General features: G+C 66.5%; 45 protein-coding genes and 1 pseudogene (1 of these 46 running past the window's edge). 17 read left to right on the top strand and 29 right to left on the bottom strand.

The features are described 5' to 3' along the window. The 3 genes from INR38_RS18175 to INR38_RS18165 form a co-directional block, all read left to right on the top strand. A protein-coding gene (locus tag INR38_RS18175; protein ID WP_123691112.1) for a helix-turn-helix transcriptional regulator crosses the window boundary here: on the top strand, positions 1-198 show its 3' end. 765 nt of this gene lie to the left of the window's left edge; 198 of the gene's 963 nt are visible here — the last part of the coding sequence; its start codon lies off the left edge, out of view; the stop codon is at positions 196-198. A gap of 77 nt (positions 199-275) precedes the next feature. Beyond that, complete coding sequence (locus INR38_RS18170) at positions 276-2,495, top strand: TonB-dependent siderophore receptor (RefSeq protein ID WP_242699103.1); 2,220 nt, start codon at positions 276-278, stop codon at positions 2,493-2,495. Between the two features lie 400 nt (positions 2,496-2,895). Then, positions 2,896-3,888, top strand: coding sequence for a tripartite tricarboxylate transporter substrate binding protein (locus INR38_RS18165; protein WP_065345722.1), 993 nt, complete (start codon positions 2,896-2,898; stop codon positions 3,886-3,888). Here INR38_RS18165 and INR38_RS18160 read toward each other — a convergent pair. The 9 genes from INR38_RS18160 to INR38_RS18120 form a co-directional block, all read right to left on the bottom strand. Continuing rightward, positions 3,824-5,053 (bottom strand): FAD-dependent monooxygenase, encoded by a 1,230-nt coding sequence (locus INR38_RS18160; RefSeq protein ID WP_207442629.1) that lies wholly within the window; start codon positions 5,051-5,053, stop codon positions 3,824-3,826. The two genes, INR38_RS18165 and INR38_RS18160, sit on opposite strands and share 65 nt — an antisense overlap. Positions 5,054-5,062: 9 nt before the next feature. Next, on the bottom strand, positions 5,063-6,964 hold the full coding sequence (locus tag INR38_RS18155) for a LodA/GoxA family CTQ-dependent oxidase (protein ID WP_207442630.1): 1,902 nt from the start codon (positions 6,962-6,964) through the stop codon (positions 5,063-5,065). A 179-nt stretch (positions 6,965-7,143) separates the two neighbouring features. Then, a complete protein-coding gene (gene rng / locus INR38_RS18150; RefSeq protein WP_013802635.1) occupies positions 7,144-8,631 on the bottom strand; it encodes a ribonuclease G in 1,488 nt (495 codons plus the stop codon). Between the two features lie 161 nt (positions 8,632-8,792). Beyond that, on the bottom strand, positions 8,793-9,407 hold the full coding sequence (locus INR38_RS18145; RefSeq protein WP_207442631.1) for a Maf family protein: 615 nt from the start codon (positions 9,405-9,407) through the stop codon (positions 8,793-8,795). Between the two features lie 127 nt (positions 9,408-9,534). Further along, positions 9,535-10,002 (bottom strand): 23S rRNA (pseudouridine(1915)-N(3))-methyltransferase RlmH, encoded by a 468-nt coding sequence (gene rlmH, locus INR38_RS18140; RefSeq protein ID WP_012205361.1) that lies wholly within the window; start codon positions 10,000-10,002, stop codon positions 9,535-9,537. A gap of 21 nt (positions 10,003-10,023) precedes the next feature. Beyond that, positions 10,024-10,809, bottom strand: coding sequence for a ribosome silencing factor (gene rsfS / locus INR38_RS18135; protein WP_013802637.1), 786 nt, complete (start codon positions 10,807-10,809; stop codon positions 10,024-10,026). Between the two features lie 249 nt (positions 10,810-11,058). Then, on the bottom strand, positions 11,059-12,033 hold the full coding sequence (gene hemF, locus INR38_RS18130; protein WP_207442632.1) for an oxygen-dependent coproporphyrinogen oxidase: 975 nt from the start codon (positions 12,031-12,033) through the stop codon (positions 11,059-11,061). A gap of 4 nt (positions 12,034-12,037) precedes the next feature. Continuing rightward, positions 12,038-13,321 carry a phosphoribosylamine--glycine ligase gene (gene purD, locus INR38_RS18125; RefSeq protein ID WP_207442633.1) on the bottom strand — a complete coding sequence of 428 codons (1,284 nt, stop codon included), beginning with the start codon at positions 13,319-13,321 and terminating at the stop codon, positions 12,038-12,040. Then, a complete protein-coding gene (locus INR38_RS18120) occupies positions 13,318-14,037 on the bottom strand; it encodes a YebC/PmpR family DNA-binding transcriptional regulator (RefSeq protein WP_012205357.1) in 720 nt (239 codons plus the stop codon). Before INR38_RS18120 ends, purD begins: the two co-directional genes overlap by 4 nt. 78 nt (positions 14,038-14,115) lie before the next feature. On the opposite strand from INR38_RS18120, the gene INR38_RS18115 reads away from it, so the two are divergent. The 3 genes from INR38_RS18115 (at position 14,116) to upp (ending at position 17,453) form a co-directional block, all read left to right on the top strand. After that, complete coding sequence (locus INR38_RS18115; RefSeq protein ID WP_099751535.1) at positions 14,116-15,642, top strand: helicase HerA-like domain-containing protein; 1,527 nt, start codon at positions 14,116-14,118, stop codon at positions 15,640-15,642. Between the two features lie 147 nt (positions 15,643-15,789). Then, positions 15,790-16,767 carry a threo-3-hydroxy-L-aspartate ammonia-lyase gene (locus tag INR38_RS18110; protein ID WP_034398468.1) on the top strand — a complete coding sequence of 326 codons (978 nt, stop codon included), beginning with the start codon at positions 15,790-15,792 and terminating at the stop codon, positions 16,765-16,767. 56 nt (positions 16,768-16,823) lie between these two features. Next, a complete protein-coding gene (gene upp / locus INR38_RS18105; protein ID WP_012205354.1) occupies positions 16,824-17,453 on the top strand; it encodes a uracil phosphoribosyltransferase in 630 nt (209 codons plus the stop codon). Positions 17,454-17,525: 72 nt separating this feature from the next. On the opposite strand, the gene INR38_RS18100 is transcribed toward upp, so the two are convergent. After that, positions 17,526-18,227, bottom strand: a complete 702-nt coding sequence (locus INR38_RS18100; RefSeq protein WP_012205353.1) for a YebC/PmpR family DNA-binding transcriptional regulator — start codon at positions 18,225-18,227, stop codon at positions 17,526-17,528. A 292-nt stretch (positions 18,228-18,519) separates the two neighbouring features. Between INR38_RS18100 and INR38_RS18095 the strand changes: the two are divergent. Next, a pseudogene (locus INR38_RS18095) lies at positions 18,520-18,660 on the top strand (PQQ-dependent sugar dehydrogenase); the annotation flags it as partial. Positions 18,661-18,680: 20 nt separating this feature from the next. On the opposite strand, the gene INR38_RS18090 reads toward INR38_RS18095, so the two are convergent. From INR38_RS18090 to INR38_RS18070, 5 genes are all read right to left on the bottom strand, one after another. Then, positions 18,681-19,673 (bottom strand): tripartite tricarboxylate transporter substrate binding protein, encoded by a 993-nt coding sequence (locus INR38_RS18090; RefSeq protein WP_207442634.1) that lies wholly within the window; start codon positions 19,671-19,673, stop codon positions 18,681-18,683. A 63-nt stretch (positions 19,674-19,736) separates the two neighbouring features. Next, positions 19,737-20,570: an amidohydrolase family protein gene (locus INR38_RS18085; RefSeq protein WP_207442635.1), complete on the bottom strand. Its 834-nt coding sequence runs from the start codon at positions 20,568-20,570 to the stop codon at positions 19,737-19,739. Continuing rightward, positions 20,570-21,733 (bottom strand): CoA transferase, encoded by a 1,164-nt coding sequence (locus INR38_RS18080; RefSeq protein ID WP_207442636.1) that lies wholly within the window; start codon positions 21,731-21,733, stop codon positions 20,570-20,572. Before INR38_RS18080 ends, INR38_RS18085 begins: the two co-directional genes overlap by 1 nt. Before the next feature lie 58 nt (positions 21,734-21,791). Continuing rightward, complete coding sequence (locus INR38_RS18075) at positions 21,792-22,796, bottom strand: tripartite tricarboxylate transporter substrate binding protein (RefSeq protein WP_197943295.1); 1,005 nt, start codon at positions 22,794-22,796, stop codon at positions 21,792-21,794. 81 nt (positions 22,797-22,877) lie between these two features. Further along, positions 22,878-23,747 (bottom strand): CoA ester lyase, encoded by an 870-nt coding sequence (locus tag INR38_RS18070; protein WP_207442637.1) that lies wholly within the window; start codon positions 23,745-23,747, stop codon positions 22,878-22,880. Between the two features lie 75 nt (positions 23,748-23,822). Between INR38_RS18070 and INR38_RS18065 the strand changes: the two genes are divergently transcribed. Then, positions 23,823-24,740: a LysR family transcriptional regulator gene (locus INR38_RS18065; protein WP_013802646.1), complete on the top strand. Its 918-nt coding sequence runs from the start codon at positions 23,823-23,825 to the stop codon at positions 24,738-24,740. Between the two features lie 9 nt (positions 24,741-24,749). Here INR38_RS18065 and INR38_RS18060 read toward each other — a convergent pair whose 3' ends face one another. Further along, complete coding sequence (locus INR38_RS18060; RefSeq protein ID WP_198406333.1) at positions 24,750-25,658, bottom strand: LysR family transcriptional regulator; 909 nt, start codon at positions 25,656-25,658, stop codon at positions 24,750-24,752. Positions 25,659-25,765: 107 nt separating this feature from the next. Here INR38_RS18060 and tam point away from each other — a divergent pair, with 107 nt between their 5' ends. Next, positions 25,766-26,539 (top strand): trans-aconitate 2-methyltransferase, encoded by a 774-nt coding sequence (gene tam / locus INR38_RS18055; RefSeq protein ID WP_207442638.1) that lies wholly within the window; start codon positions 25,766-25,768, stop codon positions 26,537-26,539. A gap of 19 nt (positions 26,540-26,558) precedes the next feature. On the opposite strand, the gene INR38_RS18050 is transcribed toward tam, so the two are convergent. Beyond that, entirely contained in the window at positions 26,559-26,954 is a 396-nt protein-coding gene (locus INR38_RS18050) for a VOC family protein (RefSeq protein WP_207442639.1), read from the bottom strand. Between the two features lie 148 nt (positions 26,955-27,102). Here INR38_RS18050 and INR38_RS18045 point away from each other — a divergent pair, with 148 nt between their 5' ends. Next, positions 27,103-28,332 (top strand): spore maturation protein, encoded by a 1,230-nt coding sequence (locus INR38_RS18045; protein WP_063326291.1) that lies wholly within the window; start codon positions 27,103-27,105, stop codon positions 28,330-28,332. A 147-nt stretch (positions 28,333-28,479) separates the two neighbouring features. Here INR38_RS18045 and sbcB read toward each other — a convergent pair whose 3' ends face one another. The 5 genes from sbcB to dnaE form a co-directional block, all read right to left on the bottom strand. Continuing rightward, a complete protein-coding gene (gene sbcB / locus INR38_RS18040; RefSeq protein ID WP_017404791.1) occupies positions 28,480-29,919 on the bottom strand; it encodes an exodeoxyribonuclease I in 1,440 nt (479 codons plus the stop codon). A gap of 37 nt (positions 29,920-29,956) precedes the next feature. Next, positions 29,957-31,411: a cardiolipin synthase gene (cls, locus tag INR38_RS18035; RefSeq protein WP_012205340.1), complete on the bottom strand. Its 1,455-nt coding sequence runs from the start codon at positions 31,409-31,411 to the stop codon at positions 29,957-29,959. Positions 31,412-31,494: 83 nt separating this feature from the next. Further along, complete coding sequence (gene clpA, locus INR38_RS18030; protein ID WP_012205339.1) at positions 31,495-33,831, bottom strand: ATP-dependent Clp protease ATP-binding subunit ClpA; 2,337 nt, start codon at positions 33,829-33,831, stop codon at positions 31,495-31,497. 63 nt (positions 33,832-33,894) lie between these two features. Then, on the bottom strand, positions 33,895-34,272 hold the full coding sequence (gene clpS / locus INR38_RS18025) for an ATP-dependent Clp protease adapter ClpS (RefSeq protein ID WP_012205338.1): 378 nt from the start codon (positions 34,270-34,272) through the stop codon (positions 33,895-33,897). 133 nt (positions 34,273-34,405) lie between these two features. Then, complete coding sequence (gene dnaE, locus INR38_RS18020) at positions 34,406-37,939, bottom strand: DNA polymerase III subunit alpha (RefSeq protein ID WP_207442640.1); 3,534 nt, start codon at positions 37,937-37,939, stop codon at positions 34,406-34,408. 212 nt (positions 37,940-38,151) lie between these two features. Here dnaE and INR38_RS18015 point away from each other — a divergent pair, with 212 nt between their 5' ends. Beyond that, positions 38,152-38,943, top strand: a complete 792-nt coding sequence (locus INR38_RS18015) for an outer membrane protein assembly factor BamD (protein WP_012205336.1) — start codon at positions 38,152-38,154, stop codon at positions 38,941-38,943. On the opposite strand, the gene INR38_RS18010 is transcribed toward INR38_RS18015, so the two are convergent. Beyond that, positions 38,906-41,086, bottom strand: coding sequence for an ATP-dependent DNA helicase (locus INR38_RS18010; protein WP_207442641.1), 2,181 nt, complete (start codon positions 41,084-41,086; stop codon positions 38,906-38,908). The two genes, INR38_RS18015 and INR38_RS18010, sit on opposite strands and share 38 nt — an antisense overlap. A 136-nt stretch (positions 41,087-41,222) precedes the next feature. On the opposite strand from INR38_RS18010, the gene INR38_RS18005 reads away from it, so the two are divergent. Next, positions 41,223-41,993: a protein phosphatase 2C domain-containing protein gene (locus INR38_RS18005; protein ID WP_012205334.1), complete on the top strand. Its 771-nt coding sequence runs from the start codon at positions 41,223-41,225 to the stop codon at positions 41,991-41,993. A 9-nt stretch (positions 41,994-42,002) separates the two neighbouring features. On the opposite strand, the gene INR38_RS18000 is transcribed toward INR38_RS18005, so the two are convergent. From INR38_RS18000 to INR38_RS17975, 6 genes are all read right to left on the bottom strand, one after another. Next, the gene (locus tag INR38_RS18000) at positions 42,003-42,731 is read right to left on the bottom strand and encodes a hypothetical protein (protein ID WP_199960817.1); all 729 of its coding nucleotides are present in this window, start codon (positions 42,729-42,731) and stop codon (positions 42,003-42,005) included. A 40-nt stretch (positions 42,732-42,771) separates the two neighbouring features. Next, positions 42,772-43,875, bottom strand: a complete 1,104-nt coding sequence (zapE, locus tag INR38_RS17995; protein ID WP_013802657.1) for a cell division protein ZapE — start codon at positions 43,873-43,875, stop codon at positions 42,772-42,774. Between the two features lie 97 nt (positions 43,876-43,972). Continuing rightward, positions 43,973-45,400, bottom strand: coding sequence for a dihydrolipoyl dehydrogenase (lpdA, locus tag INR38_RS17990; RefSeq protein ID WP_013802658.1), 1,428 nt, complete (start codon positions 45,398-45,400; stop codon positions 43,973-43,975). Further along, on the bottom strand, positions 45,397-45,855 hold the full coding sequence (locus tag INR38_RS17985) for a hypothetical protein (RefSeq protein ID WP_207442642.1): 459 nt from the start codon (positions 45,853-45,855) through the stop codon (positions 45,397-45,399). The genes lpdA and INR38_RS17985 overlap by 4 nt, the downstream gene beginning before the upstream one ends. A 14-nt stretch (positions 45,856-45,869) precedes the next feature. Next, positions 45,870-47,135: a 2-oxoglutarate dehydrogenase complex dihydrolipoyllysine-residue succinyltransferase gene (gene odhB, locus INR38_RS17980; protein ID WP_013802659.1), complete on the bottom strand. Its 1,266-nt coding sequence runs from the start codon at positions 47,133-47,135 to the stop codon at positions 45,870-45,872. Between the two features lie 54 nt (positions 47,136-47,189). Further along, positions 47,190-50,069 (bottom strand): 2-oxoglutarate dehydrogenase E1 component, encoded by a 2,880-nt coding sequence (locus INR38_RS17975; protein WP_034393004.1) that lies wholly within the window; start codon positions 50,067-50,069, stop codon positions 47,190-47,192. Between the two features lie 231 nt (positions 50,070-50,300). Here INR38_RS17975 and INR38_RS17970 point away from each other — a divergent pair, with 231 nt between their 5' ends. From INR38_RS17970 to fdhE, 5 genes are all read left to right on the top strand, one after another. Further along, on the top strand, positions 50,301-51,464 hold the full coding sequence (locus tag INR38_RS17970; protein ID WP_034393000.1) for an AI-2E family transporter: 1,164 nt from the start codon (positions 50,301-50,303) through the stop codon (positions 51,462-51,464). A gap of 358 nt (positions 51,465-51,822) precedes the next feature. Next, positions 51,823-54,888, top strand: coding sequence for a formate dehydrogenase-N subunit alpha (fdnG, locus tag INR38_RS17965; protein WP_080518199.1), 3,066 nt, complete (start codon positions 51,823-51,825; stop codon positions 54,886-54,888). A 10-nt stretch (positions 54,889-54,898) separates the two neighbouring features. Next, on the top strand, positions 54,899-55,828 hold the full coding sequence (gene fdxH / locus INR38_RS17960) for a formate dehydrogenase subunit beta (RefSeq protein WP_012205325.1): 930 nt from the start codon (positions 54,899-54,901) through the stop codon (positions 55,826-55,828). Continuing rightward, the gene (locus INR38_RS17955; protein WP_012205324.1) at positions 55,825-56,451 is read left to right on the top strand and encodes a formate dehydrogenase subunit gamma; all 627 of its coding nucleotides are present in this window, start codon (positions 55,825-55,827) and stop codon (positions 56,449-56,451) included. Before fdxH ends, INR38_RS17955 begins: the two co-directional genes overlap by 4 nt. Positions 56,452-56,663: 212 nt before the next feature. Further along, positions 56,664-57,638 (top strand): formate dehydrogenase accessory protein FdhE, encoded by a 975-nt coding sequence (fdhE, locus tag INR38_RS17950; RefSeq protein ID WP_013802663.1) that lies wholly within the window; start codon positions 56,664-56,666, stop codon positions 57,636-57,638. Positions 57,639-57,671 lie beyond the last annotated feature (33 nt).

Here is a 57,671-nt window from a genome sequence, read left to right as displayed (position 1 = left end):
GCCGCCTACGGCCAGACCGTGTTCGGCTGGCTGCGCGAGCGCCGCATGCAATTGGCGCGCGAACGGCTGGCACAGGGCTGGAGCGTGCAGGAAGCGGCCGACTGCGTGGGCTTTCAGCACGCCAGCAATTTCGCCACGGCCTTTCGCCAGCGCTTCGGCCACGCACCCAGCCAAGGCAGCCTGCGTCGCAAACCATAGGACTGGCGTCGCCGGGAACAGGCGGCGGCGGCTCACATTTCCCACAATCCGGGCTCACACCCAGGACCATGGAAATGATGAGCATTCGCATTCAAAACCCCACCCCGCGACACCTCCAAGGCGCGCGGACCCCGCTGTCCCTGCTGATCTGTGCCCTGTGTGCCGCCCCTGCGCCAGCAGTCTGGGCCGCCGACGAGGACAGGCCCCCTGCCAGGAAAGGCGACACCGAACTGGGCACCGTCACCGTGCGCGCCGCCGCCGATGCGGGCACCACCGAAGGCACGGCGCGCTACACCAGCGGCGCCACAGGCACGGCCACGGGCCTGCAACTGTCGGCGCGCGAAACTCCGCAGTCGGTCAGCGTGATCACGCGCCAGCTCATGGACGATGCAGGCCAGCTCACGGTCTCGCAGACGCTGGAGGCTTCCGCCCCCGGCCTGTCGGTCAGCCGCAGCGACAGCAACCGCTACCAGTTCTCGTCGCGCGGCTTTGGCGTCAGCAACTTCCAGTTCGACGGCCTGGCCTCGCCCATCAACAGCCTGTGGAACTTCGGCGCCACCGACATGGACACCGCCTTCTACGACCGCGTGGAAATCGTGCGCGGCGCCACGGGCCTGCTCAATGGCTCGGGCGATCCGTCGGCCACGGTGAACTTCGTGCGCAAGCAGCCGCTCGAGACGGCAGGCGGCCATGCCTCGCTGACGCTGGGCCGCTGGAACCTGCGCCGCGCCGAGGCCGATCTGTCCCTGCCGCTGGACCGCGAAGGCCGAGTGCGCGGCCGCGTCGTGGCCGTGCAATCGGACAGCGATAGCTACGTCAGTCACTTCGGCCAGCGCAGGCAGGGCCTGTACGCCGTGGTCAGCGCGGCCCTGACGCCCGCCACCCGGCTCGTGACCAGCCTCGAATACCAGAAGAACGCCAGCCCCGGCATGGGCGCCGGCTTTCCGCTGTTCTATGCGGACGGCAGCCGCACGGCCTTCGACCGCTCGGTGTCCAACAACACGCGCTGGTCGCATTTCGGCACCGAGAACACCACGGCCACGCTGGACCTGACGCACCGCCTGGACAACCGCTGGCTGCTGCGCGCCGCCTACAGCCGCAACGAAGGCAACTACGACATGCGCTACGTCTACCGGGGCGGCGCGCCGGACGCCACCACCGGCCTGGGCATGGCCAACTCCTTCATCAAATACCGGGGCGACCGCTCCCGCGACAGCCTGCACCTCACGGCCAGCGGCCCGGTCGCGCTGTTCGGGCGCCAGCACGAGATTGCCGTGGGCTGGAACCATGTGCGCGACGACATCGACATCCGCCGCTATGCACCGCTGGGCACGCCGCCTGCCACGGACAACTTCCTCGACTGGCGCAACGGCAGCCTGGCCGAGCCGGGCTGGTCCGACGTCTCCAACGGCGGCGACGACAGCCGCATGCGCCAAAGCGGCGGCTATGCCGTGGGGCGTTTCTCGCTGGCCGATGGCTGGACGGCCGTGGCCGGCGCCCGCCTGAGCCGCTGGTCCACGCGCCAGAACTACTTCGGCAGCCTGCGCGACTACCGCTACAGCAACGAAATCACGCCCTACGCCGGCCTGCTGTGGGACATCGATGCCCGGCACACGGCCTACCTGAGCTACACGGAAATCTTCACGCCCCAGAACTACCGCGACAAGCAAGGCGGCATCCTGGACCCCGTCACCGGCCAGGCCTTCGAGCTGGGCCTCAAGGGCTTCTGGCTGCAGGACCGGCTGCAGGGTTCTGCCGCGCTGTTCCAGACCCGCCAGGACAACCTGGCGCAGGACACGGGCGAGTTCATCGACGGCACCACGGACCAGAAGGCCTACCGGGGAGTCAAGGGCGCGCAGGTGCGCGGTATCGATCTGGAACTCAGCGGCGAGCCGGCCCGGGGCTGGCGCATGGGCGCCAGCTACACGCACTACACGGCACGCAGCGCCAGCGGCGCCGCCTTCAACACCACGCACCCGCGCAGCCTGGTCAAGCTCACGGCCATGCGCAGCTTCGAGGGTGCGCTGCAAGGCCTGAGCCTGGGCGGCAACCTGCGCTGGCAAAGCCGCATCTGGCAGAACGTGACCAACCCGCTGCGCCAGAGCGTGCAGGTCGGCCAGGGCAGCTACTTGGTGGTCAACCTCTCGGCCCACTACCGCATCGACCCCACCTGGTCGGCCAGCGTGCAGCTCAACAACCTGCTGGACCGCCAGTACTACAGCCAGATCGGCTTCTACAACCAGGGCTGGTGGGGCGAGCCGCGCAATCTGACGGTGAGCCTGAAGGCGGATTTCTGAGCTGTATCGGCATCGGCAATGCCCACCTCACCCCGGTGCCCCGACGGGCGCCGGCCCACGCCATGGGGCGCACCGTGCAGATGCAGGCAGGAGCCGCAAAGCCGCATGGATGCGGACAGTTGGCAGCGTCGGGGGCGGATGCAGGAGAGGGGGCGGACCTTGTTCATGGGCGGGTCCAGGAGGCTTGCGCCGTGGTTGCAGGAGCCATGACGGGCGCACGCTGGCGCAATCCATTCTCATTTTCCGAGCAAGGCCGAACAGGTCATTCGCCCGCCGCATGACGTCCTGCCAAAACATTGATTGACGTCAAGACAGCCACCGCCCAGCATTGGCCCGCCTGAAAAATCCGCCGCTGGCCCCAGCCGCTGCGCCACCAGAACATCGACAAGGAGACATCCCCATGCCCCGTACCCTTTCACGCAAGCAATTCCTGCGCGCGGCCGCGCTGCTTGGCGCCACGCTGCTGCCCCTGCCCCAGGCCTGGGCGGATGCCTATCCCACCCGGCCCGTCAAGCTGGTCGTGCCCTTCGCCCCTGGCGGCAATACCGATGTGCTGGCGCGCATGGTGGCGCAGGGCCTGTCCGAATCGCTGGGCCAGCCCGTGATCGTGGAAAACATCTCCGGCGCCAACGGCTCCATCGGCGCCAGCCGCGTGGCTTCGGCGGCCAATGATGGCTACACGCTGCTGTTCGGCACGGCCGGCACCCAGGCCATCAACCAGAGCCTGTACAAGAACCTGAGCGAGAAGAGCCTGGGCGATTTCGAGTACGTGGCCCTGGTGACCACCATTCCCAATGTGCTGGTCGTCAACGAGACGCGCACGCCCGCCAGGACGGTGAAGGACCTGGTGGCACGCGCCGCCGCGCAAAAGACCGGCATGAGCTATGGCTCGCCGGGCAGCGGCTCCACGGTCCACCTGTCGGGCGAGCTGTTCAAGAGCGCCACCCAGCTGGACATGGTGCATGTGCCCTACAAGGGCAGCGCGCCGGCCCTGACCGACCTGCTGGGCGGCCAGATCGATTTCATCTTCGAGAACGTGACGCCCGCCCTGCCCTTCGTGCAGTCGGGCAAGCTCAAGGCCCTGGCCGTGACCTCCGAGCAGCGCCTGCCCGCCCTGCCCGATGTGCCGACCATGAAGGAAAGCGGCTACCCCACCTTCGTGACCGGCACCTGGAACGGCGTGCTGGCACCCAAGGGCACGCCGGCCGCCATCGTCAAGCGCCTGGAAGAGGCCACGCTCAAGGTGGCGGGCCATGCCGACTTCAAGTCCAAGGTGACGGCACTGGGCGGCGAAGTGCGCCTGCTGGACTCCAAGGCCTTCCGCGAATTCACGCGGGCCGAGTACCAGCGCTGGAATGCGATCGTGCAGACGGCGAAGCTGGAGCGGCAATAACGTCGGCTCCGGTCCCCGCCTCCGGCGCCCGCTGGCGGCGGGCCCAGAACGGCTCGGCAGCCCAGCGCTGCTCCAGCGCGTAGTAGTGCTGGTGATGGGTGCGGTACGCGGCGCGTATCGTGCCGATCCACGCATTCCAGGCAGGCAGCGCATCGGCATCGCCCGCCAGGCTGCGGCGCACGGCCTGGGCGGCCTCGCTGCCCGTGACCAGGCTGTTGAGCAGGCCCTGCGATGCCAGGGGATCGAAGGACAGGCCTGCATCGCCCACGGCCAGCCAGTCCGGCCCGCTGGCTGCATCAAGCCATTGTTCGTGGGCGGCGGCCACGCGCAGCGGCTCCAGCACCCGGCTGCCCCGGCTGCGCGCGCCCACCAGGGCCGTGTGATGCGCCATTTCCAACAGATCGGCCGTGCTGCGCAGGCGCCGGGCTTCAGGCAGGTCGATATCGGTCTGCCAGGCAATCACGCAACTGCCATCGGGCAGGTCGGCGCTGTACCACCAGCCTTCGGCGTCCGATTCGATCATGGTGGTGCCTGCATGCTCATGCGATGGCGGCTCCACCCAGGCGTGAAAGCAGACCAGGCGGCCACCACGGTGGACCTGGGCGCCCGCCTGCCGGGCCACGCGGGCCGCGCGGCCCGTGGCATCGACCACGATGCGGCAGGACAGCTCCAACGGGCCGTGCGCCGGGTCGCCCTGCACCCTATCGATCAGGCAGCGCCAGCGCATGGGTGCGCCCGGTGGCTGGCGCTGCATGCTGCGCAGCGTGGCGGGCACCAGGCAGGGCACGCCACGGCTGCGCGCAGCCTCCAGCAGAATGGCGTCGAAGCGCTTTCGGTCCAGGTGCCAGCCCGCGCCATGCGGGTCGAACAGCGCGTCCTGAAAGATGACCTCGGAGCTTCCCCACAATGACCGCCGCGACCAGGCAGGACGGTGGCCCTGTGCCGCGAATGCATCCCACACGCCCAGGTCGGACAGAATCACCCGGGCCGCAGCGGGCAGGGTTTCGCCAATGGCCCGCCCAGCCTGCACGGCGCGTCCTACCAGCGCCACGCGGCAGTGCCCTGCCAGTTGCGCGGCAACGGCCGCGCCCGCCGGACCTGCGCCCACGACGAGCACATCCAGTTCATCCGGCAGTGGCGCGGCGGCCATGGCGTGCGACGGCATGGCCGGCACTCAGCGCGGCAGCACCGGGCCGCGCTGCGTCATGGCGCGCAACTGCTGCTCGTTGTCTGCATCGAAGGGCTCGATGCGGGGAGGCGCCTCCTGCCCGTCCGGTTGCACCGCAGTCTTGACTATGTGCAACGGCGCCGGGGCGATGCGGTTTTCCACCTGCATCACCGGCGGGAAGTCCTTGTCGCCCCGCAGGCCGGGCCGGCTCTCGATGACGCCCATGTCACCGAAGTGGCTGATCATGCGGTTGATCTCGCTCTCATAGCCTTCCTCACCCAGTGTGCGGAACCACGACTCGCGGCGGTTGAAGGCAGCGACACGCTGCTCGCGCGGCAGTTCGGTGTCGATGACCCTTTCATAGGCCTCCTGCGTCAGCACCTGGTTGGGCACGCGGGCCGGCCAGAACGTGGGCAGGTAGGGGTCGTAGCGTGGGCCATAGCCGGCGTAATAGCCGCTGCGGCAGCTGGCGGTGTCGGTCTGCCAGGGGACCGCCATCCAGCGCGTGAGGTCGCCGGCCACCTGCGCATACAGCGGCCCGCTCTCTGACAGGGCCACCGCAGGCGTGAGCCGGGAGCCGTAGAGCTGCAGCTCGGGCGGGTTCACTGCGGCCTCGCGGATGCGGAACGGCGCCCGGTACATGCTGGCGTGCCGCATGGGCCAGGTGATCTCGCAGCCCGGATGGAAGGCGTCGGCCAGGCAGTCGTCCATGGCGGCATGGTCGAGCATGGCCGGCTGCTCCTGCAGCGGCACGTCGGCGAGCTGGGCAGGGTACTGCTGGCCGGGTTTCCAGTCGGACAGGAAATGGCCACCGGCCCACAGGTCCAGCATTCTCAGTTGCGTGGGGGTCAGCGCCGCATGCTGGCGCGGTGTGTCGGCGGGTGGCACGGCCATGGCGTCGCCATACAGCCAGGGCCAGGGCTGGGGAGATGCGCCATCACGGTCAAAGCGGCGGAAGGCATTGGCCACCTGCTGGCGCAGCTCGGCCCAGGTCGTGCCCGGGCTGTTGAGCCTGGCGATCCACGCCTCGTCATCTGCACTGGCCGCCCCGCCCCAGCCGAACTGGGATGCAAAGCCCTTGTTCGCCCACTGCAGGCTGCTCTGGCGCTGGAGTATGGGCAGGATGTGCCGGCTGAAGGAGACGTGCAGCGGGAAGGCGGCCATGCCCGAGTGGATGTACACATCCTCCATCAGGTCCTTCATGGTGCGCACCGACTTCATCTGCGGGCCGTAGTTGGGCGGCGCAACCGTGACCCATGCCGCATCCACCGGCACGGAAATGCCAGCCACGACGACCTTGGCACGCACGGGGCCGTCGGCCACATCGTCATGCCAGCCCTCGTTGTTCGCAAATGTGGTGGCCTTGGAGCCATCCACGGAGGCAGAGACGCCACGGCCTCCCAGCACGAGAAGCTGGCCCGTCTTTTCAATGCGCAATTCGCCCAGATAAACCGGCTTGCCGCAGAAACTGCCGCTGTCGAATGCCACCGGGGCCGAGCCTTTGGCAATGCAGCGGGCTCCGGGTCGAATGGCCAGGCTTTTCCGGTCCTTCACCGTGGCATTGCGCAAAATCGTGGGATCGGCCGTTGCGGCTTCAGGCACGTCCAGCGCCAATTGGAATTGATACCAAGCGGCCTTGGTATTGGCCAGTTCGACTTCCCATTCGATCTGGTCCTGGTCGGACGTGAGTTCACGCACCACCTCGCCCGCAGCGTTGTAGCCGTAGATGCGAAAGCGCGCAGCCTGCCGCTTGAGCGCGCCCTGCGCATCACGCAGGCTGCCCGGCGCCATGGGCGGCACATGCATCAGCTCGGGGCCGACATAGTACTCATCCGGACTATTGCCAATACGCGCCACACCAATTCCCGGGTGTATGGCTGCACGCACAATGGTGGAGTCGATTCCCATTCGTCGCCCTTTCAGTTGCTGAGGCACTGATTGCAACAAACAGTATCAAAAAAGCCGAGACAAAGTTAATTATCGGGAATCAACAATCCATAGCAAGGTAAGAATGAGTTCAATTGAACCCATTCATTCGCCAATAGATGGACTGCTATTGATAATGAATTAGCAGGATAAATATCGATTCACAGCAGCACGATGTCGTATTGCTCCTGTGCCATGGCTGTCTCGGCCTGCAGGGAGATGGGCTTCTTGATGAAGTCGGACAGGCCTGCCAGGTGCTGGCTTTCCTCGTCCAGGAACATCTCCACCACCTTGGGCGAGGCCACGATGCGGAACTCGCGCGGGTTGAACTGGCGCGCCTCGCGCAGGATTTCGCGCAGCACCTCGTAGCAGACGCTGCGCACGGTCTTCACATGGCCCTTGCCCTGGCAGACCGGGCAGGATTCGCACAGCATGTGGGCCAGCGATTCGCGCGTGCGCTTGCGCGTCATCTCCACCAGGCCCAACTGCGAGAAACCGCCCGCCATGGTCTTGACGCGGTCGCGCCCGAGCTGGCGCTTGAATTCGGACAGCACCTCGGCCTGGTGGTCGTCCCGCACCATGTCGATGAAGTCCACGATGATGATGCCGCCCAGGTTGCGCAGGCGCAGCTGGCGCGCGATCTGCTGGGCCGCTTCCAGGTTGGTCTTGAAGATGGTGTCGTCGAAGTTGCGCGCCCCCACGTAGCCGCCGGTGTTGACGTCCACCGTGGTCAGCGCCTCGGTCTGGTCCACGATCAGGTAGCCGCCGGACTTGAGGTCCACGCGGCGGCCCAGCGCGCGGGCGATTTCCTCGTCTATGGCGAACAGGTCGAAGATGGGCCGCTCGCCGCGGTAATGCTGCAGCTTGGGCACGGCCGCCGGCATGTATTCCTGGCCGAAGGTCATGAGCAGGGCGAACTGCTCCTTGGAGTCGATGCGGATGCTCTGCGTGCCCTCGCCCACCAGATCGCGCAGCACGCGCTGAAGCAGGTTCAGGTCCTGGTGCAGCAGCGACATGGGCGGCAGGCGCACCGAGGCGTCCTTGATGCGGCTCCAGGTCTTGCGCAGGTAGCGGATGTCGTCGGCCAGCTCGGCGTCGCTGGAGTCCTCGCCATTGGTGCGCAGGATGAAGCCGCCGCCCCCGCCGGTTTCCTTGGTGCCCACCAGGCCCTGCAGGCGGGCGCGCAGCGCGTCGCGCTCGCCCTGCGGGATTTTCTGCGAGATGCCGATATGGTCGTCCTGGGGCAGCAGCACCAGCAATCGCCCCGCAATGCTGATCTGCGTGGACAGGCGCGCACCCTTGGTGCCGATCGGGTCCTTGATGACCTGCACCATGATGGTCTGGCCTTCGAAAACCTGCTTTTCAATGGGCACGACAGGCATGTCCTTGCGCGCGAACATGGGGGCCTCGCCCCCTTCCTGCCGCTGCCAGACATCGGCCACGTGCAGGAAGGCCGCGCGCTCCAGGCCGATGTCGATGAAGGCCGACTGCATACCCGGCAGCACGCGCGAGACCTTGCCCAGATAGACGTTGCCAACCAGGCCGCGCTCCAGCGGGCGCTCCATGTGCAGCTCCTGGACGGCGCCGTTCTCGATGATGGCCACGCGCGTTTCCTGTGGCGACCAATTGATCAGAATGTCTTGCTGCATGCTGTGCCTGTGGTGTGCTTTGTCGTTTGTATTTCTCGGCCATGGCGGCCCGGCAATCATTGCGCCGGTGGCCGCTTGCCACTATCTTGCCGCGCCATCCGCTGCCATCGGCGGTCTGCGCATGCCTGCACGCCCCTGCGGGCCCAGGTCGGGGAGCCGGCCTACAGTGCCCAGCCCAGCTCGCGCAGCAGCGCCGCCGTCTCGAACAGCGGCAGGCCCATGATGCCCGAGTAGCTGCCGTGCAGCCACTGCACATGGGCCGCCGCGCGGCCCTGTATGCCATAGGCGCCGGCCTTGCCCATGGGCTCGCCCGAGGCCACATACGCGTCGATCTGCTGCGCGCTCATGGCCGAGAAGCAGACCTGGGACACCGACAGCGCAGCCAGGCGCCGCGTGCCGTGCTGTATGGCGACGGCGGTCAGCACCTCGTGCTCGCGGCCCGCAAGCGCGGTCAGCATGCGGCGGGCATCGTCGGCATCGGCAGGCTTGCCAAGAATGCGGCCATCCAGCGCCACCGTGGTGTCCGAGCACAGCACGGGCGCCACCGCCAGGGCGCGGCGCGCATGGCGGGCCACGGCGGCATCGAGCTTGAGCGCGGTGACGCGCTGCACATAGTCGCGCGCTGCCTCATCGGCCAGTTCGGCCTCTATGGCCTCGGCATCTTCGGCAATGTCGCCCTCAGCGTTGGGCAGCAAAAGCTCATGGGCCACACCCAGCTGCTCCAGCAGCTGGCGGCGGCGGGGGCTCTGGGAGGCAAGGTAGATGAATGGCGGCATGATAAGAATGAGAAATGCCTTCAGCCCTTTGTTGCAAAGCGCTGAAGGCTATCAAAATCATAGTATCACGAGATCCTCGGATCCGCGTGACAGGGCCGCTGGCAGAGCCTGGGAGCCGGGACAGGCCCTATTCCCGGTGGTAGGGATGGCCGGCGTTGACCGACCAGGCACGGTACAGCTGCTCGATGAGCAGCACCCGCACCATGGCATGCGGCAGGGTCAGGTCCGACAGGCGGATGCGCTCGTGCGCAGCCTGCCTGAAGGCGGGGTCCAGTCCGTCCGGGCCGCCGATGATCAGGGCCACGTCGTCGCCCTCCAGCTGCCAGCCCTGCAGGCGCTGGGCCAGTGCCTTGGTCGTCAGATTGGTGCCGCGCTCATCGAGCACGACGATGCGCGTGCCACGCGGAATGGCGGCTTCGATGCGCTTGCGCTCGGCCGCGTACAGGGTCTCTACCGTCTTGGAGCCGCGCGGCTCGGTCTTGACGGCCTTGAGCTCCACTTTGAGCTCCGGGGGAAAGCGCTTGGCATAGTCGTCGTAGGCCGTCTGTGCCCAGTCGGGCACATGCTGGCCCACGGCCACGATCAACAGCTTCATGCAGCGTCAGTCCCGAACCGTTCAGGCCTTGGCGCGGGGAGCGCGCTTGGCGGCCGGCTTTGCAGCAGCACCTGCCTTGGGCTTGGCGGGAGCGCGGTTGACCACCACGGTCTTGATGGCCTTGGGCGCTGCCGTCTTGCGGGCCGGCGCCTTGGCGGCGGCCGACTTCACGGCGGCGGACTTGGGAGCGGCCGACTTTGCAGCAGCCGTACGGGATGCGGCCGGCTTGGCAGCTGCGGAACGGGGCGCAGCGGCCTTTGCAGGAGCTGCCTTCTTGGCAGCGGGCTTCTTGCCTGCGGCGGGTGCGGCGGCAGAAGCGGCCTTCTTGGCAGCAGGCTTGGCGGCCGTTGCAGCAGCCTTCTTGGAAGCGGCCTTCTTGGCCTTTTCCTCGGCCTTGTCGGTGGCGGCCGAGCGCGTGGGCTTGGGAGCACCCAGCTTCAGGCGCACAGGCGTCTCGCCCCAGATCTCTTCCAGCCGGTAGTACTGGCGGATGGCTGGCTGCATCACATGGACCACGGCCTGGCCGCAGTCCACGATGATCCACTCGCCGTTTTCTTCGCCTTCCTGGCGTGGCACGGGAAAACCGGCCTGCTTGACGGCGTCGCGCACGCTGGATGCCAGCGCCTTGGTCTGGCGGTTGGAGGTGCCCGCAGCCACGATCACGCGCTCGAACAGCGGCGAGAGCTTTTCGGTATTGAAGACCTGGATGTCTTGGGCCTTGACGTTTTCGAGGCCGTCAACAATGGCGCGTTGCAGCTTGGTCACGTCGCGCTTGGCTGCGGAATCCGATTTGGTGGAAGTGGTCATCAGGCGGTGATCAGTGGAATAGAAATGGGATCAATATAGCGCGAGCGCCGTGCGGCCCGTAGAGGGCTTGGCTGTAGCGGCGCTCCAAAATGCATGGAGTTCGCCCACAGATCGCCGGAAGATTTCGCGCCGAAGAAAGTGGAGAACGCAGCCAACGCTGCGCCTCAAGCTATTGAAATTATAGTTTTGCCGCCTATTCCCTTGCACGCGCGGATTTCGCCACGCGGCCGGAGATGGCGGCAATGGAACTCAAAGCCAGTCGCGACGCACCAGGAATTGCTCCAGCAGCGCCCGCTCGGGCGTGCCGGGCGCGTCCTCGCGCTGGTAGCTCCAGCTCGCATGCGGGGGCATGGACAGCAAGATGGATTCCGTGCGCCCGCCGGACTGCAGGCCGAAGTGCGTGCCCCGGTCCCAGACCAGGTTGAACTCCACGTAGCGGCCGCGGCGGTAGCGCTGGAAATCGACCTGCTGCTGGCCGTAGTCCATGGCCTGGCGGCGCTCGACGATGGGCAGGTAGGACTCCAGAAAGGAATCTCCCACCGAACGCAGCATGTCGAAGCTTCGCGCCTGGCCCAGCTCAGAGAAGTCGTCGAAGAAGATGCCGCCGACGCCGCGCTGCTCGTTGCGGTGCTTCAGGCAGAAATATTCGTCGCACCAGGTCTTGAAACGCGGGTAGAGCGTGTCGCCAAAAGGCGCCAGCGCATCGCGGCAGACGCGGTGAAAGTGCTGTGCATCTTCCTCGAAGCCGTAGACCGGTGTCAGGTCCATGCCGCCGCCGAACCAGCAGGTGGGCTCGTTGCCCGGATGCCCTGCCGCACCTGAGCCCGCCGCACCTGAGCCGGCCGCAATCATTCGCACATTCATGTGTACCGTAGGCACAAAAGGATTGCGCGGGTGGAAGACCAGGGACACGCCCATGGCCTCGAAAGGCGCACCCGCCAGTTCAGGCCGGTGCTGCGTGGCCGAGGGCGGCAGCTGCGGCCCGCGCACATGCGAGAAGCCGCAGCCCGCGCGCTCGAACACGCGGCCGCCCTCCATGATGCGGGTGATGCCATCGCCCTGCAGGCGCTCGCCGGGGCCCTTGCTCCAGGCGTCGGACAGAAAGCGTGCACCGCCCTCGCCTTCCACCTGCTCCAGCGCCTGCGTGATGCGGGCCTGCAGGCCCGTCAGGTACTCGCGCACCTGGGCCACGGGCAGCGCCTGCCCGGTCGATTGCTCTGCCATGGACTCAGTTCTTCACAGCACGGAAGCCGATGTCGCGGCGGTACTGGGCACCATCGAAATGGATGCCGCGCGCCACGTCATAGACTTTTTGCTGGGCCTGCTTGACGCTGTCGGCCAGCACGGTGACGCACAGCACGCGGCCACCGCTGGTGACGGGCACGTCGTCCTTGAGCTGGGTGCCGGCATGGAAGACCATGGCGTCGGCGGCGTCCTGCGGCAGCCCGCTGATGGCATCGCCCTTGCGCGGGTCCTCGGGGTAGCCGGCCGCAGCCATGACCACGCCCAGCGCCGTGCGGCGGTCCCATTGCAGCTCGACCTGGTCGAGCTTGGCATCGGTGGCCGCCAGCATGACGTCCACCAGATCGCTCTTGAGGCGCATCATGATGGGCTGGGTCTCGGGGTCGCCCATGCGGCAGTTGAACTCCAGCGTCTTGGGATGGCCGGATGCATCGATCATCAGGCCCGCATAGAGGAAGCCGGTGTAGGGAATGCCGTCCTTTTCCATGCCGCGGATGGTCGGCAGGATGATCTCGCGCATGGCGCGGGCATGCACGTCGGCCGTGACCACGGGCGCGGGCGAGTAGGCGCCCATGCCGCCCGTGTTCGGGCCCTGGTCGCCGTCCTTCAGGCGCTTGTGGTCCTGGCTGGTTGCCAGGGCCAGGACGTTCTTGCCGTCGCACAGCACGATGAAGCTGGCTTCCTCGCCGGCGAGGAATTCCTCGATCACCACGCGGGCGCCGCCGTCGTTGTGGGCCACGCCGTACTTGTTGTCCACGAGCATGAAGTCCACGGCGTCGTGGGCTTCCTGCAGCGTTGTAGCAACGACCACGCCCTTGCCTGCGGCCAGGCCGTCGGCCTTGACCACGATGGGCGCACCCAGGCGGTCCACGTAGGCATGGGCCGCCACCGGGTCGGTGAAGGTTTCATAGAGCGCCGTGGGGATGCCGTGGCGCGCCATGAAGTCCTTGGAGAAGGCCTTGGAGCTTTCCAGCTGGGCGGCCGCCTTGGAGGGGCCGAAGATGCGCAGGCCGTGGGCGCGAAACTCATCGACCACGCCGGCAGCCAGCGGAGCCTCGGGGCCGACCACGGTCAGCGCGACCTTCTCGGCCTGCGCCCACTCGCGCAGCGCCTGCGGGTCGGTGATGTTGAGGTTTTCCACCTTGCCGCCGGCCAGGCCCGTGCCACCGTTGCCGGGGGCCACATAGACCTTGGTCGATTTCGGCGATTCAGCCAGTTTCCACGCCAGGGCGTGCTCGCGGCCTCCGCCACCAATCACAAGAATTTTCATAGTTCAGCGTTGTGGTAGACGTCCTGTACGTCATCCAGGTCTTCGATCATGTCCAGCAGCTTTTGCATGCGGGCTGCGTCATCGCCTTGCAGGGCGATGGTGTTTTCCGGGCGCATGGTGACTTCAGCCACCTCCGGCGTCAGGCCCTTGGCCTGCAGCGCGTCGCGCACGGTTTCGAACTCTGCGGGTGCGGTCAGCACCTCGATGGCTCCCTCGTCATCGGTGATCACGTCCTCGGCGCCGGCCTCCAGAGCCACCTCCATGATCTGGTCCTCGTCGCTTCCGGGAGCGAAGATCAGTTGTCCGACATGCTTGAACTGGAAGGACACGGAACCTTCCGTGCCCATGTTGCCACCGTACTTGCTGAAGGCGTGACGCACATCCGCCACAGTGCGCACGCGATTGTCGGTCATGGTGTCCACGATGATGGCCGCACCGCCAATGCCGTAGCCTTCATAGCGGATTTCCTCGTAGGTCACGCCTTCGAGGTTGCCCGTGGCCTTGTCGATGTTGCGCTTGATGTTGTCGGCCGGCATATTGGCCGCCTTGGCCTTTTCCACCGCCAGGCGCAGGCGCGGGTTGGCGCTGAGATCGCCCCCTCCCGTGCGTGCCGCCACCATGATTTCACGGATGATGCGGGTCCAGACCTTGCCACGCTTTTCGTCCTGGCGGCCTTTGCGGTGCTGGATATTGGCCCATTTACTGTGTCCTGCCACAGGCTGTCCTTTGATATTGATTTAACCTTGCGGCTGGGATTTTACTTTTGACCGCATGCTCCCCCGAGGAAACCCGAAATGGCCGCTCCACTTCTGATCGCCCGCCACTCTGCCACAGAATGCCTGCTGCTGCCCGCACTGGCCAATCGACATGGCCTGATCACGGGCGCCACCGGCACCGGCAAGACCGTGACGCTGCAGAAAATGGCCGAGGGATTCTCCGAGATCGGCGTGCCGGTGTTCATGGCCGACATCAAGGGAGACCTGTCCGGCATCAGCCAGGCTGGCAGCACGGGCGCCAAGATGGCGGCCTCCCTGCAGGAGCGCGGCATCGAGATTCCCCAGCCCCTGGCCTGCCCCACCACGCTGTGGGACGTGTTCGGCGAGCTGGGCCACCCGGTGCGGGCCACGGTCTCAGACATGGGTCCGCTGCTGATCGGCCGCATGCTGGCCCTGAACGACACGCAGATGGGCGTGCTCAACCTGGTCTTCAAGATTGCCGACGACAACGGCCTGCTGCTGCTGGACCTCAAGGACCTGCGCGCCATGCTCCAGCATGTGGGCGACAACGCCAAGCAGTTCACCACCGAGTACGGCAACATCAGCGCGGCCAGCGTGGGCGCCATACAGCGCGGGCTGGTCGCCATCGAGTCGCAGGGCGGTGACAAGTTCTTTGGCGAGCCCATGCTCGACATCAACGACCTGATGCAGACCGATGCCGGCGGCAAGGGCGTGGTCAACATCCTGGCCGCCGAGAAGCTGATGAATTCGCCGCGCCTGTACTCCACCTTCCTGCTGTGGATGCTGTCCGAGCTGTTCGAGCGCCTGCCCGAGATCGGCGACCCCGACAAGCCCAAGCTGGTCTTCTTCTTCGACGAGGCCCACCTGCTGTTCAACGACGCCCCCAAGGTGCTGCTCGAACGCATCGAACTGGTGGTGCGCCTGGTGCGCTCCAAGGGCGTGGGCGTGTATTTCGTCACGCAAAACCCCATGGACGTGCCCGACACCGTGCTGGCCCAGTTGGGCAACCGCGTGCAGCATGCGCTGCGCGCCTTCACGCCGCGCGACCAGAAGGCCGTCAAGGCCACGGCCACCACCATGCGGCCCAAGCCCGGCCTGGATATCGAGGCCGCCATCACCGAGCTGGCCGTGGGCGAGGCCCTGGTGAGCTTCCTCGACGACAAGGGACGCCCCGGCATCACCGAGCGTGCCTACGTGATCCCGCCCGGCAGCCAGATCGGCCCCATCAACGAGGAGCAGCGCAAGACCCTGCTGGCACAGTCGCTGGTGGCCGGCGTCTATGAAAAGGCGGTGGACCGCGAGTCGGCCTACGAGGTGCTGCGCGGCCGCACGGCAGCGGCCGGCGACGGCGCAGCGCCAACCGGCACGGGCCCGGCCGGTGCTGCGCCCGCGGCAAGCGAAGGTGGCGCCATGATGGACGGGCTCAAGGACCTGCTGTTCGGCACCACCGGCCCGCGCGGCGGCAAGCACGACGGCCTGGTGCAGACCATGGCCAAGTCCACCATGCGCACCATGGGCAATTCGCTGGGCAAGGAGATCCTGCGCGGCGTGCTCGGCGGCATCCTGGGCAACAAGAAGCGCTGAAGCGCTGGCACACCGGTCCTGCGCCGCATCAAACACCATAGCACCCAGCCGTTGCCATGCAACGGCTGGCGCATTTCAGGGCTCTGAAAGCCCGCGCATGCGGCTATGATCGAAAGCGCCTCCATCCACTTTGCGGAACCGCACGCCATGACGACGAACAGCCCTCCCTCGCTGCCCACCTATGACGATGTCGCCGCCGCCGCTCGCCGGCTGGAAGGCGTGGCCCACCGCACACCCATACTGCGCAGCCGCACCGCCGACGAGCTGCTGGGCGCCCAGCTGTTCTTCAAGTGCGAGAACCTGCAGCGCACGGGCGCCTTCAAGATACGCGGCGCCTACAACGCGCTGTCGCAGTTCACGCCCGAGCAGCGCAAGCGCGGCGCACTGGCCTTCTCCTCGGGCAACCATGCCCAGGCCGTGGCCCTGGCCGCGCAGATGCTGGACATGCCCGCGCTCATCGTCATGCCCGAGGATGCCCCCGCCTCCAAGATGGCGGCCACGCGCTCCTACGGCGCCCAGGTGGTGACCTATGACCGCTTCACCGAGGACCGCGAGGCCATCTCCCGCCGCCTGGCCGACGAGCGCGGCATGACGCTGATCCCGCCGTTCAACCACCGCGACGTGATCGCTGGCCAGGGCACGGCGGCCAAGGAACTGTTCGAAGAGGTGCCCGACCTGGACTACCTGTTCGTCTGCCTGGGCGGCGGCGGACTGCTGTCGGGCAGCCTGCTGGCGGCCGGGCAACTGGCGCCGCGCTGCAAGGTCTACGGCGTCGAGCCCCAGGCCGGCGACGATGCCCGCCAGTCGCTGCGGGCAGGCCAGATCGTGCAGATCCCCACGCCCCACACCATTGCCGACGGTGCCCAGACCCAGTCCATCGGAGATATCACATTCGCCATCATCCGCGAGCATGTGGAAGATATCCTGGCCGTGGCGGACGAGCATCTGGTGCAGGCCATGCGCTTTTACGCGGAACGCAAGAAAATCGTGGTCGAACCCACGGGAGCGCTCTCGCTGGCGGGCGCCCTGCATGGCGGGGTTGCGCTGTCGGGCGCGCGCGTGGGCATTCTGATCAGCGGCGGCAATGTGGACCTGGCGCGCTACGCACGCTTTCTGCACGACTGAACCGCCCCCTGGCGCCGGCCGCAAATGCCGGCGCCCCTTTTTTCCAGAAGAAAACCATGAGTACTCTGCACCTGATCGACCACCCGCTGGTCCAACACAAGCTCACGCTGATGCGCCGCAAGGAAGCCAGCACCAACAGCTTTCGCCGCATGCTGGGCGAGCTGTCCACGCTGATGGCCTACGAGATCACGCGCGACATGCCGCTGCAGGACATCGAGATCGAAACCCCGCTGGAGACCATGACCGGCAAGGTCATCGACGGCAAGAAGCTGGTGCTGGTGTCCATCCTGCGCGCTGGCAACGGTTTCCTCGACGGCATGCTCAACGTCGTGCCCGGTGCGCGCATCGGCCACATCGGCCTGTACCGCGACCCCGAGACGCTGCAGCCCGTCGAGTACTACTTCAAGATGCCCTCCGAGATGGAAGAGCGCGACGTGCTGGTCGTCGATCCCATGCTGGCCACGGGCAATTCGGCCGCCGCCGCCGTGGCGCGCCTGAAGCAGCTGAACCCGAAGTCCATCAAGTTCATGTGCCTGCTGGCCGCGCCCGAAGGCGTGGCCACCATGCAAAAGGCCCACCCCGACGTGGACATCTACACGGCCGCCGTGGACCGCCAGTTGGACGCGCACGGCTACATCCTGCCGGGCCTGGGCGACGCGGGCGACCGCATCTTCGGCACCAAGTAGGCCTGGTGCACGCACCCACAAAAAAGCCGCACATCGTGCGGCTTTTTTGCTGGGGAGCGGGGGGCAGCGGGATCAATCCACCAGCCCCGCGTAGACGTGCTGCACGTCGTCATCGTTCTCGATGCCGGCCAGGAAGTCCTGCACTTCCTCCTGCTGCTCGGCCGACAGGCTGGCCATGCTGACCGGCGTCTTGGCCTTGTAGCCCAGCTTGGCCGACAGCACCTTGAAGCCCTGGGCCGGCAGCGCCTTGCTCACGGTATCGAGGTCCGTCGGGTCGGTGATGAACAGCGTCGTGCCCTCTTCCTCGCCGGGCTCGAAGTCCTGTGCGCCGGCCTCGATGGCGGCCAGCTCGGCATCGGCACCGCCTTCGGGCTCGCCCTCGATCATGCCCACATGGTCGAAGTCCCAGGCCACGGCCGTCATCTGGCCCTTGCGGAAGCACACGCGCATGTTGGGCGCCGTGCGGTTCACGTTGTCGGTCAGGCACTCGATCATCACGGGCACGCGGTTGGGGCCGTAGCCTTCATAGACCACGCGTTCGTAGTTGACGGCATCGGCACCCACGCCCGAGCCCTTCTTGATCGCACGCTCGAGCGTGTCCTTGGGCATGGAGGCCTTGCGGGCGGCTTCCACGGCCATGCGCAGGCGCGAGTTGCCTGCCGGATCGGCGCCGGCGCGCGCCGCGACGATGATTTCCTTGGCCAGCTTGCCAAACAGCTTTCCCTTGGCATCGGCGACCAGCGCCTTGCCCTTTGCTTTCCATTGCGCGCCCATGGCTGCTTTTCCCTTGCGGATTCTCTGGTGGGTAGGAGGCGCCGCCGACCGCCCCACGCAGGGACCCGGCCCGGCGCCGAAAGAGCGCTGTTTATACACCCGCGCAAGTGGCTGCGCGGGCTTTTTGCGCAGTGGTTGACAGGGCGCCGCTGGCTCTGGCCGCGTCGTGCATGATGTTTGCCAGATCAAAGCCGGCCGACTGCGATACAGCGCAGTCGGCCGGGCCGCATGCGCATCGTGCACGGTGACGGGCGCCTCGCGCCGGCACCGGCTGGCCTGCCCCCTGTGGACAGGCAAGGTGACCGCCAGCGAGCAGGTGCTGACGCGCCTGGGCCAGCGCGTGCGTGATGTGCGCCAGGGACCGGACGGCTGGCTTTACCTGCTGACGGATGCCCAGGACGGGCAGTTGCTGCGCGTCACCGCCACGCCCTGAGCCCCGTCACGCGCAGCGGCTCACTGCACGGTGATGCCGTTGGCCTTGACCACGGCATCCCAGCGCTTGCGCTCGGCCGCCACGAAGCCCGTGAAGGCGGCGGAGGAACTGCCCACGGGCGTCAGGCCCAGCTTTTCAAGGCTGGCGCGCGTGGCCGGCAAGGCCAGTGCCTTTTGCACCAGGTCCTGCAGCTTCTGCACGGTGTCGGGCGCCGTACCCGCAGGCAGGAAGAAGCCGTTCCACTCCGTGACCTCGAAGCCCTTGATGCCGCTTTCCGCCACCGTGGGCACGTCGGGCAGGTCGGGCATGCGCTTGGCCGAGGACACGGCCAGCGCCTTGAGCTTGCCGCCCTTGACGTAGTTGATGCTGGAGGCTGCGTTGGCAAAGTACACATCGACCTGGCCGCCCATGACATCGACGATGGCGGGAGCCCCGCCCTTGTAGGGAACGTGGACGGCATCGAACTTGGCGTCTGCCTTGAGTAGTTCCGTCGCCATCTGGGCCAGGCTGCCCGGACCGTAGGAGGCATAGGTGAGCCTGCCGGGCTTTTGCCGCGCGGCATTCATGAAGTCGGCCAGGCTGTTGTAGGGCGAGGACGGCGCGGCCACGAGGATGTTGGGCACGCTGATGGCCTGGGACACGGCAATGAAGTCCTTGGCCGGGTCATAGGGCAGCTTGCGCAACGCGGGGTTGATGGCGAAGGACGATGCGTCATACAGCACCGTATAGCCATCGGCCTTGGCGCGCGCCACGAGGGCGGCACCGATGGCGCCGCTGGCGCCGGCCTTGTTGTCCACCACCACGGTCTGGCCCGAGACCTCGCCCAGCGCCTTTGCGATGATGCGCGCCGCATTGTCCGCACCGCCGCCGGCCGAGAACGGCACGACGACCGTGATGGCCTGCGCGGCCGGATAGTCGGCCGCATGCAGCGTGCCCTGGAACAGGCCCAGCCCCGCCCCCATACCCAAGGCCAGCACCGTCATGGCGGGCCGCAGTGTCTTGATTTTCTTCACGTTTCTGTCTCCTGTTGCTCAATGGTGAAAACCTGGGCTGCGAGGCTTGCGTGCCCCGCGCCCTCAATCGAATCCGTACAGCTCGGCGGCGTTGTCCACCAGCACGCGGGCGCGCAGCGCCGCATCGGGAATCCAGCGCGACAGCAGCGCCAGCAGCAGGGGGGTCTGCGGCGGATGGGCAACTTCGGTGACATGGGGCCAGTCGCTGCCCCAGACCAGGCGCTGCGGGGCCTCGGACACCCAGGCCTGCGCCAGCGCGTCGCAGTCGGCATAGCCTGCGGCCAGGCCCGCCCGGCTGTTCAGATACGGGCCCGAGAGCTTGACCCAGGCCCTGCCCTGCTGCACCAGCCCACGGACCACGCCGAAGGCGGACTGGTGCACGCCAGCGCCGTCAGCACTGTCAGCGAGCCGCGCCATGTGGTCGAACACCAGGGTGCATGGCAGCCGCTGCAGCAGCGCCGCATGGGCCTCGATCTGGCTGGCCAGCCAGTGCAGCTGCACATGCCAGCCCAGCGCGGCAATGCGCTCGGCCAATGGCTCCAGCATGTCCAGCCGCACGGCTGCGTCGTGCTCGGTGTGCAGCGAAAAGCGGATGCCGCGAATGCCGCCGTCATGCAGCGCCTGCAACTGTGCGTCCGTGATATCGGGGTGCACCACGGCAATGCCGCGCGTGCTTGCTGCGCCCAGCGACTGGATGGCGTGCAGCGTGGCCCGGTTGTCCGTGCCATGCGCACGCGGCTGGACGATGACGGCCCGCTCCAGCCCCATGGCGCCGCGCAGCTGCGCATAGTCGGCAGCCGTGGCATGGGCACCAAAACGCGTATCAAAACACGTACCAAAGCGCGGATCGAAGACGTGCAGATGGGCGTCGCAGGCGCCAGCGGGCAGTGCCTGCATCAGCAGCCCTCTTGCGCGGCGGCCTTCAGCGCCTCGGTATGCTGGCCCAGCGTGGGCGCGGCAAAGGCCGGCGGGCCGGGCGTGCGGTCGAACTCCACGGCGCCGGCAAAGCCCCTGTAGCTGCCCAGGGTCGGGTGCTCGAAGCGGGTGACCATGCCCTCGGCCTGCACCTGCGGGTCGTCGAACATGTCTTCCACCGTGCGGGCCGCCGCGCAGGGCACTTCCTCGCCAAATAAGGCCTCCCATTCCAGTGCGCTGCGCCCCGCCAGCGCCTGGCGCAGCAGCGGCACCAGCACGTCGCGGTGCTGGGCGCGCTTGCGCACGGAGTCGTAGCGCTCGTCGCTGGCCACCTCGGGCAGATCCAGCTTGCGGCACAGCGCCGCCCAGAAATGCGCGGTGTTGGCCGAAATGTAGAGATATCCTTCGCGCGTCGGGTGGATGCCCGTGATGCCGCCCGAGCGCATGTCGCGCCCCACCTCGCGCGGCTCGCCCTCGGCCCAGACCATGCGTGCGGATTGCATGGTCAGCGCCGCGCGCAGCAGGGACACGCCCACATGCTGGCCCAGCCCGCTTTTCTCGCGCTCGTACAGCGCCGACGACACGCCGCCCGCCACCAGGGCCGAGGCGTAGTAGTCCACCACGGAGCCGTAGAGAATCTCGGGTGGCCCGCCTGCCTTGCCCTGCATGGCGCACATGCCGGTCATGGTCTGCAGCACCTGGTCGTAGCCCGCCTTGGCCTTGAGCGGCCCGCGGCTGCCATAGCCGGTGACGCTGCAATAGATGAGGCGTGGGTTGATGGCGGCCAGTTGCGCAAAACCGATGCCCAGCCGCTCGGGCACGCCGGGCCGGAAGTTGTGGACCAGCACATCGGCCTCGCGCACCAGGCGCAGCAGCACGGCGTGGTCGGCCTCGTTCTTCAGGTCCAGCACCATGCCCCACTTGCTGCGGTTCACGCCCAGGAAGGCGCGGCTTTCAGCTTCCAGCGTGGAGGGGTATTTGCGCAGGTTGTCGCCCACGGGCGGCTCGACCTTGATCACCTCGGCGCCCTGGTCCGCCAGCAGCGAGCAGCCATAAGGCCCCGCGATATAGGCGCTCAGATCCAGCACGCGCACACCGCTGAGCGGGCCTTTCGGTCCCTGGCGTTCACCGGGCACAAAACTCATTCGTTTCTCCTGATAGGGAAGCGGGAAGGCCTGGGGCACTTCCCGCCAGCGGCCGGGTTCAATCGGCCTGGATATTGCGGTCCTTGGCGAGCTGCTTCCAGCGCGCCACGTCGCTGCGGATCACCTGTGCGAACTGCTGCGGCGTCACGGGGTTGGCAATGGCGCCTTCGCGCAGGAAGCTGGCCTGGATGGTCGGCTTGGCCAGCACCTGGTTCACGGCCTGGTTGAGGCGGTCCACGATGTCGGCGGGCGTGCCCGCAGGCGCCAGCAGCCCCCACCACAGATCGAATTCGTAGCCCGGGATGGCCGTTGCCATGGGCGTCAGGTCCGGCGCAATGGGGCTGGGCTTGAGGCTGGTGATGCCGATGGCGCGCAGCTTGCCGTTGCGCACCATGGGCAGGATGGACGGGCCGCTGGAGACCAGCATCTGCACCTGGTTGCCGATCACGTCGGTCACGGCCGGACCCTGGCCCTTGTAGGGCACATGCATGATGTCCATGCCCGGCACCATGGAGCGCATCATCTCGGTCGCGAAGTGGTTGATGCTGCCGGTGCCCGAGGTGGCGTAGTTGAACTGGCCCGGGCTGGCCTTGATGGCGCGCACCAGATCCTGCGGCGTCCTGGCCGGGAATTCGTTGTTCACGGCCACCACCAGCGGGCCCTTGGCAAACATGGCCACGGGCGCCAGGTCCTTGACGGGGTCGAAGGGCATCTTGGCCTGCACCGCAGCATTCGTGGTCATGCTGGACGAGACCGCCACCAGCGTGTAGCCGTCCGCCGTCGCCTTGGCCACCGAGGCCGTGCCGGTGTTGCCGCTGGCGCCGGGCCGGTTGTCCACGATCACGGTCTGCTTGAGCAGATCGCCCATTTCCTTGGCCACCTGGCGTGCGAACACGTCGTTGGAGCCACCGGGCGGATAGGGAACCACCATGGTGATGGCCTTGGACGGGAAGGCGCCCTGCGCCATCAATCCCGGCGAAGCCAGCCCGGCCAGCGTGGCCACCGTTGTGGCGGCGGCCAGCGCCACCAGCCTGCGCCGCGCGCGGCAATGGGAAATGCTCATGTCTTTGTCTCCTGTACTGTTTCTTGTCATGGGGATGCCCGGCATGCGGGATGCCGGGGCACCGGATTGCCGGCCGCCCGTTCAGACCGCCAGCAGCCCCTGTGCATGCGCCGCAGCCACGATGGCCTGGGCACGCAGCACAAAGGGCTTGTCCACCATCTTTCCGTCCACCACATAGGCGCCCAGGGCGTTGGCATCTGCCTGGCGGGCCGCCTCCACCACCTTCAGGGCGTGCCCGATTTCCTGCTCGGTGGGCTGGTAGACCGCATTGGCCAGGGCGATCTGGCTGGGGTGTATGCAGGTCTTGCCCAGAAAGCCCAGGCCGCGCGACAGGCGGGCCTCGGCGCTGAAGCCCTCGCTGTCGCGGATGTCGGCAAAGGCGCCGTCGTAGGCGTAGACGCCGGCCTCGGCGGCGGCCATGCGCACGGCAAACAGCGCCTGGGCAATGGCGGCGGGCTCGCGCCGGTTCACGCCAAAGGGCTCGAACAGATCGCCCAGCCCCATCTGCAGGCCGGCCACGCTGGCATGGGCGCTGGCCAGCTCGGCAGCGCAGCGCAGGGCGCGGGGTGTTTCTATGTTGAGCAGCAGGCCAGGCGCCTGGGCCACGCCGTTGGCATCTGCCGCCTCGGCAATGCGCTGTGCGGCCTCGCGCACCTGTTGCACGGTCTCGGGCTTGGGCAGGTTGATGAGGTGCACGCCGTCGCGCACCATCTCGGCGATGTCGGCGCCGAAATGCGGCGTATCCATGGCGTTGACGCGCACGATCAGCGTCTTGCCATGGCCCCGGCTTTCAGGGCTGAGCAGGAAGCTGCGCAGCAGGCCGCGCGCCTCGTCCTTGCGGGCCTCGGCCACCGCGTCCTCCAGGTCGAAGGACAGCGCGTCGGCTTCGCCGGCCAGGGCCTTGGCGAACAGCTCGGGACGCGATGCGGGAACAAACAGTTTGCTTCTCATGCACCGCATTGTGGGTGGCAGAAAGCCAAGAGAAACACAGGTAATATTTGTTCAAACCACACAAATTCTTTGTTTATGGAAACCAGCTACCTGCACAGCTTCCTGCTCGTGGTCGAGACGGGCTCCATGGCCGAGGCCGCGCGGCGCCTGAACATCACGGCCGCCGCCGTGGCCCAGCAGATCCGCATCCTGGAGCGCGAGTTCGACGCCCCCCTGCTGGCCCGCGCAGGCCGCACCGTGCTGCCCACCCCAGCCGGCCACCGGCTGTCGCAATCGGCCCCGCTGCTGCTGCGCGAGTTGGCCAACGCCAAGACCCATGTCAACCATGAGGGCGCCGACGGCGAGCTGGTGATAGGCACCATCAACACGGCCCTGCACAGCCTGCTGCCCGACATCCTGGCGGGCTTTGTGAAGAAGTGCCCGCAGACCAAGGTCTTCCTGCGCTCGGCCACCACGCGCGAGCTGTACCAGGCGGTGCAGCAGGGCGAGCTGGATGCCGCTGTCTGCCTGCACCCCTCGTTCGCCCTGGCCAAGACCTTCGACTGGACACTGCTGCGCGAGGAGCCGCTGGTGCTTCTGGTGCCGCACCAGCTGGCGCACCTGGACCCGCACACGCTGCTGCGCACCCAGCCGCTGATCCGCTATGACCGCAGCCTCGGCGGTGGGCAAATGGTGGAGCGCTACCTGCGCGCCGCGCAGATCGCGCCGCAGGAACGCTTTGAACTGAGCTCGCTGGTAGCCATTGCCATGATGGTGGAGCGCGGCCTGGGCGTTTCGCTGGTGCCCGACACGGCACTGAACCTGCCCGATGGCCAGGGCGTGGTGCGCCTGGCCCTGCCCGAGGAATCGCAGTCGCGGCGCTTTGGCGTGATGTGGCTGCGCTCGTCGGCACGGCTGCCGCTGATCCACAGGCTGGTGGACTGCGCACGCACCGTGGTCAAGCAGCGCGGCGGCCCGCGCGCTGCCGCACGCGCAGCAACCAGGACACCGTAGCCCGCGCCGTCAGGACTCCGCCACGGCCGCCGTGGCAACCAAATCCTGGAACCTGCGCAGCACGGCCGACGCATCGCCCACGCGCGTGGCCAGATGCAGGGGAGCGGCCAACCCGGGGCAATGGGACAGCCCACGGTAGACAATGCCGTCGCTGCGCAGGCGCTGCATGGAGGCCGGCACGATGGACAGCCCCAGCCCTGCCGAGACCAGGCTCAGCGTGGCCGTCATGCGCGGCGCCTCCTGCACCACGCGCGGGCTGAAGCCCGCCTCCAGGCAGGCCTTGAGAATGGCGTCGTACAGGCCTTGCCCTACCCTGCGCCGGTACAGCACGAAATCCTCCGAGGCGAGCTGCGGCAAAGGCACGGGCCGGCGCAATGGGCGTGCCAGCGCATGCCCTGCAGGCAGGGCCAGCAGCATGGGCTCCTCCAGAATCGGCACGGCCTGCAGCCCCTGGCTGCCATGCAGGGGCGAGCGCACAAAGGCCGCGTCCAGCCGCTCGTGCAGCAATGCATCCATGAGTTCACCCGTGCCCGCCTCCTCCAGCGCCACGGCCACGCCGGGCACCTGCTGGCGGAACATGCGCAGCACGCCGGGCACGAAGGGATGCAGCGCGGCAGAGCTGGTGAAGCCCACGGCCAGCCGGCCCGTTTCGCCCCGGGCGGCGCGGCGCACCACCTCGGCCAGCACGTCACAGCGCTCCAGCAGCGCCTTGGACTCTTCCAGCAGCGCCAGCCCCGCCGCCGTGGGCCGCACGCCGCGCGGCAGGCGCTGCACCAGCTCCACGCCCAATTCGTGCTCCAGGCCCTGCAGCAACCGCGTCAGCGGCGGCTGCTGCATGCCCAGGCGCTCGGCCGCACGCGTGATGTGGCCTTCCTCAGCGATGGCGACAAAGGCGCGCAGTTGGCGAAGCTCGGGCACATCAATACTTTCAAGGTATGGGAAGACTTCAATTGTGGCATTTGCAATCATGGATGGACGGATTTACGCTCGCGCCCCACAAACACACCTACCTGAAAGGCAACACGATGACCTGGTCCGCAAAGCAGTACACAACGTTCGAGCAGGAACGCACGCGCCCCGTGCGCGACCTGGTGGCCGCCATTCCCGATCTGCCTGGCCGCGCCGTGCGGCTGGCCGTGGACCTGGGCTGCGGCCCGGGCAACTCCACCGAGGTCCTGGCCCAGCGCTTCCCCGAGGCCACCGTGACGGGACTGGACAATTCCGAGGACATGCTGGATGCCGCACGCAAGCGGCTGCCGGGCACGGCCTTCTCACTGGCCGACATCGCCACCTGGCAGCCCGACCAGCCGCAGGACGTGATCCTGGCCAATGCCTCGCTGCAGTGGCTGCCCGACCACCGGCAGCTTTACCCGCGCCTCCTCAGCCACCTGGCACCCGGTGGCAGCCTGGCCGTGCAGACGCCGGACAACCTGGAAGAACCGGCCCACCGGCTGGCACGCGAAGTGGCCGCCAGCGGCCCATGGGCCGCCACGATTGGCGATGTGCGCCACCCCGCACGGCACAGCGCGGACTTCTACTACGCCCTGCTTCGCCCGCACTGCAGCAACGTCGATGTCTGGCGCACCACCTACTTCCACCCGCTGGCGGGCGGCCATGCCGCGGTGGTTGAGTGGTTCAAGGGTTCGGCGCTGCGCCCCTTCGTCGCGCCGCTGGACGAGGAGCAAAAGGCCGGCTTCTACGCAGCGTATCTGCAGGCCATCTCCCAGGCCTACCCCGCGCTGGACGATGGCACGGTGCTGCTGCCTTTCCCCAGGCTGTTCATCGTGGCCAGCCGCTGAAGCGGTGCGCCTTCGGCCCTCAGCGCGCAGGATGCGGCTCGATGAGATCCCACAGATTGCCGTAGAGGTCTTCGAACACGGCCACGGTGCCGTGGGGCTTGCGCTGGGGGGCCTGCACAAAGCGCACGCCGCGCGAGCGGTAGGCCTCGAAGTCACGCAGGCAGTCGTCGGTCTGCAGGAACAGGAACACGCGCCCGCCCGTCTGGTTGCCCACGCGCGCGGCCTGCTCCTCATTCGTGGCGCGGGCCAGCAGCAGGCGCACACCGCCGCCACCGGGGGCCACGGTGACCCAGCGCTTGCCCTCGGACAGGGCGGTGTCCTCTATCAGCACGAAGCCCAGCGCGCCCACATAAAAGCGCAGCGCCTCGTCATAGTCGCGCACGGCGACGCTCACCTGTCCTATCACCTGGGGCATGGAATCCTTTGCAGCAATGGTGCGGTCCTCGGACCACGGGGCCGCGAGGATAACGGAGCCCTGTCAATGCCCTGCCGCCCTGGCCCGTAAGCCCTGCGGCTGGCCCCACAATGGCGGCTTGCAATTGCCTCGTGAGGGACGGGAATCCATGCTGAATGCCTTGTGGCTGGGCTTTTTTCTGGTGGCGGCCGTGGCTGCGCTGGCGCAATGGCTGGTCGGCGGCCAGGCCGGGATTTTCTCGGCCATGGTGCAGGCGCTGTTTGCCATGGCCAGGCTGTCGGTCGAGGTCATGGTGCTGCTGTTCGGCACGCTGACGCTGTGGCTGGGCTTTCTGCGCATCGCAGAGAAGGCCGGCGTGGTGGAGTGGCTGGCGCGCGTGCTGGGCCCGTTGTTCGCCAGGCTCATGCCCGAGGTGCCGCGCGGCCATCCGGCCCTGGGCCTGATCACGCTGAACTTCGCGGCCAACGGGCTGGGACTGGACAACGCGGCCACGCCCATGGGCCTGAAGGCCATGCGCTCGCTGCAGGAGCTCAATCCCCGGCCCGACACCGCCACCAATGCGCAGATCCTGTTCCTGGTGCTCAATGCGTCGTCGCTGACCTTGCTGCCCGTGACCATCTTCATGTACCGCATGCAGCAGGGTGCGCCCGATCCCACCCTGGTCTTTCTGCCGATCTTGCTGGCCACCTCGGCCTCGACCCTGGTCGGCCTGCTGGCCGTGGCCGCCGTGCAGCGGCTGCCGCTGTGGAGCCCCGTGGTGCTGGGCTACCTGCTGCCGCTGGGCCTGGCGCTGGCGGGCTTCATGGCCTTTCTGGCCACGCTGTCGGCGGCCGCGCTGGCCCAGCTGTCATCGCTGCTGGGCAACCTGACGCTGTTTGCCCTGATCGTGCTGTTCGTCACCCTGGGCGCCTGGCGCAAGGTCGCGGTCTACGACAGCTTCATCGAAGGCGCCAAGGAAGGCTTTGACGTGGCCAAGGGCCTGCTGCCCTACCTGGTGGCCATGCTCTGCGCCGTGGGCGTGTTCCGCGCATCGGGCGCGCTGGAGTATGCGTTGTCGGGCATACGCTGGGTGGTCGATGCCCTGGGCATGGACGCGCGCTTCGTGGACGCCCTGCCCACGGCCCTGGTCAAACCCTTCTCGGGCAGCGCGGCGCGCGCCATGCTGATCGAGACCATGCAGACCCAGGGCGTGGACAGCTTCGCCGCCCTGGTGGCTGCCACCATCCAGGGCAGCACCGAAACCACTTTCTACGTTCTGGCCGTCTACTTCGGCGCCGTGGGCATACAGCGCGCCCGTCACGCCGTGCCCTGCGCCCTCATCGCCGAACTGGCCGGCGTGGTGGCGGCCATCGTGGTCTGCTACAAGTTCTTTGGCTGAAGGCACAAATGGGTGCTGCGCCTGAAGCCGACGCGGCCCAAGGCGAGGAACACCGAGCAAGGGCCTACGCCGGCCGCCCCGGCTAGCCTCCCCCGCCGCGAGGGTGTCGCACCTCTCGGGAGAAGCCGCGCAGCGGCTCAGAGGGGACTAAAGTTCCGGCATGATCGCCTCGGCATAGTCATACAGCGCCCCCAGGATTTCCTCTCCGCGCTCGTCGGCCGTTTCCGATAGCTGATCGACCATGGCAAACATCTGCTCGGCCGTGCGTGCGCCGCCCTTGCCTTCGATCAGGCAGGCCGCGCAGTGCTGCAGCCAGCGCTGGCGCTCGGCCGGGTTCAGGCTGGCGGGGAAGTTGCGGGCGCGGTAGCGGAACAGCAGTTCGGTCAGGCGGGCATCGTCGAAGCCCGTGCGGTCCAGCGCCAGCTCCTGCGCAGACAGGCTGCGCAGGTGGTTGAGACGGCGCCGGTCTTCATTGCCCACAAAGCCGCCGTACAGGTCCTGGTCGGCATCCAGCCCTTCCTGCGCAGGGCGCTGGTGAACGGCACGCCACAGCGCGCTCATGTCGGGCAGGTCACGTGCAATGGCCGCATGGCCCATGCACTGCTCCACATCGATGCCCCATTGCGCGGCCATGGCCGGGCTCAGCGTCTTGAGGCTGCCGACCACCATGGGCGACTTGTTGACGTGGATGCTCTTGATGGGCAGGCGCTGCATGCCCTCGGGCAGGTCGGCCGCGCGCGAGAACAGGCGCAGGCGCAGCGTGTCCACGTCGATGGAGGCCAGCTCGGACGGGTCCTGCGCCAGATCCCAGCAGATGATCTCGTTCTTGTTGGTGGGGTGCGTGGCCAGCGGCCACATGACGGCGATGCAGCCGCGCTCGGGCCGGATCATGCCGCTGACGTGCAGGAAGGGCCGTGCATGCGCCGGCTCGGCCGGCAGGCCCATTTCCTGCAGCACGCGGTCCTTCTTGTGCAGCGAGAAGGCGAAGTCGAACAACCTGGGCTGGACCTTGCGGATCAGCCGCGCCAGCCCGATGGTGGCGCGCACGTCGGACAGCGCGTCGTGCGCCTTCTCGTGCAGCAGGCCGTTGGCACGGGCCAGATCCTCGAGCTTGAAGCTCGGAGATCCATCCTCCTTTTTCGGCCAGACAATGCCTTCGGGGCGCAGCGCATAGACCATGCGCACCACGTCGAGCAGGTCCCAGCGCCCGCAGCCGTTTTGCCACTCGCGCGCATAGGGGTCGATGAGGTTGCGCCAGAACATGAAGCGCGTGATCTCGTCGTCAAAACGGATGGTGTTGTAGCCCACGCCCACGGTGCCTGCCTGGGCCAGTTCTGCCTCGATGCGGGCGGCGAACTGGGCCTCGGGCATGCCCTGCTCCAGGCATTGCTGGGGGGTGATGCCGGTGATCAGGCAGGACTGCGGATCGGGCAGGTAGTCGCCTGCCGGCTGGCAGTACCACATGACGGGTTCGCCGATTTCATTGAGTTCCGCATCGGTGCGGATGCCCGCGAATTGCGCGGGCCGGTCATAGCGCGGCTGGGCGCCGAAGGTCTCGTAGTCGTGCCAGAAGAAGGTATGGGCCATCGGGCGAGTATGCCTGCGAAAAACGGGCCACCAGCCCTCACAGCAGGGGCGAACACAGCCGCGCGCCCGAGTCGAACAGGCGCAGCGCAAAGCCCAGGTCGCGCTTGAAATGCACGCGCTGGGCCTGCTCCAGATCGGCCTCGAACTGCTTGGCCAGATCGCCGTTGAGCGCAGGCCCGTAGGCGATGGCGCAGACCTCGTAGTTCAGGAAGAAGCTGCGGTAGTCGAAGTTGGCCGTGCCGATGATGGCGATGTTGTCGTCCACCACCAGGGTCTTGGAGTGCAGCATGCGTGCCTTGTACTCGTAGACGCGCACGCCGCAGCGGATCAGCTCGTCGTAGTAGGAGCGCGCGGCCGCCGTGACCAGGGCCGAGTCAGAACGGCGCGGCACCAGCAGCTGCACATCGACACCGCGCAGCGAGGCATTGGTGAGCGCTGCCAGCGCGGCCTCCGTCGGCACGAAATACGGCGTGGTCAGCCAGACACGTTCCTCGGCCGCGTTGATGGCCGCCAGATGGGCGCGGTAGATGGCCTGCAGGCCGTTGTCGGGGCCCGAGGTGATGATCTGCACGGGCAGCGGGCCCTCGGGCGCATCCGGCAGCAGCAGGTCGATGTCGGCGGGCTCGTTCTTGGGGTCCTTTTCCAGCGCATAGGCCCAGTCTTCGAGGAACACGGTCTGCAGCCAGTTGACGATGGCGCCCTCCAGGCGCAGGTGCACGTCGTGGTAGGCATCGGGCATGACACGCGCGTTCTCTTCATCGGTCACGTTGACGCCGCCCGTGAAGCCCACCTTGCCGTCGCACACCAGGATCTTGCGGTGGGTACGGAAGTTGATGACCGGGCGCAGGCGCCGGCCGATCTTGGTGCCATGGAACAGTGCGACCTCGGCGCCCGCATCCTCCAGCGGCTGCAGAAAGCGCCGTCCCAGCTTCTTGGAACCCAGGGCATCCACCAGCAGGCGCACCTGTATGCCTGCGCGGGCCCGCTGTATCAGCAGGTCGCGCAGGGCCGTGCCGGTCTGGTCGGGTTCGAAGATGTAGTACTCCAGGTGGATGTGGTGGCGCGCCGCATTCACCGCCTCGATGATGGCGTCGAAGGTGGCAGCACCGCCCACCAGCAGCCGCAGGTCGGCGGCCGTGCTGACGGGAAAGTCGCTGGTGGCCGCCACCAGCCGCGCGACCTGGTGCAGGCGCTCCGAGCTGCCCGGCATGCGCTCGCGCAGGCGCTGCACGCCTGTTCGCACACGCGATGTCTTTCGCGCACGCAGCCGCTTGATGCGCTGGCGCTTGAGCCGCTGCGGGCCGAAGAAGTAGTAAATGGCCAACCCGCCCACGGGAATCGCCGCCATGGACAGAAGCCAGCTCAGCGTGGCCACGGGCGCGCTGCGCTGCAGAAGGATCCACACCGCGACGATCACCACATAGACCGACCAGGTCACCGACAGCAGCAGCAGCGCATTCTCATGGGTCAGGTACTGACGAAGCCACTCCACAAAGACTCCTTCGGGCGGATCAAAGAAAAAGCCGGCAGCCCGGGGGGCTGTCGGCTTGCGCGATGGGCATCAGGCGATGCACATCAGTCGGCGGTGGCCTCTTTGGGCTCGGCCGGCTCGGACGCCGGGTCCTGCTTGGGCTGGGGCGTGATGTCGAGCTTGACTTCGCCCTTGTCGGCATCGTCGGCGTCGGCCACCCAGTCCACTTCCAGGCGGCCACCATCGACCAACTGCCCGAACAGCAGCTCGTCGGCCAGCGAACGCCGGATGGTGTCCTGGATCAGGCGCTGCATGGGGCGAGCGCCCATGAGCGGATCGAAGCCCTTCTTGGCCAGGTGCTTGCGCAGCGCATCGGTGAAGGTGACCTCCACGCGCTTTTCGGCCAGTTGCTGCTCCAGTTGCAGCAGGAACTTGTCGACCACGCGCAGGATGACCTGCTCGTCCAGCGGCTTGAAGCTGACGATGGCGTCCAGACGGTTGCGGAACTCCGGCGTGAACAGGCGCTTGATGTCGCCCATTTCGTCGCCGGCCTGGCGCGGGTTGGTGAAGCCGATCGAGGCCTTGTTGATGGTCTCGGCACCCGCGTTCGTGGTCATGATGAGGATCACGTTGCGGAAATCGGCCTTGCGCCCGTTGTTGTCCGTCAGCGTGCCGTGGTCCATGACCTGCAGCAGCACGTTGAAGATGTCCGGATGCGCCTTCTCGATTTCGTCGAGCAGCAGCACCGAATGCGGCTTCTTGGTCACGGCCTCGGTCAGCAGACCGCCCTGGTCAAAGCCAACATAGCCCGGAGGCGCGCCGATCAGGCGGCTGACGGCGTGGCGCTCCATGTACTCCGACATGTCGAAGCGGATCAGGTCCACGCCCAGGATGTAGGCCAGCTGCTTGGCCGCTTCCGTCTTGCCCACGCCCGTGGGGCCCGAGAACAGGAAGGAGCCGATCGGCTTGTCCGGCTTGCCCAGGCCCGAGCGCGCCATCTTGACCGAGGAGGCCAGCGCTTCCAGCGCTTTGTCCTGGCCGAAGACCACGCTCTTGAGGTCGCGCTCCAGCGTCTGCAGCTTGCTGCGGTCGTCGTTGGACACGTTGGCGGGCGGAATGCGCGCGATCTTGGCCACGATGGCCTCGATCTCGGCCTTGTCGATGGTCTGCTTGCGCTGCTCCACCGGAATGATGCGCTGCGCGGCACCGGCCTCATCGATCACGTCGATGGCCTTGTCGGGCAGGTGGCGGTCATTGATGTACTTGGCCGACAGCTCGGCCGCAGCCTGCAGGGCGGCGGCGGCGTACTGCACGCTGTGGTGCTCCTCGAAGCGCGACTTCAGGCCCTTGAGGATGTCCACGGTCTCGGCCACGGTAGGCTCGACCACGTCGACCTTCTGGAAACGCCGCGACAGCGCCGCATCCTTTTCGAAGATGCCGCGGTACTCGGTGAAGGTGGTCGCGCCGATGCACTTGAGCTGGCCGCTGGACAGCGCCGGCTTGAGCAGATTGGACGCGTCCAGCGTGCCGCCCGAAGCGGCGCCCGCGCCGATCAGCGTGTGGATTTCGTCGATGAACAGGATGGCGTTGGGCCGGTCCTTGAGCGACTTGAGCACGCCCTTGAGGCGCTGCTCGAAATCACCACGGTACTTGGTGCCCGCCAGCAGCGCGCCCATGTCCAGCGAATAGACCACGGCTTCGGTCAGCACCTCGGGCACCTTGCCCTCGGTGATGCGCCAGGCCAGGCCTTCGGCGATCGCCGTCTTGCCCACGCCGGCCTCGCCGACCAGCAGAGGGTTGTTCTTGCGGCGGCGGCACAGGATCTGGATGGTGCGCTCGACCTCGTAGTCGCGCCCGATCAGCGGATCGATCTTGCCGTCCTTGGCCGCCTGGTTGAGGTTCAGCGTGAACTGCTCCAGGGGCGAAGCCTTTTCGTTGCGCTCGCCACCGGCGCCCTCTTCGGACTCGGCAGGGTTTTCGGCCTTGGCGGGCTCGGGCGGTTCGCCCTTCTTGATGCCGTGGGCAATGAAATTGACCACGTCCAGGCGCGTCACGCCCTGCTGGTGCAGGTAGTAGACGGCGTGCGAATCCTTCTCGCCGAAGATGGCCACGAGCACGTTGGCGCCCGTGACTTCCTTCTTGCCGTTGCCGGTGGATTGCACATGCATGATGGCGCGCTGAATCACACGCTGGAAACCCAGCGTGGGCTGTGTGTCCACCTCATCGGAGCCTGCCACCTGGGGCGTGTTGTCCTTGATGAAGTTGGACAGGGCCGAGCGCAGGTCATCGATGTTGGCTGAGCAGGCGCGCAGCACTTCCGCTGCACTGGGGTTGTCCAGCAGGGCCAGCAGCAGGTGTTCCACGGTGATGAACTCGTGGCGCTGCTGGCGCGCTTCGACAAAGGCCATGTGCAAGCTGACTTCCAGTTCCTGGGCGATCATTGATGACTCCTTTTCGCTTGCTGGGGATTATTGACTGCAACCATAAATCAGGGCGGCCCGGGTTTATTCAACAGGCTCGAACATCGCCTGCAACGGATGGCCTGCCTTCTGGGCCGCCTGCAGCACCTGTTCGACCTTGGTGGCCGCCACGTCGCGCGAGTACACGCCGCAGACGCCGCGGCCATCCAGATGGATCTTGAGCATGATCTGGGTGGCCGTTTCGCGGTCCTTACCGAAGAGTTCCTGCAGGACGATGATGACGAATTCCATGGGCGTGAAGTCATCGTTGAGCATCACGACCTGGTACATCTGCGGCGGCTGGACGCGCTGGCGTCGCCGCTCCAGCACCACGGCACCGTCATCGTCGGACACGGGCCGCACTGTAGGGATGGCAGGAGGGATCGAAGGGGGTTGGGTTGCCATGAAAATCATTCTAGCCATCGGAGCCACTGTTTTCCGGAAGGGATATGCGAGGCATGCCTGAAGAATTCAAGCGCGGTGCCCGCCCGGGCCGGCAAGCACGCACCAAAGCAGTGCCTGCTCGCCGCCATCGGGCGCTGCGCCACCTTGCGGGTTATTCGTAGACCACCTTGACTTGGGCACTGCCGGCCTGGGCGTACCAGGCCGCTAGGGCCGCATCGCTGGGATAGAAGCGGCTGGAATCGCCCAGCGCCAGCTCGCAGCTGGCCGAGCCGCGCTCGTCCTCGCAGACCAGCCCCAGGCGCACTTTCATGCCGCGCTGCAGCTCGCCGTGCTCACCCTGCTCCACCACGGCGGGGAACTGGCGCAGCAGGCCAAGCACGTCAGGCATCTTCTCGCCCACGCTGACCTGCAGGTAGCGCGCAAAACGGCAGCGCGCGTCTGCCAGATTCCACAGCTGCTGGGCCTTCATGCGCAGGCCGCCGCTGAAATGGTCCAGCTGCAGGCGCCCGGTGATGACAACGAATTCATCGTCCTTGAGCAGTTCGCGGTAGGTGTTGAGCGTGTTCTCGTCCACCGAGGCCTCGATCACGCCCGAGCCATCGTCGATCTTGAACAGGCCCAGCCGCCCGCGCTGGCCATTGATGGCGCGGAAGTCGCTGATGATGCCGGCCAGCGTCTGGGGCTCGCGGCTGTCGCGCAGCTCGGCCAGGGGCGTGCGCACGAAGCGGCGCACCTCTTTCTCGACCTCGTCGAACAGGTGGCCCGAGAGGTAGAAGCCCACCGCCGTCTTTTCCTGGGTCAGCCGCTCCTTCACGCCCCAGGGCAGTGCCTCGACCAGCGGCGGCTCCTGGGTGCTGGAGCCCACGGCGTCATCGCCCATCATGTCGAACAGGCCGCCCTGATTGGCATTGGCCAGCGTCTTGTTGCCGAACTCGAAGGCATGGTCGATGGAGGCCACCAGCGACGCCCGGTTGAGCTCGATGGCGTCGAAGGCGCCGCCCTTGATCAGGGCTTCCAGCGTGCGCTTGTTCAGGCGCGTGCGGTCCACGCGCACGCAGAAGTCGGCCAGGCTCTTGAAAGGACCCTTGTCGGCACCGCGCGGCCCCACGCCGCGGCCTTCGCGCGCCGCAACGATGGCCTCGATGGCCTGCTGGCCCGTGCCCTTGATGGCGCCCAGGCCGTAGCGGATGACCTTGTCGGTGACGGGCTCGAAACGGTACATGCCGCGGTTGACATCCGGCGGCTCGAAGCTGATGCCCATCTTGAGCGCGTCTTCGTACAACACCTTGAGCTTGTCGGTGTTGTCCATTTCCACGGTCATGTTCCCGCAGTAGAACTCGGCCGTGTAGTGCACCTTGAGCCAGGCCGTGTGGTAGGCCAGCAGCGAGTAGGCGGCGGCGTGCGACTTGTTGAAGCCGTAGCCCGCGAACTTCTCCATCAGGTCGAAGACCTCGTCGGCCTTTTCCTCGCTGATGCCCTGCTTGGCCGCGCCCTCGCGGAAGATCCCGCGGTGCATGACCATTTCCTCGACCTTCTTCTTGCCCATGGCTCGGCGCAAGAGGTCGGCGCCGCCCAGCGAGTAGCCGCCCAGCACCTGGGCGGTCTGCATCACCTGCTCCTGGTAGACCATGATGCCGTAGGTCTCGGCCAGCACCTGCTCGACCAGCGGGTGCGGGTACTCCACCACTTCCTTGCCGTGCTTGCGCGCGACGAAACTGGGGATCAGGTCCATGGGGCCCGGGCGGTACAGCGCGTTCAGTGCGATCAGGTCTTCCAGGCGGCTGGGCTTGGCGTCGCGCAGCATGCCCTGCATGCCGCGCGATTCAAACTGGAACACGGCTTCGGTCTTGCCCTCGGAGAACAGGTGGTAGGTGCGCGCATCGTCCAGCGGGATGTTCTCGAAGGCGAAGTTCTCCTGGCCCTTGTGGCGCTTGATGATGAACTCGCGCGCGATCTCCAGGATGGTCAGCGTGGCCAGGCCCAGAAAGTCGAACTTCACCAGGCCCACAGCCTCCACATCGTCCTTGTCGTACATGGCCACGGCCGAGTCGCTGCCCGGCTGCTGGTACAGCGGGCAGAAGTCGGCGAGCTTGCCCGGAGCGATCACCACGCCGCCCGCGTGCATGCCGATGTTGCGAGTCATGCCTTCGAGCTTCTGGGCCATTTCGATCAGGGTCTTGACGTCTTCTTCTTTTTCGATGCGCTCGGCCAGCATGGGCTCGGCCTCGATGGCGTAGGTGTACTTGTCGCCCTCCTTCTTCGGATTGGGCGGGTATTTGAGCGTGACGTGCAGGCCCGGCTTGTTGGGAATGAGCTTGGAGATGCCGTCGCAGAAGGTGTAGCTCATGTCCAGCACGCGGCCCACGTCGCGGATGGCCGCGCGCGCGGCCATGGTGCCGAAGGTGGCGATCTGGCTGACGGCGTCGCGGCCGTAGAGCTGCTTCACATAGTCGATGACGCGGTCGCGGTTGGCCTGGCAGAAGTCCACGTCGAAGTCGGGCATGGACACGCGCTCGGGGTTCAGGAAGCGCTCGAACAGCAGGTTGTACTCCAGCGGGTCCAGGTCCGTGATCTTGAGCACGTAGGCCACCAGCGAGCCCGCTCCCGATCCGCGGCCCGGCCCCACGGGGCAGCCGTTGAGCTTGGCCCACTTGATGAAGTCGCCCACGATGAGGAAGTAGCCCGGAAAGCCCATCTTGAGGATGGTGCCGATCTCAAATTCCAGCCGTTCCACGTAGCGCGGGCGCTGCGCCTCGCGCTTGGCGGGATCGGGATACAGATGGGTCAGGCGGTCTTCCAGGCCGTTGAAGGATTCGCTGCGGAAGAACTCGTCCATGGTCATGCCGTCAGGCACGGGGAAATTGGGCAGCTGCGGCTTGCCCAGCACCAGGGTCAGGCTGCAGCGGCGCGCGATTTCCACGGTGTTGGCAATGGCGCTGGGAATGTCGGCGAACAGCGCCTGCATCTGCGCGGCGGTCTTGAAATGCTGGTCGCGCGTGAAGCGGCGCACGCGCTTGGGGTTGGCCAGGATCTCACCCTCGGCGATGCACACGCGCGCTTCGTGGGACTCGTAGTCGTCGGGGCCGAAGAACTGGATGGGGTGCGTGGCCACCACGGGCAGGTTCAGCCGCTCGGCCAGTTGCACGGCAGCCAGCACGTGCGCCTCATCGTCCTGGCGGCCGGCGCGCTGCAGTTCGATGAAGAAGCGGTGCGGGAACATGCCTGCCAGCCGCTGGGCCACGGCGGCTGCGCCGGACTCGTCGCCGCGCATCAGCGCCTGGCCCACGGGGCCGGCCTGGGCACCGGCCAGCACGATCAGCCCCTCGCCCAGCTCCTGCAGCCAGGCCCAGGTGTGCACGGCCTGGCCCTTGACCACGTTGCGGGTCCAGCCACGGGCCAGCAGTTCGGACAGGTTGTGGTAGCCCAGCGGGCTTTGCACCAGCACGATGATGCGCGAGACGGCGGCGCCGTTCTCGCCTTCGATCTGGATTTCCGCGCCCAGCACGGGCTTGACGCCCTTGGCCCGCCCTTCGCGGTAGAACTTGACGCCGCCAAACAGGTTGTTGAAGTCTGTGACGGCCAGTGCGACCTGCCCATCCTCGGCGGCGGCCTTGACGATGGCATTGATGCGGTTGGTTCCGTCCACGACGGAGAATTCGGTGTGCAGGCGCAAATGGACAAACATATGGGCGCCATTGTAGAAAGCTCCGCAAGGCCGGGACCCGTTCACGGCCATGCCTTTGCCGCCGCCCCCGCCTGCGGGGCGGGCATCGCAGGCCGTTACAATGCTTCGGCCCGGTTGCGGGAAAATCAGGCTTTGTGCGGCCCCTCAGCGCGGCCCGCGTCCCTGCCCGCCAACCCTCTCACTGCCCTTCGATTGCCCGAGAAACGTCCACCATGCAGCGTATTCCCCTGTCCATCGTTCCCGCCATGCTGGTCGCAGGCGTTCTGACAGCCTGCTCCAGTACGCAGCAAGACCCTACTGCCAAGTGGACCCCGGACCGCATCTATACCGAGGCCCGCGACGAAGCCGCCTCCGGCGCGTTCGACAAGGCCGTTCCGCTGTTCGAGAAGCTCGAAGGCCGTGCCGCCGGCACGCCCCTGGCCCAGCAGGCCCAGCTCGACAAGGCCTATGCCCAGTACAAGAGTGGCGACAAGATCCAGGCCACCGCCACGCTGGACCGCTTCCTGAAGCTGCATCCGGCCAGCCCCGCCACCGACTACGCCCTCTACCTGAAGGGCCTGGTCAACTTCAATGACAACCTGGGCATGTTCTCCTGGCTGTCGCGCCAGGATCTGTCCGAGCGTGACCAAAAGGCCGCCAAGGACTCGTTCGAGTCCTTCCGCGAGCTGGTGACGCGCTTTCCCGAGTCGCGCTACGCCGAGGATTCGCGGCTGCGCATGCAGTACATCGTCAACTCGCTGGCGCAGTACGAAGTGCATGTGGCCCGCTACTACTACGGACGCGGCGCCTACGTGGCCGCCATCGCGCGCGCGCAGACGGCCGTCAAGGACTACCAGGGCGTGCCCGCCGTGCGCGAGGCCATGCAGATCCTGGTGAATTCATACGACGCCCTGGGCATGACGCAGTTGCGCGACGACGCGCAACGCGTGCTGACCGCCTCCTACGGCCAGGAGTCCGACCAGGACCTCACGGCAAAGCAGAAGTCGTGGTGGAAGCTGTGGTGATCTGCGGCGCAGGCTGCGCCAGCGCCTGCAGGGCCTGAACAAAGGCCGCCTCGTCCACCAGAGTCCGCATGGGCGGCAGCGCGGCACGCAGCCGCCGCCCGTAACCCATGGTGGCCAACCGGGAATCACAGACCACGAGCACGCCGCGATCCGTCTCACGCCGGATCAGGCGGCCAGCGCCCTGCTTGAGCGCCATGGCGGCCTCGGGCAGCATGTAGTCGGCAAAGGCCTGACGCCCCACGGACTCCAGACTGCGCGAACGCGCCTCGACCAGCGGATCGTCGGGCGGCGGAAACGGCAGCTTGTCGATGACCACCAGCTGCAGCGCATCGCCCGGCAGGTCCACCCCCTCCCAGAAAGTGGCCGAGGCCACGAGAATGCAGCCCCGCCCCGGGCTCGCCCCCGTGCCTTCCCTGCCTTCTCCGGCCGCAATAAAGCGCTCGATCAAGGCCAGCTTGGGCGCCTGCCCCTGGACCAGCACATCGAGTTCACCAAACAGCCCCAGCGACTGCTGCAGCGCATCGCCTATGGCGTGCAGCGCCCGCAGCGTGGTCGTCAGCACCAGCGTGCGCCCGCCCAGGCGCTGGGCAGCATCCAGCGCCAGGCGCGCCACCTCGGTGCTGTGCGTGGCACTGCCGGCCTGGGCGAAGGGCCGGGGCACGTAAAGCGCTGCCTGCCGCGCATAGTCAAAGGGACTGTCCACGCGCAGCACCTGGGCCTCGCGCAGGCCGCAGGGCTCGGTAAACCAGCTCAGGCGCTCGTCGTCACCCAGCGTGGCCGAGGTGAAGATCCACGCGGTGCCCGAGGGCTGCCGAGGCAGGCCTGCAGCTTCGTGAACGGGCGCGGGCGCGCCTTCTTCCTGTTCTTGTGGCTCTGGCTCTGGCTCGGGCTGTGCATCCTCTCGCTCCTGGTCTTCCAATCCCTCCTGCTCCTGCGTCAACCCCAGCAGCCGCGTGCGCATGATGTGCGCAATGGTCAGCGGAGACTCCAGCATGCGCATCTGCTGGCTGCCCAGCTCCAGCCAGCGCACCGTGTCCTGCACGGCGGCTGCGGCAAAGGTGGCCAGGCGCCGCAGCAGCTCGTTGCCGCGCTCGAACAGCCTGCGCAGTTCGGGGTCGCTGACCTGCAGTTGCACCAGCGGCTCCAGCAGTGCCCGCAGGCTGCGCCCCAGTGTGACCAGGGCGGTGCGCCAGCGCTGCGCGTCCAGCCCCTGCGGCGTCACGCCCTGCCAGGGCAGGCGCCCGCCCGCCGGGGGCTTGCCTGCCGCCAGGCGCAGCTCGCGCAAGGCCTGCTCCACACGTGCCGAAAGCTGCATCCAGTCGGCCATGCCGCGCGCCAGTTCCTGGCCGGCGCGCAGCACATCGCGGGCATAGCCCGTCAGTTGCTGGCCCGACAGGCTCTGGCCCGCGAACTGCACGCCGGTGTCGTTGAGCTGGTGGGCCTCGTCCACCACGACCACGCCCACGCTGGGCAGCAACTGGGCCACGCCCGACTCGCGCACATCCAGGTCGGCAAACATGAGGTGGTGGTTGATGACCACCACATCGGCCTCCAGCGCAGCGCGGCGGGCCACGTTGACATGGCAGTCCTGCCAATGCGGGCAGTCGGAACCCAGGCAGTTGTCGCGTGTGGAAGTGACCAGGGGCAGCGCGGGCGAGCGCTCGTCCAGCGAGGGCAACTCGCCCAGGTCGCCCGTGCGCGTGGTGCGTGCCCATCGCTCGACCAGGGCCACGCTGCGCAGCACCTGCGGGTCCTGGGGCGCCGTGCGGCCCTGGCGCACGCGCTCCAGCCGCTCCATGCACAGGTAGGCACTGCGGCCCTTGAGGCGCGCCATGCGCAGCGGCATTCCCAGCGCGGCAACGAGGCGCGGCAGATCGCGGGCATACAGCTGATCCTGCAGCGCGCGCGTGGCCGTGGACACCAGCACGCGCTGGCCGCTGAGCAGGGCCGGCACCAGGTAGGCATAGGTCTTGCCCACGCCCGTGCCGGCCTCGACCACCAGGGTCTGGCGCTGCTCGATGGCCTGGGCCACGGCCAGGGCCATGCGGGTCTGCCCCTCACGCGGCAGGAACAGCGCCTCGGCGCGCGATAGCAGGCCTTGCGGCGCGAAGGCCGCCTGCACGGCGGCGGTCAGGGAATGCAAAGGGCGGGTCCGTTTGTTGAAAAAGAGAGCGCCGCCGGGGTGCGGCGGGCCAGCGCCGGGGACGGTGCTCCGATAATATGCGCCATGACATTGGTGTGCCCATCCACCGCCCCAAGAGCCCACCAAACCAGAGACCATGCAGCCAGCGTACCGACTCCAAGCCGCCACAGGCATCCATCGCGGTGACAGGCAATACCAGCAAGACCAGGTGATGCTCATGGCCCACCCCTATGTACACGGCTGCCTGCTGGGCGTGCTGGCCGACGGCATGGGCGGGCGCAGTGGCGGGCGCAAGGCCTCCGACCAGGTCATGCTCACGGCGCGCCAGCTGTTCGAGCGCTTCGAGCCGGGCAAGGAGGACTGCACGGCGCTGCTGGAGAGCATCGTCCACGAGTCGCACATGGTGATCCGGCTGACGGCCATCTCGGCCGAGCAGGAGCCGCACAGCACCATTGCCGCCTTCGTGCTGCTGCCCCAGGGCCGCTGCCACTGGGTGCATTCGGGCGATTCGCGCATCTACCACTACCAGGGCGCGACCATGGTCCACCGCACCAAGGACCACTCCTACGTCCAGTCCCTGGTGGACAGGGGAGAACTCACCGAATTCGAGGCCCATGTGCACCCCAAGTCCAACATCCTGCTGGGCTGCCTGGGCACCGAGGCCGAGCCGCCCATGAGCCACCACGTGATCGAGCACGTGCATCCGGGCACCACGCTCATGGCCTGCAGCGACGGTGTCTGGCACTACTACACGGCGGAGGAGCTGGGCACCGTGCTCAACGCGCTCACGCCGCGCGAGGCCACGGAATTCCTGATCGACAAGGCACGCGTGCGCGCCCAGGGCGGTGGTGACAACCTGTCGCTGGTGGTGCTCAAGCTCGAGGCACTGGAGCCGGTGACGGCCTGACCACCGGACTCAGGGCGCCGCAGGCGCGGGAGGCGCAGGCAGTGGCGCTGCCTGCGGGCCGCGATCACGGGCGGCATCGGCGGCGCGGGCCTTGCGCTCGGCAGCCTCTTTTTGCTTGGCCTCGAACTGGGCGCGGGCGGCAGCTCGCCGCTCCTGCTCCTGCGCAGACTGGCGCTGCTCGATCTGCGCCTGGCGATCACGCTGGTGGCTGGCCTGCTGGGCTGCGCGCTGCTGTGCGTCCTGGGCACGCTGGGCCCTGATGGCCTGGGTGTCGCGCTGGGCGGCCGGTGGCCGCTCCTTGGCTTGCATGGACGAGGCGGCCTTCTGGGCCTTCTTGGCCTCGATATCCTCAAGGCGCTGGGCGGCGCGCTCCTTGCGCTCCTCGTCGTTGATCTGCAGCTCGCGTTCGCGCAGTGGCTTGTCCTGCTCGCGGGCCTCCTCGCGCGCCTGCCTGAGGCAGTCTTCCACGGCAAAGCGCTGGTAGCACTCGGACTCCAGGGCCGTGCGCCGCCTGTCGATGACGGCACGCTGGGCCGCGATCTCGGCGCGTGCGGCCTTGCGCTCGGCCTGGACCTGCTTTGCAGCCTGGGCGCGCTCCTGCCGCGCATCGGCATCGCTATCCGCGCCAGCCTCCGCAGCCATGGCCGGGCCGGCCAGCACAAGGCAGGCCAGCGCAGCGCCCAGGGGAGCGGGCAGTTTCTTCAAAAGGGCGAAAGCAGAGGTAGGCAGTTTCAGCATGTACAGGTCCGGCAAACGACGCCAGCGGCCGGGACCGGCCTCAGGTCAGGCTGGTGTCCACCACACGGCGCTCCAGCGCCAGGAATTCCTTGGACTGCATCTCGTTCAGGCGCGATACGGTACGGGGGAACTCATGGGCCAGCGGGCCCTCAGTGTAAAGCTGCTCGGGCGGCACGGCGGCCGAGATGACCAGCTTGACCCTGCGGTCGTACAGCACGTCCACCAGCCAGGTGAAGCGCCGCGCGGGCGATGCCATGTTGACCGGCATATAGGGCACGTCGGACAGCAGCACGGTGTGGAACTGGCTTGCGATCTCCAGGTAGTCGTTCTGCGAGCGCGGGCCGCCGCACAGCTCGCGGAAGTCGAACCAGACCACGCCACCGGCGCGGCGGCGCGCACGGATCTCGCGCGCCTCGATGTGCAGCACCGGGTCTTCGTCCTTGACTTCGGCCAGCTTGTCGAAGGTTTCGGTCATGGCCGCATCGGCCTGTGCACCCAGGGGCGTGTGATAGAGCCGGGCGTTTTCCAGCGTGCGGCGGCGGTAGTCCGTGCCGTTGTCCACGTTGACGACTTCCATGCGCTCGTTGAGCAGGTCGATGGCCGGCAGGATGCGGTCGCGGTGCAGGCCGCCCGGATACAGCTCGTCGGGCTTGAAGTTGGAGGTGGTGACAAAGCCCACGCCGTTGGCGAACAGCGAGACCAGCAGCCGGTGCAGGATCATCGCGTCCGTGATGTCGGCCACGTGGAATTCGTCGAAGCAGATCAGCTTGTACTTCTTGGAGATGCGGGCACCCAGCACGTCCAGCGGGTTCTGCGTGCCCTGCAGCACGGCAAGCTCGCGGTGGACCTCGCGCATGAATTCGTGGAAATGCAGGCGCACCTTGCGCCTGAGCGGCACGGCGTTGAAGAAGCAGTCCATGAGAAAGCTCTTGCCGCGCCCCACCCCGCCGTACATGTAGACGCCGCGGGGAATCTCGGGATGGTTGATGAGCTTCTTGAAGGCGTTGGAGCGGCGCTGGCGGTAGACCGCCCAGTCGTCGGCACAGCGCTGCAGCGCCTCGACGGCGCGCAACTGCGCAGGATCACTGTGAAAGCCCTTGGCTACCAGTTCGGCCTCGTAGGCCTCTCGCACTGAAACGCTCATGCAGCATCAACCATTCGCTATGTATTCAGAAGCTGAAAACGCTTGCAGGGCAAGCGCTTTCAGGTCTTTGGCTTGGGCTAGATGGCTAGCCTGGCACTCAGAAATTCAGAGTGCGCTTGTCAACGGCGAGGGCCGCTTCCTTGGTGGCCTCGGACAGCGAGGGGTGGGCATGGCAGATGCGGGCGATGTCTTCGCTCGATGCCTTGAACTCCATGGCGACCACGGCTTCGGAGATCAGCTCCGAGACCATGGGGCCGACCATGTGCACGCCCAGGATTTCGTCGGTCTCGGCATCGGCCAGGAACTTGACCATGCCCGTGGTGTCGCCCAGGGCGCGCGCACGGCCGTTGGCCAGGAAGGGGAAGGTGCCAGCCTTGTACTTGACGCCCTGCTCCTTCAGTTGCTGCTCGGTGCGGCCCACCCATGCGATTTCGGGGCTGGTGTAGATCACCCAGGGAATGGTGCCGAAGTTCACATGGCCATGCTGGCCGGCAATGCGCTCGGCCACGGCCACGGCCTCTTCCTCTGCCTTGTGCGCCAGCATCGGGCCGCGCACCACGTCGCCCACGGCCCAGACGCCGGGCAGGCTGGTCTTGCAGTCGTCATCGACCACGACGCAGCCGCGCTCGTCCAGTGCCAGGCCCACGGCCTCGGCATTGAGGCCGGCCGTGTTGGCGGTGCGGCCGATGGAGATGATCAGCTTGTCGGCCTCCAGCGCCTGGGCTTCACCCTTGGCGTTGGTGTAGGCGATGGACACGCCCTTCTTGCCGCTCTTGATTTCGCCGATCTTCACGCCCAGCTCGATCTTCAGGCCCTGCTTGTCGAACGCCTTCTTGGCTTCCTTGGCGATCTGCTCGTCCACGGCGGACAGGAACTTGTCCATGCCTTCGAGCACGACCACTTCCGTGCCCAGGCGGCGCCAGACCGAGCCCATTTCCAGGCCGATCACGCCAGCGCCGATCAGGGCCAGCTTCTTGGGGGCCTTGCCCAGGCGCAGGGCGCCGTCGTTGGACAGGATGTTCTCTTCATCGAAGGGCACGCCGGGCAGCGCGCGGGCGCTGGAGCCCGTGGCGACCACGATCTGCTTGCCCGTCAGCACTTCCTCTTCCTTGCCGGCAACCTTGATCTCGTAGCCGCCCTCGACCGCCTTGACGAACGAGCCACGGCCGTGGAAGAAGGTGACCTTGTTCTTCTTGAACAGGTACAGGATGCCGTCGTTGTTCTGCTTCACGACCGCATCCTTGCGGGCGATCATCTTGGCCACGTCCATCTCGACCTTGCCGGTGGAGATGCCATGGTCGGCAAAGTGCAGATTGGCGTGCTCGAAGTGCTCGGACGACTGCAGCAGGGCCTTGGAGGGAATGCAGCCCACGTTGGTGCAGGTGCCGCCCGGAGCGGCGCCGCCCGCGGCGTTCTTCCATTCGTCGATACAGGCCACGTTGAAGCCCAGTTGTGCGGCACGGATGGCGGCGATGTAGCCACCAGGGCCCGCGCCGATGACGATGACGTCGAATTGCTTGCTCATTTGTCTTCTACCTTTATCAAATCGGCGATCAGCCCCTGAGTCAAAAGGACGTACCCCGTGCTGGAGGAAATCGGAACACCAGCGTTCAGATTTTTGAAAACCGGGGTGTTCAAGGAAACCCTGCACACGGCAAGAAACGGTGCGTTGATGCAGGCATTGCCTTCATCGACCGTCAGTTTCCACTCTCCATGGGGCGAAAGAGGCAGACCGGCGAGGTCCAATACGCTCCAATTGCCAGAATCATCCTGCCTGATCCTGACGCTGGGTTTGCCAGCTTGATTTTCACAGGCCTGCTGCAGTGCAGGCGCCATCTCGGCAGACGCACGAATGGACTGGCAGTCCATCCGGTAGTCGCCGATCAGTCGAGCCTGCGCTGGCTGCACCGTTGGACGGAACGTCCCGCACGATGCAAGCAGCAGTGCCGATGCCACAGTTGCCATGGCAGTCTGCAGCATGTCTTCTCTTCGATTTACAGGTCGAACAGCAGGCGCGAAGGATCTTCCAGCGCGTCCTTCATGGCCACCAGGCCCAGCACGGCTTCGCGGCCGTCGATGATGCGGTGGTCATAGGACATGGCCAGATAGTTCATCGGGCGGACCACGACCTGGCCGTTCTCGACCATGGCGCGGTCCTTGGTGGCGTGCACGCCCAGGATGGCCGACTGGGGCGGGTTGATGATGGGGGTGGACATCATCGAGCCGAAGGTGCCACCGTTGGAGATGGAGAAGGTGCCGCCGGTCATGTCTTCAATGCCCAGCTTGCCGTCTGCCGCCTTCTTGCCGAATTCGGCAATCTTCTTTTCGATGTCGGCGAAGCTCATCTGGTCTGCATTGCGCAGGATGGGCACCACCAGGCCACGGGGCGAACCCACGGCGATACCGATGTCGAAGTAGCCGTGGTAGACGATGTCGTTGCCGTCCACGGAAGCATTGAGCACGGGGTACTTCTTCAGGGCGTGCACTGCCGCCTTGACGAAGAAGGACATGAAGCCCAGCTTGGTGCCGTGTTCCTTGGTGAAGGCATCCTGGAACTTCTTGCGCAGATCCATCACCGGGGCCATGTTCACTTCGTTGAACGTGGTCAGGATGGCGTTGGTGGACTGCGACTGCAGCAGGCGCTCGGCCACACGGGCACGCAGGCGGCTCATGGGCACGCGCTGCTCGGGACGGCCGCTGAGGTCTTCCTTGGCAGCGGGAGCCGACACCTGGGGCAGCGCCTTGGTGGGCACGCCGGTGGGGATGACGGCAGCCGTGGACTGCACGCCGCCCTTGACGGCGGCCAGGGCGTCGCCCTTGGTCACGCGGCCATCCTTGCCGGAGCCAGCCACGTTGGCGGCCGACAGGTTGTTCTCGGCCAGCAGCTTGGCAGCGGCGGGCATGGCGACATCGCCCTTGCTGCCGCCAGTGGCAGCAGCAGCGGCGGGAGCAGCAGCAGGCGCTGCGGCAGCGGGAGCGGCGGCTGCGGCAGGAGCGGCAGCGGCCACGCCGGCCACGCCTTCGGTGTCGATCTTGGCGATCAGCTGCTCGGCCACCACGGTGGCGCCGTCACCTTGCACGATCTCGGCCAGCACGCCAGCGGCGGGTGCGGGCACTTCGAGCACGACCTTGTCGGTTTCGATTTCGATGAGGATCTCATCGATTGCAACCGCTTCGCCGGCCTTCTTCTTCCAGGTCAGCATGGTGGCCTCAGCGATGGACTCGGACAGCTGGGGAACTTTGACTTCAACGATAGCCATTTGTGATTCTTTCCAAAAGTGTTCTGTACTGATACGTAGCGGGTGGGGGCTGCCTTACTTGTTCAGGACAAAACCCTTGAGCTTGGAGAACGCGCCTTCCACCAGGGCCTTTTGCTGCTCCTGGTGCAGGTGTGCGTAACCCACGGCGGGCGATGCCGAGGCAGCGCGGCCGGAGTAGCCCAGCTTCTGGCCATCGAGCATGTTCTCGTGGATGTAGTGCTGCACGAAGAACCAGGCGCCCTGGTTCTGCGGCTCGTCCTGGCACCAGACGATCTCGGTGGCGTTGCCGAACTTCTTGAGTTCAGCGGCGAAGGCCTTGTGCGGGAAGGGGTACAGCTGTTCGACGCGGATGATGGCGACGTCCTTGCTTTCCTTCTCGGCGCGCTTCTTGACCAGGTCGTAGTAGACCTTGCCCGAGCATGCGATCACGCGCTTGACCTTGGCCGCGTTCTTCACGACGGCTTCGTCCTGCTCGGGGATCACGGTCTGGAAACCACCGCTGGTGAACTCGGACAGCGGCGAGGTAGCATCCTTGTTACGCAGCAGCGACTTGGGCGTCATGATGACCAGCGGCTTGCGCAGCGGGCGCACCATCTGGCGACGCAGCACGTGGAAGATCTGGCTGGCCGTGGTGGGCTGCACGATCTGCATGTTGGCGTCGGCGGCCAGCTGCATGAAGCGCTCCAGGCGTGCCGAGCTGTGCTCGGGGCCCTGGCCTTCATAGCCGTGCGGCAGCATCAGCGTCAGGCCGTTGATGCGGCCCCACTTGACTTCACCGGAGGCGATGAACTGGTCGATCACCACCTGGGCGCCGTTGGCGAAGTCGCCGAACTGGGCTTCCCAGATCACCAGGGTGTTGGGATCGTTCGACGCGTAGCCGTACTCGAAGCCCAGCACGGCCTCTTCGGACAGGATGGAGTCGATGACGGTGAACGGAGCCTGGCTGTCGGCCACGTTCTGCAGCGGAATGTAGGTGCCTTCGCTCCACTTTTCACGCTTTTGGTCATGGATGACCGAGTGGCGGTGGGTGAAGGTGCCGCGGCCGCAGTCCTCGCCCGACAGGCGCACGGGGTAGCCCGATGCGACCAGCGATGCGAAGGCCATGTGCTCGCCCATGCCCCAGTCCACGTTGACATCGCCGCGGCCCATGGCTGCGCGGTCGTCATAGACCTTCTTGACCAGCGCGTGCGGGGTCACGGTCTCGGGGATGGTGGTGATGCGTTCGGCCAGGCGCTTCCATTCGGTCAGCGGGATGGCAGTGTCGCCAGCGTCGGTCCAGGTCTTGCCCAGGAACGGGCTCCAGTCCACGGCGTACTTGCTCTTGAAGTTCGTCAGCACCGGGTCCACGGTGTGGCGGCCTTCGTCCATGGCGGCGCGGTAGGCCTTGGCCATGTCGTCGCCCAGCGATTCGCCCAGGCCTTGCGTGGCCAGCTTGTCGGCGTACAGCTTGCGGGTGCCGGGGTGGGCGCCGATCTTCTTGTACATCAGCGGCTGGGTCAGGGCAGGCGTGTCCTGCTCGTTGTGGCCCAGCTTGCGGAAGCAGACGATGTCCACGACCACGTCCTTGGAGAATTCCATGCGGAATTCCAGCGCCAGCTGCACGGCCAGTGCCACGGCTTCCGGATCGTCGCCGTTCACGTGCAGCACGGGCGACTCGATCATCTTGACGATGTCGGTGCAGTACAGCGTGGAGCGGGTATCGCGCGGATCGGACGTGGTGAAGCCGATCTGGTTGTTGATGATGATGTGCACCGTACCGCCCGTGGTGTAGCCACGGGTCTGGGCCAGCGCCAGGGTTTCCTGGTTCACGCCCTGGCCGGCAAAGGCGGCATCGCCGTGCACCAGCACGGGCAGCACTTGCTTGCCGTGCGGGTCGTCGCGGCGGTCCATGCGCGAGCGCACCGAGCCTTCGACCACGGGGTTGACGATTTCCAGGTGCGAGGGATTGAAGGCCAGCGACAGGTGGACAGGGCCGCCAGCGGTGGACACATCGGAGCTGAAGCCCTGGTGGTACTTCACGTCACCCGAGGGCAGATCTTCGGGAGCGGTGTGATCGAACTCGGCGAACAGGTCCTTGGGCATCTTGCCCAGGGTGTTGACCAGCACGTTCAGGCGGCCGCGGTGGGCCATGCCGATCACGACTTCCTGCACGCCCTTCTGGCCGGCAGCGTTGATCAGCTCGTCCATGGCGACGATGAAGCTTTCGCCACCTTCCAGCGAGAAGCGCTTTTGGCCGACGTACTTGGTGTGCAGGTAGCGTTCCAGGCCTTCGGCAGCCGTCAGGCGGTCGAGGATGCGCTTTTTCTGGTTGGCGTCAAAGCTGGGCTTGGTACGGCTGGTTTCCAGCTTTTGCTGCCACCAGCGCTTTTGCGTCTGGTCGGTGGCATACATGTACTCGGTGCCCAGGGTGCCGCAGTAGGTCTCGCGCAGCGCGTTCATCAGCTCGCGCAGCGACATGCTTTCCTTGCCGAAGAAGGTGTTGCTCGTGTTGAACACCGTTTCCTGGTCGGCATCGGTGAAGCCGTAGAACGACGGCTCCAGCTCGGGAATTTCGGGGCGCTCGGTGCGCTTGAGGGGATCGAGATCGGCCCAGCGTGCGCCGACATTGCGGTAGGCGGCGATCAGCTGCTGGACGGCGGTGCGCTTGCGGCCCAGCTCGGAGTCGGCGCCGGAGGCCACGACCACCTTGGTGCCGCCTTGCTTGGCGCGCTCGGCGAAAGCGTTGATGACGGGCTGGTGCGGAACGTCCTTGGAGTCCGTGCCGTCGACTGCGGGCACATGTTGCAGTGCATCAAAGTACTCGCGCCAGGAATCCGGCACGCTACCGGGGTTGGCCAGGTAGTTCTCGTACATTTCTTCGACGTAAGGGGCATTGCCGCCGAAGAGGTAAGTATTGCCTTGATAGGCTTGGTAGACCGACGTCTGATCGCTCATATTGCGCTGACCTCCGCCTCCCTGAAGGAGGCATTAGCTGGTTTGTAGAACCTTCCGCGACACGGCTGTACCGATTGGCGGATGCGACTGTGGCTGGGGAAGGGCCTGGTTGCGACCGCCATTGTGCCACCGTTCAAACATCGCAGCAGGGCAGTTACCAAGCGATTACCTGGACCCTCCGGGAGTTCCCGCAGTCGCGTACATTGGCGCATCTTCCGAACGGACCGACAGATGAACCTGCTGCCCTTACACAAACGCACTTTCATGCTGCTGCTGATCGCGGCGACCATAGGCTTCGGTGCCGTGCTCTGGGAATTCATGGGGGCCATCTTCTGGGGCGTCGCCCTGGCCATCCTGTTCTCGCCGCTGCACCGGCGCCTGCTGGCGCGCATGCCCCGGCGCACCAATCTCGCCGCCCTGTCCACCCTGCTGCTGTGCCTGGTCGTGGCCATCCTGCCGCTGGCGCTGATCGGCGCCTCCCTGGTGCGCGAGGCCTCGTTGATCTATGAGCGCGTCAACAGCGGCAACCTGGACGCGGGCACCTATCTGCAACAGATCATGGACGCCCTGCCCTCCTGGGTCACACCCTGGCTGGAGAGGTTGCACCTGGGCTCGCTGGCCGAGCTGCAGGACAAGCTGTCCAGCATCGCCATGCAGGCATCCAAGCTGGCCGCCACCAAGGCGCTGGGCATAGGGCAGAACACGTTCGGCTTCCTGGTGGGCTTTTGCGTGATGCTGTACCTGCTGTTCTTCCTGCTGCGCGACGGCCGTGACCTGACCCAGCGCATCCGCATGGCGATTCCGCTGCAGGCCGACCACAAGGCCGAACTGTCGAGCAAGTTCACCACCGTGATCCGTGCCACCGTCAAGGGGAACCTGGCCGTGGCGGCCGCCCAGGGCGCGCTGGGCGGGCTGATCTTCTGGATTCTGGGCATCCAGGGGCCCGTGCTGTGGGGCGTGGTGATGGCCTTCCTGTCGCTGCTGCCCGCCGTGGGCGCCGGCCTGATCTGGGCCCCTGTGGCCATCTACTTCCTGGCCACCGGCGCCATGGGCAAGGGTCTGATCCTGATCGCCTACGGCGTGCTGGTGATCGGACTGGTGGACAACGTGCTGCGCCCCTTGCTGGTGGGCAAGGACACGAAGATGCCCGACTACATCGTGCTGATCTCGACGCTGGGCGGCATGGCTCTCTTCGGACTGACGGGTTTTGTGATAGGCCCCGTGATCGCGGCCCTGTTCATGGCGATCTGGGACATGTTCTCGCGCATGCAAGTGCAGGATGAGGAAAAGCGCCGCCAACTTGCCCAGGCAGGTTTGGCGCATGCTGAATATCAGACATCGGATGATATGGACCTCAAGCAAGCACCGCAGGATCCGCGCCCGCCGGCACGCTGAGCCTGCTCCGGCCCCTCCCTCTGGACGGGGGCCGGAAATCCATTTTCAGGCATTCAATGGGTGCAAATGGATCGCATTCGCGCAATAGCCTGGATCCATCGACCTCATTCATCCACTCAATGAATGGCGGATTGATATAAAACAAAATGTCCGAAGCCCTGAATCCAGATAATCATTTCAACTGATGATCCCGCCGGGCGGCGCCCTGGCAAGCCCCGCGCAGCAAGGCCTGGCGTGGAGCTTGCGCGCGAATGCCGCACAGGCCGACTCAGGATTAAGGGTTATTTCCCGGATTGATTCCGGGGTGCACTCGTAGAATTTGCTTACAAGCGTCAATTTCTATTAGAAGGTACCCCACATGGTCCAATTCTCCAGACGCCAGTTCATGAAAGTGACTGGTTCGACTCTGGCCGGATCCAGCCTGGCGTTGATGGGCTTCTCGCCCACTGCCGCCCTGGCTGAAGTGCGCCAGTTCAAGCTGGCCGCCACCACGGTCACCCGCCAGACCTGTACCTACTGCTCGGTAGGCTGCGGCATCCTGATGTATTCGCTGAGCGACGGCGCCAAGAACGCCAAGCTGTCGGTGATCCACGTCGAGGGCGATCCGGACCACCCCGTCAACCGCGGCACGCTGTGCCCCAAGGGCGCCTCACTGCTGGACTTCGTCCACAGCCCGCACCGCCTGAAATACCCCGAGTACCGCGCCCCCGGCTCCAACGAGTGGAAGCGCATGTCCTGGGACGAGGCGCTGACGCGCATCACCAAGCTGCTCAAGGACGATCGCGACGCGAACTTCGTCGAGCAAAACGACAAGGGCCAGACGGTGAACCGCTGGCTGACCACCGGCATGCTGGCCGCCTCGGCCTCCAGCAACGAAGCCGGTTACGTCACACACAAGGTTGCCCGTTCCTGGGGCCTGCTCGCACTCGATAACCAAGCACGTGTCTGACACGGCCCGACGGTGGCAGGTCTTGCCCCGACGTTTGGCCGTGGAGCGATGACGAACCATTGGGTCGACATCAAGAACGCGGACGTTATCCTGATCATGGGCGGCAATGCCGCTGAAGCACATCCCTGCGGTTTCAAGTGGGTGACCGAAGCGAAGGAGCACAACGGTGCGCACTTCATGGTGGTCGATCCGCGCTTCAACCGCTCCGCCTCCGTGGCCGATTTCTATGCCCCCATCCGGTCGGGCTCGGACATCGTGTTCCTGGGTGGCGTGATCAACTATCTGCTGACGAACGACAAGATCCATCACGAATACGTGAGGAACTACACCGACTTCTCGTACATCGTGAAGGAGGAGTTTGCGTTCGACGAAGGCATCTTCTCGGGCTACGACCCGCAGACACGCAAATACGACAAGTCCAGCTGGGACTATGAGCTCGACGCCGACGGCTACGTGAAGGTGGACGCCAGCCTGCAGCATCCGCGCTGCGTGTACCAATGGCTCAAGCGCCACTACGCCAGCTACACACCCGAGAAGGTGGAGAGCGCCTGCGGCACGCCCAAGGAAAAATTCCTGCACGTGTGCGAGAAGCTGGCATCGACCGCCGTGCCGGGTCGCGTCGCGACCATCCTGTACGCACTGGGCTGGACACAGCACACCACGGGCGCGCAGATCCTGCGCACGGGCGCCATGGTCCAGCTGCTGCTGGGCAATATCGGCGTGGCCGGTGGCGGCATGAACGCGCTGCGCGGGCACTCCAACATCCAGGGCCTGACGGACCTGGGCATCCTGTCGGCCTCGCTGCCCGGCTACCTGACGCTGCCCAACGAAGGCGAGCAGGACTACCAGAAGTACATCGACGCGCGCACGCCCAAGGCCATGCGCCCGGGCCAGATGAACTACTGGTCGAACACGCCCAAGTTCCACGTGAGCCTGATGAAGGCCTGGTGGGGACCGGCGGCCACGGCCGAGAACAACTGGGCCTTCAACTACCTGCCCAAGCTGGACAGGCAGTACGACATGCTGCAGGTGTTCGACCTGATGGCGCAGGGCAAGATCAACGGCTACATCGCCCAGGGCTTCAACCCGCTGGCGGCCCTTGCGAACAGCAACAATGTGCGCGAAGGCCTCAAGAAGCTGAAGTTCCTGGTGATCATGGACCCGCTGGTCACCGAGACATCGGAGTTCTGGCAGAACCACGGCGAGTTCAACGACGTGGATCCGGCATCGATCCAGACCGAGGTGTTCCGCCTGCCCACGACCTGCTTTGCCGAGGAAGACGGCGCCGTCGTCAGCTCCTCGCGCGTGCTGCAGTGGCACTGGAAGGCGGCCGAGCCCCCGGGCGAGGCCAAGACCGACATTGCCATCATGTCGGCCCTGCACCTGCGCCTGAAGCAGGCCTATGAGAAGGACGGCGGCAAGTTCCCCGAGCCGATCACCAAGCTGTGGTGGCCCTATGCCCATGCCGATCATCCGACCTCGGAAGAGATCGCCAAGGAGTACAACGGCCGCGCCCTGGTGGACCTGTTCGACCCCAAGGACCCGACCAAGCTCATCCGCAAGGCCGGCGAGCAGCTGGCCGGCTTCGGCGAGATGCGCGACGACGGCACGACGATGGGCGGCTGCTGGATCTGGGCAGGCTGCTGGACCTCGTCCGGCAACCAGATGGCCCGGCGCGACAACAGCGACCCCACGGGCATAGGCAACACGCTGAACTGGGCCTGGGCCTGGCCGGCCAACCGCCGCGTGCTCTACAACCGCGCCTCCTGCGACCGCAACGGCCAGCCGTTCGATCCCAAGCGCACGCTGATCCGCTGGAACGGCAAGGCCTGGGGCGGTGCCGACGTGCCCGACATGGGCCCGACCATGCCGCCGGAGACCACCGATCCGTTCATCATGAACCCCGAGGGCGTGGCGCGCTTCTTCGCCCGCAAGGGCATGAACGAGGGACCGTTCCCCACCCACTACGAGGCCTTTGACAACCCGCTGGGATACAACCCCATGTATCCCGACAACAAGCTGGCGGTCATCAACCCGGCCACGCGGATCTTCGACTCCGTCAAGGATTCGGCGGGCTCGCCCAGCGAGTTCCCGCACGTGGGCACGACGTACCGCCTGACCGAGCACTTCCACTATTGGACCAAGCACGTTCAGCTGAACAACATCGTTCAGCCCGAGCAGTTCGTGGAAATCGGCGAGGCGCTGGCCAAGGAACTGGGCATCGAGACCGGCCAGCATGTGAAGGTCAGCTCCAAGCGCGGCTTCGTCAAGGCCGCAGCCGTGGTGACCAAGCGCATCAAGCCCATGAAGATCGATGGCAAGACCATCCACCACGTGGGCGTGCCCATTCACTGGGGCTTCTCGTCGACGGGCCGCAAGGGCTACATGGCCAACAACCTGACGGCATCGGTGGGCGATGGCAACAGCCTTACCCCGGAATCCAAGACCTTCCTCGTGAAGGTGGAAAAGGTTTAAGGAGCAGCTGATGTCATCAACCATGTCTCTCGATATCAAGCGTCGCTCGGCCACGACGACGCCTGCCCCCAGTGCGCGCGAAACGCACAGCGGCGAGGTGGCCAAGCTCATCGATGTCTCCAAGTGCATCGGGTGTAAGGCCTGCCAGACCGCCTGCATGGAGTGGAACGACCTGCGCGACGAAATCGGCACCTGCGCGGCCGGCGTCTATGACAACCCGACCGATCTGACCGATCAGTCGTGGACCGTCATGCGCTTTACCGAGTACGAGAACGAAGCGACCGGCAACCTGGAGTGGCTGATCCGCAAGGACGGCTGCATGCACTGCGAGGACCCGGGCTGCCTGAAGGCCTGCCCCTCGCCGGGCGCCATCGTGCAGTACAGCAACGGCATCGTGGACTTCCAGCAGGACCAGTGCGTGGGCTGCGGCTACTGCGTCACGGGCTGCCCGTTCAACATCCCGCGTATCTCCAAGAAGGACCACAAGGCCTACAAGTGCACGCTGTGCTCGGACCGCGTGGCCGTCGGCCGCGAGCCTGCCTGTGTCAAGACCTGCCCCACCGGCGCCATCATGTTTGGCACCAAGGAGGCGATGAAGGACCAGGCCGAGCACCGCATCGGCGACCTCAAGCGGCGCGGCTATGCCGAGGCGGGCCTCTATGACCCGCAGGGCGTGGGCGGCACCCATGTGATGTACGTGCTGCATCACGCGGACAAGCCTTCGCTGTACAAGGGCCTGCCCGACGACCCGAAGATCAGCCCCATGGTGTCCCTGTGGAAGGGCGTTGCCAAGCCGCTGGCCATGGCCGCGCTGGGCGCAGCTGCCGTCGGCAGCCTGTTTCACTACATCACCAAGGGCCCGAACGACGTGTCCAAGGAACTGGAAGACGAAATGGACCGCAAGGACCAGGAAGCCGCTGAAAAGGAGGCCCGCCGATGAAACGCAACCCACGTGACCTGGTGCGCTACAACGCATCGGAGCGTGCCAACCACTGGGTGGTCGGCATCTGCTTCATCCTGCTGGCGCTGTCGGGCCTGGCGTTCTTCCACCCGGCCTTCTTCCCGCTCACGCAGCTGTTCGGCGGCGGGCCGTGGACGCGCATCCTGCACCCCTACATCGGGGTGGTGATGGCGCTGTTCTTCATCATCATGGCGCTGCGCTTCTGGCGCCTGAACGTGGTCGAGCCGCGCGACATCGAGTGGCTCAAGAACGTCAACAAGATGATCGACGGCGACGACCACGACATGCCCGAGCAGGGCAAGTACAACGGCGGCCAGAAGCTGCTGTTCTGGGGCCTGGTCATCGGCATGCTGGCGATCACCGTGACCGGCGCGCTCATGTGGCGCGCCTGGTGGACGCTGCCCGTCAACGTGGTGCGCGCCGCCTCGGTGGTGCATGCCATTGCGGGCGTGTGGATGATCGGCCTGATCATCATGCACGTGTACGCGGCCATCTGGACCCGGGGCACCATCCGCGCCATGCTGTACGGCACGGTGACGCGGGCCTGGGCCAAGCAGCATCACCGGGGGTGGTATCGCAAGATGACCGGGGATAACGACTGAGCCCCCTGAGCGGCTGCGCCGCTTCCCCCTCTCGCTTCGCGGGGGGGACGGCACCCTCGGTGCGGGGCGGCCCTTCCTCGGTGCCCCTGCTCTGGGGCACGCCGGTTTCATAGGCCAAGGACAATGCGGAACCCCGTGTTAGCCTTTCGCCTGAAGCCACCAGCCGCCCGGCGTCCCTGGACGCTGGGCGATTGTCTTTTTGGAACATTCCAATGCAACGCATTCTTCAACCTGGCGATATCGAGTCGCTGGATCACACCAGTTTTCCGCGCGTGCTGCTGCCGCAGTTGCCGGGGCTGTTCGTCGAGCGGGCGGCGCGGCTGCGGCAGCTGGCCGAGGGTAATCCGATTGCCGATTACCTGCGGTTCGTGGCGCAGATCGTGGACGCGCAGGGCAAGGCGGCCGGGCAGTTGACGCTGGCCGAGCCCGATGCGGCGCTGATCGCGCGGGCGCAGGAGCATTCGATGCCGCTGCTGCCTGCCGCCGACCATATCGATCCCGCCTGGCACGGCGTGCTGGACCGCATGCTCGATGCCCTGTCGGGCGCCGATGGCCTGCCTGCGCCGCTGCAGCCGCTGCTGCAGGAGCTGCGCGCGCTGGACACGGCCGGGCGTGACGAGATCGCGCAGCGGCTGCTGCAAAAGGAAGTGGCGGCCCGCCACGTGGGCATGGCGCCTTTTGTGATGGCTGCGCTGCAGGTGGTGTTTGCCACGCGCGCCAGCGGCCTGAGCGCACGCGACGTGCCCTACACCGATCCCGCCTCGATCTGTCCCGTCTGCGCCAGCGAGCCCGTGGCCAGCGTGCTGCGCATCGGCGGCAAGGCGGCGGGCCACCGCTACCTGCACTGCGGCACCTGCTGCACGGAGTGGCACATGGTGCGCGTCAAGTGCTCCCACTGCGAGTCGACCAAGGGCGTCGAGTACCAGGGCATCGATGGCGCAGGCGATACCGTGCTGGCCGAGACCTGCGAGGAATGCGGCAGCTACCGCAAGGTGGTCAACCAGGAAAAGGACCCGATGGCCGAGCCCCTGGCCGACGACCTGGCCTCGCTGATGCTGGACCTGCTGATGGGCGAGGAGACGCGCTTTCAGCGCGCCAGCGCCAATCCCCTGCTCTACGTGGCCTTTGCCGAGGAGCAGGATGAGGCCGGCGACGCGCTGATCGACCCCGCCACGCCTGCTGCCTGACCCTTTCGCACGCCATGACCGATACCGCCGCCC

Source organism: Delftia sp. SD018 (assembly GCF_017355445.1).
GTDB classification, from domain to species: Bacteria; Pseudomonadota; Gammaproteobacteria; order Burkholderiales; family Burkholderiaceae_C; genus Comamonas; species Comamonas acidovorans.
The sequence above is the reverse complement of the archived record's forward strand: the minus strand, read 5'-3'. Positions and strand labels throughout refer to the sequence as shown.

Excerpts from the sequence above, each read along its gene's own strand:
- INR38_RS18160 (WP_207442629.1), bottom strand. The coding sequence starts at position 5,053 with ATGCCGTCGCACGCCATGGCCGCCGCGCCACTGCCGGATGAACTGGAT.
- sbcB (WP_017404791.1), bottom strand. The coding sequence starts at position 29,919 with ATGGCCCATACCTTCTTCTGGCACGACTACGAGACCTTCGGCGCCCAG.
- clpA (WP_012205339.1), bottom strand. The coding sequence starts at position 33,831 with ATGATCGCCCAGGAACTGGAAGTCAGCTTGCACATGGCCTTTGTCGAA.
- INR38_RS18170 (WP_242699103.1), top strand. The coding sequence starts at position 276 with ATGAGCATTCGCATTCAAAACCCCACCCCGCGACACCTCCAAGGCGCG.
- hemF (WP_207442632.1), bottom strand. The coding sequence starts at position 12,033 with ATGGCAGAGCAATCGACCGGGCAGGCGCTGCCCGTGGCCCAGGTGCGC.
- INR38_RS17970 (WP_034393000.1), top strand. The coding sequence starts at position 50,301 with ATGAACCTGCTGCCCTTACACAAACGCACTTTCATGCTGCTGCTGATC.
- lpdA (WP_013802658.1), bottom strand. The coding sequence starts at position 45,400 with ATGAGCAAGCAATTCGACGTCATCGTCATCGGCGCGGGCCCTGGTGGC.
- zapE (WP_013802657.1), bottom strand. The coding sequence starts at position 43,875 with ATGAGCGTTTCAGTGCGAGAGGCCTACGAGGCCGAACTGGTAGCCAAG.
- INR38_RS17985 (WP_207442642.1), bottom strand. The coding sequence starts at position 45,855 with ATGCTGCAGACTGCCATGGCAACTGTGGCATCGGCACTGCTGCTTGCA.
- upp (WP_012205354.1), top strand. The coding sequence starts at position 16,824 with ATGAGTACTCTGCACCTGATCGACCACCCGCTGGTCCAACACAAGCTC.
- rng (WP_013802635.1), bottom strand. The coding sequence starts at position 8,631 with ATGCAGCAAGACATTCTGATCAATTGGTCGCCACAGGAAACGCGCGTG.
- rlmH (WP_012205361.1), bottom strand. The coding sequence starts at position 10,002 with ATGAAGCTGTTGATCGTGGCCGTGGGCCAGCATGTGCCCGACTGGGCA.
- INR38_RS18065 (WP_013802646.1), top strand. The coding sequence starts at position 23,823 with ATGGAAACCAGCTACCTGCACAGCTTCCTGCTCGTGGTCGAGACGGGC.
- fdhE (WP_013802663.1), top strand. The coding sequence starts at position 56,664 with ATGCAACGCATTCTTCAACCTGGCGATATCGAGTCGCTGGATCACACC.
- INR38_RS18070 (WP_207442637.1), bottom strand. The coding sequence starts at position 23,747 with ATGAGAAGCAAACTGTTTGTTCCCGCATCGCGTCCCGAGCTGTTCGCC.
- tam (WP_207442638.1), top strand. The coding sequence starts at position 25,766 with ATGACCTGGTCCGCAAAGCAGTACACAACGTTCGAGCAGGAACGCACG.
- INR38_RS18080 (WP_207442636.1), bottom strand. The coding sequence starts at position 21,733 with ATGAGTTTTGTGCCCGGTGAACGCCAGGGACCGAAAGGCCCGCTCAGC.
- INR38_RS18015 (WP_012205336.1), top strand. The coding sequence starts at position 38,152 with ATGCAGCGTATTCCCCTGTCCATCGTTCCCGCCATGCTGGTCGCAGGC.
- INR38_RS18085 (WP_207442635.1), bottom strand. The coding sequence starts at position 20,570 with ATGCAGGCACTGCCCGCTGGCGCCTGCGACGCCCATCTGCACGTCTTC.
- INR38_RS18165 (WP_065345722.1), top strand. The coding sequence starts at position 2,896 with ATGCCCCGTACCCTTTCACGCAAGCAATTCCTGCGCGCGGCCGCGCTG.
- INR38_RS17955 (WP_012205324.1), top strand. The coding sequence starts at position 55,825 with ATGAAACGCAACCCACGTGACCTGGTGCGCTACAACGCATCGGAGCGT.
- INR38_RS18075 (WP_197943295.1), bottom strand. The coding sequence starts at position 22,796 with ATGAGCATTTCCCATTGCCGCGCGCGGCGCAGGCTGGTGGCGCTGGCC.
- clpS (WP_012205338.1), bottom strand. The coding sequence starts at position 34,272 with ATGGCTAGAATGATTTTCATGGCAACCCAACCCCCTTCGATCCCTCCT.
- odhB (WP_013802659.1), bottom strand. The coding sequence starts at position 47,135 with ATGGCTATCGTTGAAGTCAAAGTTCCCCAGCTGTCCGAGTCCATCGCT.
- INR38_RS18100 (WP_012205353.1), bottom strand. The coding sequence starts at position 18,227 with ATGGGCGCGCAATGGAAAGCAAAGGGCAAGGCGCTGGTCGCCGATGCC.
- fdxH (WP_012205325.1), top strand. The coding sequence starts at position 54,899 with ATGTCATCAACCATGTCTCTCGATATCAAGCGTCGCTCGGCCACGACG.
- purD (WP_207442633.1), bottom strand. The coding sequence starts at position 13,321 with ATGAAAATTCTTGTGATTGGTGGCGGAGGCCGCGAGCACGCCCTGGCG.
- INR38_RS18155 (WP_207442630.1), bottom strand. The coding sequence starts at position 6,964 with ATGGGAATCGACTCCACCATTGTGCGTGCAGCCATACACCCGGGAATT.
- INR38_RS18145 (WP_207442631.1), bottom strand. The coding sequence starts at position 9,407 with ATGCCGCCATTCATCTACCTTGCCTCCCAGAGCCCCCGCCGCCGCCAG.
- dnaE (WP_207442640.1), bottom strand. The coding sequence starts at position 37,939 with ATGTTTGTCCATTTGCGCCTGCACACCGAATTCTCCGTCGTGGACGGA.
- INR38_RS18110 (WP_034398468.1), top strand. The coding sequence starts at position 15,790 with ATGACGACGAACAGCCCTCCCTCGCTGCCCACCTATGACGATGTCGCC.
- INR38_RS18115 (WP_099751535.1), top strand. The coding sequence starts at position 14,116 with ATGGCCGCTCCACTTCTGATCGCCCGCCACTCTGCCACAGAATGCCTG.
- INR38_RS17975 (WP_034393004.1), bottom strand. The coding sequence starts at position 50,069 with ATGAGCGATCAGACGTCGGTCTACCAAGCCTATCAAGGCAATACTTAC.
- INR38_RS18005 (WP_012205334.1), top strand. The coding sequence starts at position 41,223 with ATGCAGCCAGCGTACCGACTCCAAGCCGCCACAGGCATCCATCGCGGT.
- INR38_RS18050 (WP_207442639.1), bottom strand. The coding sequence starts at position 26,954 with ATGCCCCAGGTGATAGGACAGGTGAGCGTCGCCGTGCGCGACTATGAC.
- rsfS (WP_013802637.1), bottom strand. The coding sequence starts at position 10,809 with ATGACCACTTCCACCAAATCGGATTCCGCAGCCAAGCGCGACGTGACC.
- INR38_RS18000 (WP_199960817.1), bottom strand. The coding sequence starts at position 42,731 with ATGCTGAAACTGCCTACCTCTGCTTTCGCCCTTTTGAAGAAACTGCCC.
- INR38_RS18045 (WP_063326291.1), top strand. The coding sequence starts at position 27,103 with ATGCTGAATGCCTTGTGGCTGGGCTTTTTTCTGGTGGCGGCCGTGGCT.